Raw genomic sequence first — 54443 nt, forward strand, 5'->3', positions numbered from 1 at the left:
TCCATCGAGAGCGGATGCAGCCCGAACGCCTCGGCGACTCGCTGCTGTTCTTCCAGCGACGGCGCGCTCACCCGGATCCAGGTCGTCCCCGCCGCCTCCCTGGCCTCCCGGAGGTCGGCCTCGCTCTCGATCGTGTAGTGTTCGACGCGTCCGACGTCGTAGACGATCGCCGAGATCACGCCGTCCCCTCCTCGTAGCCGATCGCATAGAGCGTCACGCCGACCATCACGCCGATCAGCGTGGTCGACCGCCCCGGATAGGGCGCGGCGACCCCGACCGCGTACCCGACGACGGCGAGAGCGGTGAGCGCGATTCCGAACGCCCGCGTTCGTCGCATAGCCCACACTCACGGAGTGCGCACAAAAGCGTTGTTCGCCCGGGCCCCCGCGTCCGGGCGGCCGTTCCCGATCCGGCGACCGCCGGCGGTCAGTCCTCGACCGGGTGCTCGATCGCCCGCATCATCGAGAGGACGTTCTCCTCCTCGCCGCTCAGCCGCTGCGGGTAGACGCCCAGCGCGAGGATGAAGTCGTCGCCGTCGCGGTACTTCGTCACGTGGACGTAGACGTCGACTTCCTGCCCCTGGAGCGTCGTGGTCCCCGAGAACTTCGTCACCGTCGTCTCGGTCCCCTGGACGGTGATGTTCTGCGAGCTCTCCTGCTGGACGTCGCTCAGCCCCTCGTACTGCTGTTGGACGAACTGAATCAGCCGCTGATTCGAGAACTGTGCGATCGGGTTGAGCGTCTGACCGGCGACCTCGACCGCGGGCGTCGAGACCACGGTGAAGATTCCGACTTCGGTCTCGCCTAGCGGCCCGAGTTCCATACTCTTCGTGTACCCGGTGAGTTGGTTAGTGGCCACGACCCGACGCTCTTGGCCGGCGACCTCGAAGGTGCGGTTCACCTCGATCGACCGGGTGCCGTTGGACTCATAGCCCGCCTCCTGGGCCGCCGAATCGGCGACGGCCGCGGGCTCTGCCGTGAACGAAAGCGCCTCATCCCCCGTGAGAAAGCCGATGCAGCCGCTCGTCGCGAGCAGCACTGCGAGCGCGACGGCGACCAACGCGCGACGGTTCGGTGCCATCGACTCCTGTTCCCGACTAAACGGTGTTAAATCCGCGGGCTGTTGTATTGACACTTCGCCCTCTCGGAGCGTGGCTTCCCGTCTCTCACCGCTCCGTCGCGTCCGCCCCGCGGTCGCGACAGAACTCAGCCGCCCTCTGGAGCAATGTTCGATCGTCTCACAGATACGAGATCGAGACGGACTGTGCGCCCGCTTCGGTCTCGATTTCGACGTCCGCGACCAGGCGCTCGCGGACCCGCTCGCGCCACGCCTCGACGGCGCGCTGGTGGCGCCGCCGGTGCTCCTCGCGGGAGTACGCCGTCGACGACGCCCGCAGTTCGTCTTCGGTATCGTCGACCGTCGGATACGGGGGCGCGTCGGCGACGAACCGCTCCGGGGGGAGGTGAATCGGCTCCAGACCGCCGTTTCCCTCGCCCGCGTCGCCGTCCGCCTCGACGACGCCGGCGTCGTGGAGCCGCGCCCGCATCCGGCCGGAGAAGGGCGGCGTCACCCGGAGGACGAGCCGGTCTCGCCCCCGCGCGTTCGCCTCCAGCGCGTCGACGACGTCGTCCCCGGTCACCGCCAGCGAGCGGATCCGGCGCGGGTCCGACGAGGTCGGATCCGCCTCGACGCGGTCGCTCGCCGGCGTCTCGTCGTCCTCCGTGCCCATTTCACCGCGTATCCCAGTGGGCCGCGTCGGTCGTCCCCAGTTCGCCGTCGCACTCGGGGCACCGCGCGCGGAACGAGCCGGGAGTGACGCGGCAGCCGCAGTCCCGACAGACGAAGGAGCGTCGACTACTCATCACACGGCGGTATGCGTTCGGGTATGTTAACTCTTATCGTGGTATCGATTCAGCGTCGTTCGTATGGAATCCGAATTTCTCCGATATCTGCCGTTTCTCGGGCGAGAACCGTCGATATCTTCATTGTTGCACCGGACCAACGTCTACCATGAGTGTGGGTGACGAACCGGCGGGTGCCCACGTCGATGCGGTGGTCCATCGGGTCCACAGGGCGCTCGTCGCCGCGGATACGCGCGCAGATCTGGAGTCGGCGAGCTGTCGCGCCTTCGTCGGCGACGAGCCGTACGCGCTCGCGTGGATCGGCGTTCACGACGACGCGACCGACAGGATCGTCCCGACGGCGAGCGCGGGCGAGGACGCCTCCTACCTCGACGGGCTCGCGATCCAGGTCCACGACGCGCCGACCGCGACCGAGCCGAGCGCCACCGCCCTCAAAACCGCGACCACGCAGGTGCGTCGTCGCCTCCGAACGGACCCCGACGCCGAGCCGTGGCGCGATCGGGCCCTCGCCCACGGCTTCGAGTCGAGCATCGCGATCCCGCTCGTCACCGACTGGGTCGCCTACGGCGTGTTGAGCCTCTACTCGCGGCGGCCGGACGCCTTCGACGACGCCGAGAGCGCGCTGCTGACCGAACTCGGAGAGACCATCGCGACCGCGATCGTCGGGATCGAGGCCCGCACGGAACTCGAAGCCCAGCGCGACGGGCTGGACCTCCTGAACAAGGTCGTCCGCCACGACATCCGCAACACCCTCCAGGTCATCTCGGGGTACGGCGACCTCCTCGAACCCCACGTCGACGCCGACGGCGCGGATCACCTGCGGCGGATCCTCACGAGCGCGCAGTCGGCCACCGAACTCACCCACACCGCGGCCGACCTCGCGGAGGTGATGCTCGAACGGCGGCGCGAGCGGACGTCGGTGCCGCTGGCCGAGACGCTCGAAGCCCAGATCGCCGACGTCGAGACGACGTTCGGGCCGGCGTCGATCACCGTCGACGGGAGCCTCCCGCAGGTCCGGGTCCTCGCCGACGGGATGCTGCCGTCCGTCTTCCGGAACCTCCTGAAGAACGCCATCCAGCACAACGACGCGGCGTCCCCCGAGGTCGTCGTCTCCGCGGTCGCCGACGGCGAGACGGTCACGGTCAGGGTCGCCGACAACGGCCCGGGCGTCCCCGAGCACCTCCGATCGACGATCTTCGGGCAGGGGGCCAAGGGGCTCGCCAGCGGCGGGACCGGGATCGGGCTCTACCTCGTGCGGACGCTCGTCGAGGCCTACGGCGGGTCCGTCGCGCTCGAAGACAGCGAGTCGGGGGCGGTCTTCGCCGTCGAACTGCCGGCGGCGTGAGCAGTCCGCGCCGACCGGCTTCGCGAATACATATACGAGGCCGCACGCAACAGGAGCGTATGACCGACGAGCGTCCCGCACGGGCCGGGTGGTTCGCCGACGTCGACCCCGGCAACGTCGACGCGGCCGCGGCGGCCGTCCGGGAGGGATCGGCCGACCGCCCCCGCGCGTGGCCGAGCGAGGCCGTGGCGGCGGGGTTCGCGGACGACGAAGACGCGTACTACGACGCGCTCCGGGCGGCGACCCTCCGGGCGACCCGCGAGGCCGTCGCCGAGCGCGAGCGCGCCGACGACCAGCAGCTGAAACACGCCGTCCGCGCGATGGACGACGTCGAGCGGACCGCGAACGAGCTCGCAGAGCGGCTCGCCGAGTGGGCCGGCTCCGTCGACCGCGACGTCCCCGCCGGGATCGACGGCGCGCGCGAGGTCGCCGCGTGGTCGCCCGAGACGCCCGCCGAGGAGCGGATCGTCTCACTGGCCGAGCACGTCGTCGACCTCGACGCCGAGCGCGCCGAGCTCCGGTCGTTCGTCGAGTCCCACGCGCCGGAGGCGGCGCCGAACCTCGCGGCGATGGCCGGCCCCGTCCTGGCGGCGCGGCTGATCTCGCTCGCGGGCGGCCTGGAGCCGCTGGCGAAGAAGCCCGCGGGGACGGTGCAGGTGCTCGGCGCCGAGGACGCGCTGTTCGCGCACCTCCGCGGCCGGGGCTCCTCGCCGAAGCACGGCGTCATCTTCACCCACGAGCACGTCCGCGGGACGCACCCCGAACACCGCGGGTCGGCCGCGCGCGCCTTCGCGGGCAAGCTCGCGCTCGCGGCGCGGATCGACCACTACTCGGGCGAGTACAAGCAGTCGGTCCACGACGACCTCGAAGACCGGATGGCGACGATCCGCGCGCGGGAGGGCGGCGATGAGTGACGCGCTCCCCGACGGCGTCCGTCGGCTGTCGATCGACGGCCGCGAGCGGCTCGCGACGCGCGGCGCCCCGGTCTACGGCGAGCCGCAGACGGACGAGGGCTGGCGCGCGTGGGACCCCGGCCGCTCGAAGCTCGGCGCGATGCTCGAACTCGGGATGGACCTCGGCCTCGACGGCGGCGAGCGCGTGCTCTACCTCGGCGCGGCGTCGGGGACGACCGTCTCCCACGTCGCCGACTTCGCGGGCCCGACCTACGCCGTCGAGTTCGCGCCGCGCCCGGCGCGCGACCTGGTCGGCGTCGCGGAGGACCGGGACAATCTCTTTCCCCTCCTGAAGGACGCCCGCGAGCCCGAGACGTACGCCCACGTCGTCGAGTCCGACCTCGACTGCCTGATCCAGGACGTCGCCACCCGCGGGCAGTCGACCGTCGCCGTCCGGAATCGACAGTTCCTCGCGCCCGACGGGCGGCTGCTCGCGGCGATCAAGGCGCGGAGCGAGGACGTCCTGGTGGACCCCTCGGAGGTCTTCGGCGACGTCCTCGACGAGCTCAGGGAGGGGTACCGAATCCTGGAGACCGAGCGGCTGGACCGCTTCCACGACGACCACCTCGCGGTCGTCGCCGAGCCGAAGTGACGCGGCGGGGCGAGGCGTCGGCCGGGCGGCCGCCCGCGACGCCGCCGTTTGGCGAAGCCTTCGCCGGAGCCCGCGACATATTTAGTCGGCGGCGCCAAACGACGGCCCGATGGACCTAGGGTCGGCTGACGCCTTCGACCGGATGGGCACGCTCGGCGTCGAAGAGGAGTTCTACATCGTCGACGAGCGCGGCCGCCCGGTCTCGGGCATCTCTGATCTCGTCTACGACCACCCGCCGACGGGCGTCCTCGAAGACCGCATCGACCACGAGCTGTTCCAGTTCACGATCGAGACCCAGACGCCGCTGATCGAGGACGTCGGCGCCGCGGGCGCCGTGATCCGCGAGGTCCGCGAGGCGCTCGTCGACCACGCGGACGCGCACGGCTACCGCATCGCCGCCGCGGGGCTCCACCCGACGGCGGAGTGGTACGAGGAAGACCACGCCACGAAGCCGCGGTACCAATCCCAACTGAACCGGATCCGGTACCCCCAACACCGGAACATCACCTCGGGACTCCACGTCCACGTCGGCGTCGACGACCCCGAAAAGGCGACCTGGATCGCGAACGAGCTCCGGTGGTACCTCCCGCCGGTGCTCGCGCTGTCGGTCAACTCTCCCTTCTGGTGCGGGTACGACACCGGCCTGGCCTCCGCCCGCGCGAAGATCTTCGAGGCGCTCCCCAACACGGGGATACCGACCCGCTTTTCGGACTTCGAGGCGTACCTCGACTTCGAGCGGCGGATGGTCGAACTCGGCTCGATCGAGGACCGGGGCGAACTCTGGTACGACGTCCGCCCGCACACCGGCCACGGGACCGTCGAGGTCCGGACGCCGGACGCCCAGACCGACCCCGCCGCGACGGCCGACTTCGTCGAGTACGTCCACGCGCTCGTGACGGACCTCGCCGCGCGCTACGAGGACGGCGAGTCCGGGACCGACGTCCGCCGGGAGATCCTCGATGCCAACAAGTGGCACGCGATGCGCTACGGCTACGACGCCGAGTTCATCACGCGGGACGCCGAAGACACCGTGACCCTCGCGGAGTTCGTCGCGGCCGAGACCGACCGCCTCGCGACCGACGCGCTCCGCCGCCGGTTCGACGCCGAGAGCGACGCCGCCCGGCAGCGACACCTCGTCGACGAGCGGGGGTTCGACGCGCTCTGTGAGTCGCTCTGTCTCGATTGAGAGCGGGCGCGAAGACGCCGCGAGAAAGGCTTTTGCCTCACGAGATCTGACCTCACGAGTAGAACACGATGTCCTCCGACGATCCACACGACGGCGACGACAGCACCGAGCGCGGAGCGGGCGATTCGGACGCCGAGCCCGAGGAGGGAACCGTCGACGTCGAGGTCGGCGACGTCGGCGGCGCCGCAGAGGCGGACGCGGACGGCGAGTCCCAGAGCGCGCGCGAGCGACTGGAGGCGGAGGCCGACCGCGCCGTCTCCGAGTTCGACGAGGGGATCGTCGACCTCTTGGCGTGGCTGCTCGACACGGAGACCCGCGCCCGGATCTACGTGTACCTCCGGAAGAACCCCCACTCCACGAGCGAGGAGGTCGCCGACGGGACGGGGCTGTATCCGAGCACCGTCCGCGAGGCGCTGGCGGAGCTCCACGACGAGAGCACGGTATCGCGGCGCAAGCGCGAGAGCGCGGGCGCCGGCAACAACCCCTACGAGTACACCGCGATCGCGCCGAGCGACCTGGTCCGCAGCGTCGCCGAACAGGTTCAATCGGAGCTGAACACGGTGTTCAATCTGGACCGACGGCTCGGCGGGTCCGACGAGGACGGCGGGACCGGCCCGGTCAGCATCACCGTGGGTGAGAGCGACGACGAGCCCGACCATTCGGAGACCGACGCCGACGGCGCCGACGACACGGATGACGCCGGCGATGCCGACGAGGCGTAGTCCCCAGACCGGCGCTCGACGTCGATCACCGGCCGTTTCGCGTCATTTTTAACGCTTCCCGGCGACGTGTCGCTAATGACCGGGCCTTGGACCGAGTGGGACCACGTGCTGAAAGTGGACCCGGACAAAGACCTCGTCGACGGAGAGACGTTCGAGGACGTCTGCCGGACGGGCACCGACGCCATCGAGATCGGGGGCACCCTCGACATCACGACCCAGAAGATGCAGAACGTCGTCGACGCCTGCGCGCGCTACGACGTGCCGCTCTACCAGGAGCCCTCGAACCCAGGCGTCGTCATCGAGTCCGAGGACCTCGACGGCTACCTCGTGCCCACCGTGTTCAACGCCGACTCCTCCTTTTGGGTCACCGGCGCGCACAAGGAGTGGGTCCGGATCGACGGCCCGCTCGACTGGGACCGCACCACGACCGAAGCCTACATCGTCCTCAACCCCGAGGCGTCGGTGGCGGAACTCACCGAGGCCGACACCGACCAGAGCGCCGAGGACGTCGCCTCCTTCGCGGCCGTCGCCGAGAAGATGTTCGGCCAGGAGATCGTCTACATCGAGTACTCGGGGACCTTCGGCGACCCCGAGAAGGTCGCCGCCGCCCGCGACGCCCTGGAGGAGTCGACGCTGTTCTACGGCGGCGGCATCGGCGACTACGACAGCGCCTACGAGATGGGCAAGCACGCCGACACCATCGTCGTCGGCGATCTCCTCCACGACGAGGGCGTCGACGCCGTCCGCGAGACCGTCGAAGGTGTGAAGGACGCCCACGCCGAGGCCGTCGTCGAGTAGCGCATCCTTTCCACTCGGCCAGTCGCGTTCGGCTGAATCAGCCGTCTGATCCTGCCTGCGTACTGACCGATCTCACACTGCCAAACTCATCCGTCTGTGAGAAAGATTCGGCACTGTTCGGCCATCCGGTCTGTGAACGCTTTTGAGATCTTTCCTTGGGGATTCGCCACAGCTCGGTGTTTGATGGTTCCGATAACCCACGGGGAGCAGTACGACGTCTTATCGGGGTCACGCCCTGCCTCCCAGTCGTCACCCACTTCGTAGTTCGCCGGCAGATCGCTCGTCGTGAGCGCTGCGCAGATGTACTCTTCACCCGGATAGGGCAGATTCTGGGCGGCGAGGACCAACCAGAGCCGGGGATTTGAACCCCTTCTAAACGGGTCGGGTGCCCAAAATACATCGCCCTTCTGGTAGGGCTCACTCACGTTCCTTACGGGGATCGACTGCGTGTTCCTGCCACTCGTCGTACGCCATCGGCTCGTCTTCGTAGCTCGCGGCGACGTCGTCTGTGTGAGCGGCTGCAGCGTCCAGACTCCGGACGTGATCGCTCACCCGCCAGTACACCCCTTTGTGATCAACCCGGCCAGTGTCGCGCAGCCGAGTGAGCGTCGGTCCGACTGATCCTTTGTTGATCCCGGTCGCTTCTGCGATCTCGCTTTGGGTGAACGCTTCCTCAGCGTGAGCTTCGAGGAACGAGAGTATCTCGTATGCGTTCGTCCCCGGCGTCGGGCCATCATCCGACTCCGTTATCGATTCGAACTGCTCGGCACTGATTGGCATCTCTACTGTACTATTTGTATTGAATGTATTAATTCGTTGGGCTGGCCGATCATTACTCGGTATCCGTGCCGACGAGCGGCCTTCGGCCGCGAGTCGGCGATTCTTTTTGGTCCAGCTTTTTGCAACGAGCGGTGTGCCTTCGGCGCACCCGAGTCAGCAAAAAGGTGGGATCGAATCGCCCGTTTTTAAGACCGGCCGGCCGGAAGGACGGTGTATGAACGGCAGAACGTACACGGCCGACGCCGAGCCGGGCGAGACGGTCACCGTCGCCGGCTGGGTCCACGAGGTCCGCGACCTCGGCGGCATCGCCTTCCTCATCCTCCGCGACAAGTCGGGCAAGATCCAGATCAAGCTCGAAGAGGACTCGATGGACGACGAGCTCGTCGAGACCGGTCTCGGCGTGGCGCGCGAGAGCGTCATCACCGTCACCGGATCGGTGAAGGAAGAGCCGCGCGCGCCGACCGACGTCGAGGTCGTTCCGGAGTCGATCGAGGTGCTCGCCGAGTCCGACACCGAGCTCCCGCTGGACCCCTCCGGGAAGGTCGACGCCGAGCTCTCGACGCGGCTCGACAACCGGACGCTCGACCTCCGGAAAGAAGAGGTAAAGGCGATCTTCGAGATCCGCTCGGAGATCCTTCGGTCCGTCCGCGACGCCTTCCGCGACCTCGGCTGCACGGAGATCAACACGCCGAAGATCGTCGCCACCGGGACCGAGGGCGGCACCGAGCTCTTCCCGATCACCTACTTCGGCGAGGAGGCGTTTATGAATCAGTCGCCGCAGCTGTTCAAGCAGCTGATGGTCGGCTCCGGCCTCGAACGCGTCTTCGAGATCGGCCCGATATTCCGCGCCGAAGAGCACAACACGCCGCGACACCTCAACGAGGCGACCTCGATCGACTTCGAGTCCGCCTTCGTCGACCACACCGAGGCGATGGACGCCTGCGAGCACGTCGTCAAGAGCGCCTACGAGGGCGTCGCCGAGAACTGCCAGTCGCAGCTCGAAACCCTCGGCCTCGGCGAGGAGTTCGAGGTCCCCGAGGGTGAGTTCCCGCGGCTCACCTACGAGGAGGCCATCGAGCGCATCAACGCCACGGGCGAACTCGACGAACAGCTCGTGTGGGGCGACGACCTCCCCACCGAGGGCGAGCGCGCGCTCGGCGACGACGTGGGCTCCCACTACTTCATCACCGACTGGCCCAGCGAGATCAAGCCGTTCTACATCAAGGACCACGACGACGACGAGCAGCTCTCGACGGGCTTCGACATGATGCACCCGCGGATGGAGCTTGTCTCCGGCGGCCAGCGTGAGCACCGCTACGACCACCTCGTCGCGGGCTTCGAGCAGCAGGGCCTCGACCCCGACCAGTTCGAGTACTACACCAAGATGTTCAAGTACGGGATGCCGCCGCACGCCGGCTGGGGCCTCGGCGGCGAGCGCCTCGTGATGACGATGCTCGGCCTGGACAACATCCGGGAAGCGGTGCTGTTCCCGCGCGATCGCCAACGTCTGAGCCCGTAGGCGAAGACTTGGCGAACCAACGAGACGAGCGAATGCGAGTCTCGTCAGACCGGCAGCGCCTGTCGCCGTAGGCGACGGCGCAACTACGAGTGCGGGAGTTCCTTCAGATACTACCGTCGTGATCTCTTGCGGCCTCGTCGATGAGAGAGAACGCCGTGTCTCGAAGCTCTCCGGTCAGGTGTAGCCCTTCGGAGTCGAGCGCTCGTACTATCGACTTGGCTTCGTCGGCGCCGATTCCCTCGCGGACGGCGCGTATCACGACTCCCAGCGTTCCCGTTACCGTCGCATCGAGCCCGTCGGCGACGGTTCTGACTCGGCGATCGTCGGAGACCACGCCGATCTCCCGTCCGCGGTCTCGTGCTCGGAGGACGTTCGCGATCAGTTCAACGTCGCCGTTTCGGTCTTCCTCCCCGAGAAGGTCAGCGGCGGGTGTCACGTAGCGCTCCGGAATCGCCCGCTGGAAACGGATCCGAACGACGTCGTCGAAACGACTGTTCTCGGATCTGTCACGGCCGCCTTCGTCCCCCTCGCCGAGTACCTGATCCACTCGGTATCGCGCTGGCTCGGTCGTCACCTCGTCGACGACCCGCGGAGTCGTGACGAGCGGGCCGTCGAGAGCCCCGAGGAGTCCGAGTTCACCGACGCTCCCTAGGGCAATGAGCGTCGTCGCGTCCAGATACGTCTCCATCTACAGCTCGGTCGCGCTCTCGGCATCGCGTTCGACGTCCTCCGGACGCAACTGCGTCGTCAGATTTCGCTCCCGCGCGATCTCCAGCCACTCCGCGAGCGAGACGCCGGCCAGGCGCGCGGCCTCGTTGACGGACACCGCCCCGGACTGATACCGCTCGGCCGCGATGCGGACGCGGATCGACCTGAGCCCCTCGTCGAGGGCCTTCCGGATCGTCGTGCTCTTGTCTTCGTCCAGTAGATCGGCCACTTCCTCCAGTTCTTCCCGTTCGTCGTCCGGGATCCGAGCGCTGATCGAGGGCACGTATACAACGTACTACAACGTATTCGTATTTCAACTTACGGGCGCGCGGCGTCCCGTCGCCATCCCGTTGAAACCGCGCCCGATTTAACGCGGCCCGCGCAATCGACACGCGATGACAGACGAGGCGACGGCGTTCGTGCCCGGCCACATCACCGGCTTCTTCAGCGCCCACCCCGCTGACGACCCGTCGGCCGCGGGCTCGCGCGGCGCCGGGATCACGCTGTCGCACGGCGTCGACGTCCGGGTCCGGCGCGGCGACGCCCGTGACGATCACGACGAGTCCGGGCCTGCGGTCGCGCTCAACGGCGACGCCGTCGAAATCGACGCCGTCGGCGCCGTCCTCCGCGAACTGGACGCGACCGATGCCGTCGTGACCGCCGAGACGCCGCTCCCGCTCGGTGCGGGCTTCGGCGTCTCCGGCGCGCTCGCGCTCGGGACCGCCTACGCCGTCAACGCGGTCTACGACGCCCGACAGACCGAGAACGGTCTGGTGGGGATCGCCCACCGCGCCGAGGTCGAGGCGGGCACCGGCCTCGGCGACGTGGTCGCGCAGGCCCGCGGGGGACTCCCGATCCGCCTCGATCCCGGCGGACCCGACCACGGCCGACTCGACGGCGTCCCGGCCAGCCCGCGCGTCGAGTACGTCACCTTCGGCTCGGTCTCGACCGAGGCCGTGCTCTCCGGCGACACGGACGCGCTCACCGCCGCGGGCGAGCGTGCGCTCGCGGATCTCCGGGAGGATCCCACGACCGAGCGCTTCGTCGCGCTCTCGCGACGCTTCGCCAGCGAGGCGGACCTCCTCACCGACCGCGTCGCCGAGGCCGTCGCGGACGTCCGGGACGCGGGCGGCGACGCCGCGATGGCGATGCTCGGCGACACGGTCTTCGCCTTCGGCGACGGCCTCTCGGCGGCCGGCTACGACCCCGCCGTCTGCTCGGTCCACGCCGCCGGCGCCACGCTGCGGTCCGAGTCGGACTGACGGCTCACCGGACCCCGACGAACCGTCCCGCTTTTCCCGTCACCTCCCGATTCCGGGCGTATGAGCGAGATCGACGTGCCCGAGAGTCACCCCCGATACCAGTCGCTGCTCACGCGACACCGGATCGAGGCGGGCGTCGAGAAGGGCATCACGAGCAAGCAGGGTCTGATCGCCGAGGGCCGCGGCGAGGCCTTCGACTACCTGCTGGGCGAGCGCACCATCGCGTCGGCCGACGAGGCCGCGCGGGCCGCGGCGGCGCTGTTGCTCCTCGCCGAGCGCCCGGTCCTCTCGGTGAACGGCAACGTCGCGGCGCTCGTGCCCGGCGAGATGATCGACCTCGCGGCCGCGGTCGGCGCCGACGTCGAAGTGAATCTCTTCAACCGAACCGACGAGCGGATGCGCGCGATCGTCGATCATCTCCGCGAGCACGGCGCCGACGACGCGGGCGTCCCGATCAAGGGCCTCGCCGCCGACGGGCGCATCCCCGGCCTCGACCACGAGCGCGCGACGGTCGACGCCGACGGTATCGGGAGCGCGGACGTCGTGCTCGTCCCCCTGGAGGACGGCGACCGCGCGGAGGCGCTCTCGGCGATGGGCAAGACCGAGATCGTGATCGACCTGAACCCCCTCTCGCGGTCGGCCCAGACCGCCGCGGTCCCGATCGTCGACAACATCCTCAGAGCGATCCCGAACATCACCGAACACGCCCGGGAACTGTCGGCCGCGTCCGACGAGGAACTGGAGCGGATCGTCCGGGAGTTCGACCCAGAGCGCGCGCTCGCGGCCGCCGAGGACGTGATCCGGTCTGGCGACCTCGACTGAGTCGCGACCGCTACTCCTGCAACTCGGCCTCTTTGAGCGCGTCGTTGAGGTCATCGCGGACGAACTCGCCCGTCTCCCTGTCCATCGCGGTCGTGACGATCCGGTTCTCCTGGACGCTCGATCCGTCGCGGAGCAGGAGTCGGACGTTGCCGTTGTCGTCGGCGCGGGTGACCTTCGCCCGCAGGCCCGTCCGGGAGCCGGTGCCGCCGGCGTCGATCGGCCCGGGGACGATCTTCTTCACGTGCGGGTGGTCGGCCACGACGCCGATCGCCCGCCGGCCGTCGCGGCCGCCGATGAGCGTCGAGTGCGACCCGCCGAGCTTCTCTCGCGGCGGCGTGTCGACGACCTCCAGCGAGCGGTCGCCGCGGCGTTCCAGCACGCGCTCGACGGGGTCGTCGCCGGCGATCCGGTAGAACTCGTGGTGCAGTTGCGCGCGGGCCTCCCGCAGCACGTCGCGGTCGCCGGCGGCGAAGACGGTCTCGGGGCGCTTGCGCCTGATGTCGTCGGCGACCTGGCCCGCGAAGTTCCGGAGTTCGACGACCTCGGCCTCGGGGTCGTCCTCGGGGAGGGTCGTCACCGTCGTCCGGCCGACGACGTCCTCGCCGTCGAGCATCGTCAGCTCCGCGCGGTCGCGCTCGAAGACGACCACGACGGCGTCGCAGTTGGCGGTGTCGCAGACCAGGCAGTAGTCGCCCGGGCGTTCGAGCGGGGTCCCGCACCGCCGGCAGTCCATAGCGGCAGGAGTCGACGCGAAAATAAAAGGACGGCTATCGAGGGCCGGAGCGGTCCTCTCGCCGGTCCGGGATTCGGCGGCGATTCAGAGATCCTGCGAGTCGACCTTCAGGTACTCCCGGAGCAGGACGGTCGCGTACGAGCCCGACGGAAGCGAAAACGAGAGGTCGTAGGCATCGGCGGGGCGTTCGATCTCGTCGCCGGCGTCGCTGTCGCCGACCGCGACCTCGACGCCCGTCCGCACGAACACCGCCCGCCGCGTCCCCGTCGAGTGGAACTCGCCCGGGAGGTCGAAGTCGCCCGGTTCGAGCCCGAGGTCGTCCAGCACCGCGCGCTCGATCTCGCCGGGTTCGCCGTCGGCGAGGTCGGTCTCGGTACCCACAAGCGGCGCCGTCACGAACGCCCGACCTCGCTCGCAGTGCCGGGTCATCACGTCGACGCGGCGCTCGGTCGCGACCTGCGTCCGGTTGGGATCAGGTCGGTAGAGCCCCTCCGGGGCGTCGGTGTCGGCGAAGCACACCACGTCGCCCTCGACGGGGCGCGCCAGCGGGAGCCCCCGCGAGAGGCGCTCGCTGACGATGCGGTTGAACGCGAAAGACTGCGCCGCGTTGACGAACAGCCGCTGGAGGTTCGTCGGGACCGCCTCCAGCGCGCGTCGCCAGTCGTCCGGCGACTCGGCGCCGTCCTCCCGCAGGCGGTGGATCATCGACCGCTCGAAGCGGAGCGCGCCGGGCATCCGCTCGATCGCTTCCGCCCAATCGGGATCGGCCGTCTCGGCCTGCTCGTCGACGAAGGTCCGGGCTTCCTGTGTCGCCTCGGGCTCGGCGTCGAAGGGGTTGCCGACGTAGGTCAGGACCGCCTCGCGCCACTCGCCGCGGGCGATGCGGAGGCCGACCTCGTGGGTGACGGGCCGGCGGCTCCCGAAGCGCTGGTGGCCGAAGTAGTTCGGTACCGCGACGTCGAGGGGGCTGGCTCGGTCCCCTCCGCTGTCCGAACCGCCCTCGAACGGCGCGTGCAGTTCGGCGGTGATCGCCTCCACCGACCCGATGTCGGCGTCGCGGACGCGGATCTCGAAGGCGTTCCCCGCCAGGTCGCCGAAGTGGAGCGCGCGCCCGACCCGGCCGAGCGCCTCGATCTCGGCGCCGTCGACGTCCGGGAGGTCGTCGGGGTCGATCTCGGCGAGGGAGAACAGCTGTGTCGTGACCGCGTGCTTGTCCTTCGTGCCCGCCCACGACACCCGCTCGCGGCTGATTCCGAGCGCGCCAGAGAGCCGGCGCGCGAAGTCGTTCGTGTCCCACTCCCGGAGCGTCGCGCGGACGAGCAGGTGGGGGTAGTCTCCGACGTCCGCCGACAGCGGCTCCGGACCGACGGTCTCCAGTTCCCGGACGCGAAAGTCCTCGGGGGTCGCGCGGAGCCGACCGCCGGTCCCGGCGGCGTCGCTCAGGTAGTACTCGATGCCGACGCGCCGTTCCCGCGGGTGTGCCTCGCGCATCCGATCGGGTTCGGGTTCCCGCTCGACGGTCAAGGCCGCTCCGGTTCGGCGCTCCCCCGATCGCCGATCGGCTCACCGCCGGCCGTCCGCCCGCTCGGCCCCGACCGCGTCCATCCCGGTGATCTCGAAGCGGGCTCCCCCCGATTCCGACTCGCAGACGGCGATCTCCCAGCCGTGGGCCTCGACCGCGGCGGCGACGATGTTCAGGCCGAAGCCCGTCCCGTCGTCGGCCGTGGTGTACCCGTGCTCGAAGATCCGGCCTCTATCCCCGGCCGGGATGCCCGGGCCGTCGTCGACGACGGCGACGCCCCCGCGGTCGAGCGGGGCGACGCGGACGCTGACGCCGCCGTCGCCGGCGTGTCGGAGCGCGTTCTCGAAGAGGTTCTCGAAGAGCCGGCCGAGCCGCCGCGCGTCGCCGACGACCGTCCCGAGCGAGCCCTCGATGCTGAACTCACAGCGCCCCACGTCGCCGCAGTCCGCGCCGGCCCGGTCGTCCTGGCACTCGCTGACGGCCGCCCAGGCGTCGGCGACGACCGCGTCGAGGTCGACGCTCTCGGGGTCGTCGATGCGGCGGCCGTCGCTGACGAGCGCGTGGACGTCGCCGACGATGTCGCGCATCCGGGCGTGGACCCGGTCGAGCCGGTCCAGGAACTCGCGGCCACCCTCGACCTCGGTCCTGAGGATGCCCGCCTGGGCCTCGGCCGCGTTCAGGGGGTTCCGGAGGTCGTGGACGAGCGTCTCCGCGAGGCGTTCGAGCCGGTGCTCGCGCTCGGCTCTCGCCGTGACGTCCCTGACGACGCACGCCAGGCACGCGCGGCCGTCGACGGCGGTCCGGGAGACGGTCGACTCCGCGGTGAAGGTCGTGCCGTCCGCCCGCCGGGCCCGCCAGCGGTACGTCCCGCTGCCGCCGTCTGCGGCGTCCCGCGCGGCCGCCGCCCGCGAGGCGGCCTCGCGCTCCGGGTCGTCGGCGTACGCCGCGGGGTCGAGGTCGCGGAACCGCTCGCAGGAGTAGCCGAAGACGTCGTCGACGCCGCCGGTCGCGTGACGGAGCGCGCCGCTCTCGGCGTCGTACAGCAGCACCGCGTCTCCGAGGTCGGAGGCGACCTGCGAGAACGCCGCTGCCGCGTCCGATCCCGCGGGGTCCTTCATCACGTCGTTCTCCGTCGGGAGAGTTGGTAAGTGGTTCGGCCGTTTGTCGCCTCGGCCGCTCCGCCGGCCGCTCTGGGCCGCCGTTCAGTACAGCGAGAGGTCGCCCGTCACGCGGTCGACATCGTCGTCGGCGGCCGGGCCGACCGCCAGACAGGTCACGGTTCCGGGGTCGAGCTGGGTGTGGCCGGCGTCGCGGACGACGGCGTTCGGCAGGCCCAGCCGCTCGGCCTCGTCGGCGAGGCGGAACAGCGTCTCCTCGCCGTCGGCCTTGAGGACGACCTTCTTCTGCCCCTCGCCCTTCCAGCGCTTCCGGGTCCGGTCGTCGGTGTCCTCGTACGCCGACAGCGACGCGTGGGCGACCTGTGCGGCCAGCTTCCCGCGGCCCATCCCGAGGTCGGTCCGGGCGACGATGGCCTGCTTCATACGCGGGGATGTCGGTCGCGCGGCTATATACTGTCGGTACTCGACGCGCTCCGGCAACGGATGGCTTTACGTCCCTCGCTCACGGTACCCCGGACAATGATACTCTCGGACGACGACATCCTCGCGCGCCTGGAGGCCGGCGATCTCGTCGTCGAGCCCATCGACGACCTCGATATGCAGGTCCAGCCGGCCAGCCTCGATCTGCGCCTCGGCGAGGAATTCCTGGAGTTCCAGCGCACGAACATCTCCTGTATCCACCCCAACCGGGAGTCCGAAGTCTCCGAGTACGTCACCGAGACGCGGGTCCCCGAGGGCGAGGAGTTCATCCTCCACCCGGGCGATTTCGTCCTCGGGACGACTAAAGAGCGCGTCGAGATCCCCCCCGATCTCCTGGCGAGCGTCGAGGGCCGCTCGTCGCTCGGCCGGCTGGCGGTCGTGATCCACGCCACTGCCGGCATCGTCGACCCGGGCTACGAGGGCCAGATCACGCTGGAGCTCTCGAACCTGGGCACCGCGCCGGTCGCGCTCACGCCCGGGATGCGCGTCTCACAGCTCATCTTCACCGAACTGAAACAGCCCGCGGCGCGCCCCTACGGCGTCGAGCGCGGCTCGAAGTACCAGGGCCAGTCGGGCCCGCAGGCCTCGCGGATCGGCGCCGACCCCGAGTTCGCGGCCGGCGGCGACGGTGACGAGGCCGGGACCGCTCCCGACGCCCGCAACGCCCCCGACTCAGAGCCACGATGAGATTCATCGAGGAGGTCGTCGTCGACGAGTTCCTCCCCACCTTTCGGTCGATGCTGGCCGAGGCGCTCCGCGAGCGCGGCCTCACCCAACACGAGGTCGCCGAGGCGCTCGGCATCAGCCAGAGCGCCGTCTCGAAGTACGCCCACGGCGACGTGAGCCGGCGCGAGGAGGTCCTCGACGACGAGCGCGTGCAGGACTTGGTCGAGCGCGTCGCCGACGGCCTCGCGACCGGCGATATGAGCCGCGTGCAGGCGCTCGTCGAGGCCGAGGTCCTGATCCGCCGGCTGGAGGCCGGCGACCTCCTCGCGAGGCTCCACGAGGAGGCGATGCCCGAACTCGCCGACTACGAGGGCTACGAGCGGATCCACGACCCCGAGAGCGGCCTGCGGACGAGCGAGCAGGTCCGCTCGTCGGTCCGGCGGGCGCTCCGCCGACTCACGAACGCCAGCGGCTTCGCCGGCCTGATCCCGAACGTCGGCTCGAACCTCGTGGAGTGCCTCCCCGACGCGGCGACCGTCGACGACGTCGCGGGCGTGCCCGGCCGGATCTTCGACGTGAAGGGCCGCGCCACGGTCCCCGGCGACCCGGAGTTCGGCGTCTCCGAGCACGTCGCGAGCGTGCTTCTCTCGGCCCGCGAGGCCGGTCGCGACGTCCACGCCGCCGTCAACATCCGCTACGATCCGGACCTCGTCGCCGACCTCGACGCCGCGGGCTACGACTGTATCGAGTTCGACGCCGACGCGCCCGCGGACCCGATCCGGGAGGCGCTCGCCGACCGCGAGGGTCTCTCGGACACCTTCGTCTGCTACCAGACCGGCGGGTACGGCATCGAGCCGATCACCTACGTGCTCGGCCCCGACGCCGACGCGGTCGTCACCGCGGTTAAGGCGCTCCTCGATCGGTGACGCTCGCCGCGTCGCGGCCGGGTCCGAGCCGGCGGTCGTGCGCGACCCGCGGCAGGTGGCGAACGACTTAGGCCCGTTCGGGTGCAAGGTCCAGTACCGATGAATATGCTCGTCGACGGCGAGTGGCGCACCGACGCCTACGAGGCGACGAACGAGGACGGAGAGTTCGACAGGGACGAGACGTCCTTCCGCGACCGGATCCAGGACGACCCCGACGCGGAGTTCCCCGCCGAGTCCGGCCGCTACCACGTCTACATCTCCCGGGCGTGCCCGTGGGCCCACCGCGTGGCGATGACCCGGCGGCTGCTCGGCCTCGAAGACGACATCACCCTCTCGATCGTCGAGCCCGAGCGGTACAACGACGGCTGGGAGTTCTCCGAGGAGTACCCCGATCCGCTCTACGGCGCGGAGTACCTCCGGGACATCTACGTCCGCGCCGACGCCGACTTCACGGGGCGCGTGACGGTCCCGGTGCTCTGGGACAAGGAAGCAGAGACCATCGTCAACAACGAGTCCCGCGAGATTATGCGGATGCTCAGCACGGAGTTCGACGACCGGAACGACGTCGACCTCCTGCCGGAGGGCCGCGAGGACGAGATCGACGACATCATCGACGACGTCTACGAGTCGATCAACAACGGCGTCTACCGCGCGGGCTTCGCCGACGCCCAGGACGCCTACGAGCGGGCCGTCGACGACCTCTTCGACGCCTTGGACCACTGGGAGGAGGTCTTCGACGACCAGCGCTTCCTCGCGGGCGAGGTCTTCACCGAGGCAGACATCGCGATGTTCGCGACGCTCGTCCGCTTCGACCACGTCTACCACACCCACTTCAAGTGCAACCGCCGCGCGATCCACGAGTACCCGAACCTCTGGAACTACACGAAGGAGGTCTACCAGCTGGGCGACATCTCCGAGACGGTGAACGTCGACCACATCACGCGCCACTACTACAAGAGCCACGGCGACATCAACCCCAAGCGGCTCGTCCCGACCGGCCCCGACATCGACTTCTCGGCGCCGCACAACCGCGACCGCCTGCCGGCCGATCTGCCCGCTGAACTCCGCGGGGACGCCGCCGTCGCCGACGACTGAATCTCCTCCTACCTCGCTCCCGACGCGTCGCCTTCTTATCCGCGCCCTCCGTCCGTGCCCGTATGACAGACAGCGATCCGGCGACGTCCGAGCGGCCGGCCTCGGAGACGACGCCGGAGCAGACCCGACGCGAGACGCCCGGCGGCGGCGTCCGCCCGACCGCCGATTCGATCGAGCCGGCCGCGCCCGCGGAGTTCGGCCTGGTCCAGGCCTGGTGGGGCGGCGGCAAGGGCAAGACCACGGCCGCGCTCGGGATGGCCTTCCGGGCCGCGGGCCACGGCTACCGCGTCCACGTCCTGCAGTTCCTGAAGGGCGGCGCCGACTCCGTCGAGGGCGTCCGCGGCGAGTACAACGCCATCGCGGCGGTCCCGGGGATCTCCTACGAGAACACCGGCCACTACGGCTGGCACGGCCTGCTCGACGGCTCTGACGACGACGAACACCTGGCGAAGGCCCGCGGCGCGCTCGCTCGCGCCGAGGAGATCCTCTCGGGCGCCGCCGACGCGGACCTGACCGAGCCGCTCGACCTCGACGGGGACCTGACGGACGGCGTCCACCTGCTCGTCCTCGACGAGGTGCTCTACGCGGTCGACCAGGGACTCCTCGACGAATCGGACATCCTCGATCTCCTGGAGCAAAAGCCCGACAGTTTGGAACTGGTCCTGACCGGGAGCCACACCGAACCGACGTACCTCCTCGATTCCGCCGACCTCGTGACAGAAGTGCGGAAGGTGAAACACCCCTTCGATCGGGGAGTCCGCGCGCGGAAGGGCACCGAGTACTGAGCGATGGTCGACGATCCCGACGACCCAGACGACGCGACGGGCGGGGACGCGGCCGAGACGATCCTCGTCGCGGGTACGGCGAGCCACGTCGGCAAGAGCACCGTCGCCGCGGGGCTCTGCCGCCGACTCGCGGACGCCGGCGTCGACGTCGCGCCGTTCAAGGCGCAGAATATGAGCAACGAGGCGCGCGCGGTCCTCCGGCCGGAGGCGGTCCGCGGCGGCGATAGTGGGACGTCGCGGACGGGCGCCCCTGACCGCGAGGATCCGGTCTTCGGCGAGATCGGCGTCTCGCAGTACGTCCAGGCGCGCGCGGCGGGCGTCCGGCCGACGACCGACCACAACCCCGTCCTCCTGAAGCCCCGCGGCGAGGGCGAGTCTCAGCTCGTCGTCGACGGCGTCGCGGTCGGTCACTACGCCGCCGGCGACTACTACGACGAGCACTGGTCCGATGCTCGGGCGGCCGCCGAAGCGGCCCACGCGCGCCTCGCGGCCGCCCACGACGTCGTCGTCGCCGAGGGCGCGGGCTCGATCGCGGAGATCAACTTCCACGACCGGGACCTCGCGAACGTCGAGACCGCGCGCTTCGCCGACGCCCGGATTCTGCTCGTCGCGGACATCGAGCGCGGCGGCGTCTTCGCCTCGATCGTCGGGACGCTCGAACTCCTCCCCGACGACGTCCGCGAGCGCGTCGCCGGCGTCGCCATCACCAAATTCAGGGGCGACCGCTCGCTCCTCGACCCTGGGATCGAGGCCGTAGAGGAGCGGACCGGCGTTCCCGTTCTCGCGGTGCTGCCCTACGACGACCCCGGACTCCCCGACGAGGACAGCGTCTCCCTCCCCGCCCCGGACGAGCGCGAGGTCCGCGGCGCCGACGACGGCGTTCCGGACTCCCGATCCGTTACCGTCGCCGTCCCCCGCCTCCCGCGGGCGTCGAACACGGCCGACGTCGACCCGCTCGCCGACACCCCGGGCGTTCGGGTTGCCTTCGTCCCCCTTGACGCCCCGCTCTCCGATGCCGATGCGGTCGTCCTCACCGGCACGAAGAACACCGCCGACGACCTCCGGGCGGCCCGTGAGGCCGGCCTCCACGAGCGACTGCGGGACTTCGGCGGCCCGGTCGTCGGCCTCTGCGGCGGCTACCAGCTCCTCGGCGAGCGCCTCGTCGACGCCGACGTCGAGGGCGTCGGCGCGGAAGCGACGGTCGAGGGCCTCGGGCTCCTGCCGGTCGAGACCGCGTTCTCGGAGGCGAAGCGCGTCGCGCCCGCCGAGTGGACGATAGACGGCTGCGCTCCGCTCGCGGGCGTCTCGGGCGTCGTCGAGGGATACGAGATCCACGCCGGCGAGACGCGCGTATCGGGCGCGGCGGCCGATTCCATCGAGACGCCGTTTTCGGCTCCCGACCGTGAGCCCGTGACGCTCGGCGCCGCCGCGGGCGACGTCCTCGGCACGTACCTCCACGGACTCTTCGAGAACGACGCGGCGCGCGAGGCGTTCGTGGATACCGTCTTCGAGCGCGCCGGTGTCCCGCGTCCGAGCGAGCGGCCGTCCGCGGACAGGAGCGATCGAGACCCGTACGCGCGCGCCGCCGACCTCGTCGCGTCGGTTCCGCTCGATCCGCTCCTCGCCGCGTCGCCGTCGGAGAATCAGCGCTGAGACGCGGACTCGAAGACTTTTGAAGGGGTACCCCGTGGGGAGCCTATGGTCGAGGCGTTCGCCGTCGCCAGCGGGAAGGGCGGCACCGGGAAGACGACGAGCACGCTGGCGCTCGGGATGGCGCTCGCAGAGCGGTACGACGTGACGGTGATCGACGCCGACACCGGGATGGCGAACCTCCTCTTTCACGCCGGCCTCGACGACGCCGACGTCACGCTCCACGACCTCCTGGTCGCCGAGCGCGACGTCCCGGTCTCCGAGGCCGTCTACGAGCGCTTCGGGATGTCGGTCGTCCCCTGCGGGACGAGCCTCGCGGACTTCGAGTCGGCCGACCCGGGTCGGCTCCGGGACGTCGTCGCCGAACTCGCCGCCGACGCCGACGTGCTCCTCCTGGACTCGCCCGCGGCGCTGGGCTCGAAGAGCGCCGTCCTGCCGATCGTCCTCGCCGATCGGGTCGTCGTCGTCCTCCAGCCGACGGTCCCCTCGCTGTCGGACGGGCTCAAGGTCCAGGAGTACGCCCGCTCGTACGGCACCGAGACCGCGGGCGTGCTGTTCAACCGCGTCCGCCCCGACGAGGACGTCGAGACGATCGCCGACCAGGCGAGCCGGTACTTCGGCGGGACGGCACTCGCGAGCGTGCCCGAGAGCGACGCGGTGCGCGCGGCCCGCCGGGCGGGCGAACCCTTGCTCGCACACGCGCCGGAGGACCCAGCCGCCGACGCGTTCCACGAGGCGGCCGCGGCGCTCGACGTCCGCGCGGGCGACGCCGACGGCGTCGCGGACCGCTTCCGGAGCGCGGTCGTGCCCGACCGAGTGTAAGATGCTCGCCGACGGCCACATCCCCGAGGGCGAACTCCGCCGCTCCCGGACCGACGCCGACGTCGGGGCGACCCTCGCGGACGTCCTCGATCGGGAACTCACCGGCTACGTCGTCTTCGAGCCGCAGGGCTCGATCCTCTTCGGCGACGGCGAGCGCGCGGTGCTCACCTTCGAGTCGGGCGTTCCCGTCCTGGCGTACCACCCCGCGAGCGACGCCGGCGGCCCCGACGCGCTGGCGGCACTCACCGGCGACCTCTTTCACGCCGAACTGTACGAACTCCCCGCCGAGTCGCTGTCGGCGGCCCACCGCGTCGAGGAGCTCCGCGTCCCGCCCGCCGCGCCAGCCCGGGAGCTCGCCGGCGACGACGCGCTCGCGGAGCGGACGCGGGCCGCCGCGCCCGACGACCGGCTGGACGCCGACCGGGGGAGCGCCGTCGAGGCGTTCCTGGCCGACGCCGACCGGATCGAGGCCATCCGGGAGGAGGCCCGCGCGGAGGCCCGCTCCCGCGCCGACGAGTGGGGGCTGGCCGACCAGCTCGACGACGAGCGCTCGCGGGACTGACGCCTCGGGAACCGACGGTATAAACCGCTCGCCCGCCTACCGCGACCGTGAGCGTCCTCTCGCTACTCCGCGCGCGGACTCCCGCGGACTTCGCCGATTGGTTCCGCCCCGGCGGTGACTACCTCCTCCGCGTCGCCGACGGAATGGGGTTCCACACCGGCGACCTCGCCGGCTTCCTCGACGAGGCCGAGACCGCGATGCGGGCGGGCCGGACCGGCGCCGACGTCGCCCCCGCGGTCAATCGGCTCGTCGCGGCCGACCTGTACGCCGACGCCGCCTTCGGGCTCCCGTTCCTGGAGTGGACGCCCGCGTGGTACGAGCTCCCGCTGACCGCGCCGGTCGCGTACGCCGACTGGCGGCTCAGGCGCGTCGCCGACCAGTACGCGCGCACGATCGATCACGTGTCGGTCCCGCGGTTCAGCCGCCCGAAGGACGTCGTCGCCCGCGGCGCGCCCGCGATCGAGTCGGTCTCGGGCTTCGCCGATCGGTTCGCTTTCGCCGATGCCGTCCTCCACCTGGAGTGGTTCGACTACGTCGCCGGCGAGTGCGGGATCGGGGTCCCGCCCGAACTGATCGCCGAGACCAGAGCCCAGACCGTCGGCTACTACGTCGGCGACCTCGCGCTCGACGACCTGGACCCGACGGTCCGCCGCTTCCAGTACCTGCTCTTCACCGACGACGAGTGGGTCCGGGCGATCGACGAGCGGTACGGCCTCGACAGTTCCCTGCTCTCCCTGTGGGCGCGGATCTGTCGCCGCGAGCGCGAACGGTTCGGCAACTGATAGTGAGTACTCTCACTGTGTATCGCCGAACGCCGTCACCAGGGGTGCGTTCGGCGGTACGAGACGAGAGTACTCACTATGAGGCCGTCGAAATCGCCGGTCGAGCCGCAGGCGACCTGACGATCAGGTGAACCACCGGCTCGCGAGGTAGTAGCGGAGCACCTCCTCGGTCCCGTCGATGAACGGGCCGAGGTCGACCGTGTCGGCCTCGCGATCGAGCGCGACGAGCCGGCGGTACTTGTCGTTCCACGTCGAGAGGAGCGCCGACTCGACGTCGTGGTCGTTGATGCGCGAGATCACGCGGTCGGCGGCCGCTGGATCCGGGTCCTCGGGGTCCGGGAGGTCACCGACGTCGACGATGCCGCGTTCGAGCGCCGACACGACCACGCCGGAACTGACGTCGCCCTCGCGGACCTCTCGCTCCCAGGTGCTGAGCCAGTTGCCGATCCGCGCCATCTCCTGGGCGATCTCGACCGCGTCCCGCAGGACCGGCAGGTCCTCCTGCTGGCTCGCGGGCGCGTACATCAGGTCGATGTCGAGGAAGCTGTGCATCCCCATATTGTGGGACTCGTACCGTTCGAGGTCCTCGACGGACGCCAGCTCCGGGTGTTCGATGACGAGCATACTGTACTCGATCGACGTGACGATCTGGCTCACGTCGAACCGGAACAGCGGCGCGTAGCGGTCGAACTCCGGGCTCCGTTCGAGCCGATCGAGCAGCGTGTCCCACACCCGGACGGCGAAGGCCGCGTACGGTTCGTCGATGGCGGTCCCGTCCGACGCTCCCCCGTCGGTCCGCCCCGGGCCGTGACCGAACGCGGTCCCGTCCGACCAGCCCTTGAGCCGAACGAGGCTGGTGATGGCGTCGAACGTCTCGTAGTCGCGCCGCTTCTCGATGAGGTCGTCCAACAGCGTCACGAAGATCACGAGCATCGTGTTGTTTATCGCGACCGTGTCGCGGTCGGACTCGTCGACGAACGGCATCACGTTCTTCGGCGCCAGGTGGTGGATCCACTTCCACAGAAAGGTCGACCGGTCCCCGTCGAGGCGCCCGTACTCGGCGACGAGTTCCTGGATCTCCGGCGGCAGATCGTGCTCGTAGACGGACTCCAACAGCGCGACGGCGCGGTCCCCGTCGACCGAGCGGACCACGCTCGCGGCGGGTTCTCTGAGGGCCACTTTCGGAGTGACTTGCCTCTTCCTACCTAAGCGGTATGGTACCGACAACCGACTCCGGCCGCCGGCGCACCCGCGGGCGCGCTATCGATCCGAACACTCCATTGACAGGATATTACCACTTTTCGAAACGTATGTATTATTAATTAAGTACCAACGCCCTATCTGACACCTCTGAGGCGCTATACTGTACGAAACAGATATACCGGCCCTCGATGGGGGTATTCGATGATTGCTAACATAAAAATTTATTATATGCGTCGTAAAAAATCGTATGCGTATGTCTCTCAACGGTGACGATCAGAAATCGCGGACCAGACGGACGTTCATTCGGGCGTCCGGCGTCGCGGCGCTCGCCGGACTCGCCGGATGTAGTGGCGGTGGCGGCGGAGACGGTGGCGGCGACGGCGGCGGTGACGGCGGCGGAAGCACCACCACCGAGGGCAGCGGCGGAGGCGGCGGCTCCAGCGGCCCCGTCGAGGTGCTCCACGGCTGGACCGGCGGCGACGGCGCCCGGGCGGCCGAGGCGCTGACCGCGGCCTTCGAGGAGGCCCACCCCGACGTCGGCCTCGACATGAATCCCATCGGCGGCGGCGGGAACCAGAACCTCGACGCGGTCGTCGCCAACCGACTCCAGAGCAACGACCCGCCGGGATCCTTCGCCAACTGGCCCGGCCCGAACCTCCTCCGCTACGAGGGCGTCCTCGGCAGCGTCGACGACGTCTGGGAGGAGAACAACTTCGAGGAGGTGATGGTCGACGAGGCCGTCGAACTCCACCAGCAGAACGGCACCTTCCGGGCCGTCCCGCTCGGCTCCCACCGACTGAACTGCCTGTTCTACAACGTCTCGGTCGTCGAGGACGCCGGCATCGACGTCGGCTCGCTCAACAGCGTCTCGGCGCTGATCGACGCCTTCGAGACGGTCCAAAACGAGACGGACGCGGTCCCGATGACCCACGCGATGTCCGGCACGTGGACGACGACGCAGCTGTGGGCCGCCGTGATGCTCGGCGTGAACGGCTATCAGTCCTATATGGACTTCATCGAGGGCAACGGCTCCGAGAGCGACGTCCGCGCGGCCTTCGAGTCGACCGCGGAGATGCTGGAGAACTACATCTCCGACGACGCGGCCTCGCTGAACCTCACCGCCTCGAACCAGAACATCATCAACGGCAACGCCGCGTTCATCCACCAGGGCAACTGGGCGGCCGGCGCCTACCGCAACACCGAGGACTTCGCCTACGACGAGGACTGGGGCTTCAAGACGTTCCCCGGCACGGAGGGGATGTACACGCTCCACTTCGACTCGTTCCTCTACCCCGCGAACAACCCGACGCCCCAGGCCTCGAAGACCTGGGAGGCGTTCGTCGGCAGTCCGGAGGCCCAGATCGCGTTCAATCAGTACAAGGGCTCGATCCCGACCCGGACCGACGTGAGTATGGACGCGTTCGGTCCGTACCTCCAGGAGACCGCCGAGGACTTCGCCAACGCGGAGTACCGCCCGCCGACGCTCCAGCACGGGCTCGCGGTCCCCTCCGAGACGATGACCCAGCTCAACGAAGTCATCTCCTCGGAGTTCACCGGCCCGTACAACGTCGACGCGGCGACGCAAGGCTTCCTGGACGCGGTCTCGAACTGAACGCAGCCGTATGCTGGATTTTTATCGACGGTTGTACCACGCGCTCAGCCCGTCGTCGCGGGACGGCGGTGACGGCGACGAGGTCCGCCCCGACGGCGGCGTCGTGAGCGACGGCTCCTCCCGGCAGCCGGCCGAGTCCGACCCGGGCCCGCTCGCCCGACTCAGTTCGGCGCTCGACCAGCGCCTGGGGAGCGACTTCCTCGAGTCGTCGGTGTTCTGGCTCCCGCCGTTCCTGCTGATGGCGCTTTTCGTCTACGGCGCCATCATCTGGAACCTCCTCATCTCCCTGACCGACTACCAGGGCTTCGCGAACGCCCCCGACTACTCCGACCTCGACTTCGAGATGTACGCCCGGGCGCTCGCGGACGCCGGCTTCGTCGACGCCGCGATCAACACCTTCGTGCTGCTGATCGCGTTCACCGTCGCGACGCTCCTTGTGGGGCTCGTCCTGGCGATCCTCGTCGACAGGGGGATCCGGTTCGAGAACACGTTCCGGACGATCTACCTCCTGCCGATGAGCCTCTCGTTCGTGGTGACCGCGCAGTTCTGGCTGTGGATGTACAACTACAACAACGGGATCGTCAATCGGGTGATCGGCACCGTCGGCCTCGGCCCGGTGAGCTGGCTCGGGAACCAGGGGATCGTCCTCTGGGCGATCATCTTCGCGCTGATGTGGCAGTTCTCGGGGTACGCGATGGTCGTGTACCTCGCGGGGCTGCGCGCGATCCCGACAGAGCACTACGAGGCGGCCAAGGTCGACGGCGCGTCGACGCTGAAGATGTACTGGCGGGTCATCATCCCCCAACTCAAGGGCGCGACGATCAGCGCGGCGGTCGTGCTGATGGTCTTCGCGATGAAGGCCTTCGACTTCCTCTACTCGCTCGTCGGGGGGTACCGCCCGCCGAACGGATCCGACATCCTCGCGACGAAGATGGTCCGCGAGGCCTACGCGAACCTCAACTGGGCCTACGGGGCGGCCATCGCCATCGTCCTCTTCGGGATGGCGCTGGCGGTCATCGGCCCGTATCTCGTCTACGAGTACCGGAGGGACAACCTATGAGCGACCAGGAACTCAGAGCCGACGGCGGCGCGACGGTAACGGCGCGGCTGCGCCGGAACCTCGACCAGATGACGATCGAAGACGCGGGGCTCTACGCCGTGTTGCTCCTGATGGCGGGGTTCTACCTCGTTCCCATCGAGTCCGGGCTCGTCACCTCGATCAAGACGGGCACGGCCGTCGTCGAGACGGCGCCCTTCGCGCCGCCGGGGCCGCAGGGGTTCACCGTCGAGAAGTGGCAGACGGCCATCGACGCGCTGCTCCGCGGGATGGGCAACAGTCTCCTGTACGCCGTCCCGGCGACGATCATCTCCGCGCTCATCGGCAGCCTGACGGCCTACGGGCTGACGATCCCCGACTGGAAGCAGTCCTACAAGGCGCCGCTGCTCGCGATCATCGTCGCGGGCATCTTCATCCCGTACCAGGCCGTGCTGGTGCCGCTGACCCAGTTCTGGTCGCAGTGGGTCCAGCTCACCCAACACCTCTCGTTCGTCTGGGCGCTCGGCGTCCCCGACGACTACGCCGGCATCATCGAGCTGGTCGTCACCCACGTCGCGTACGGGATCCCGATCTGTACGCTCCTGTTCCGGACGTACTACAAGACGATGAGCGAGGAGATGGTCGAGTCCGCGCGGCTCGATGGGGCCTCGCTCCGCCGGGTCTACCAGCGGATCATCCTCCCGCTCTCGGGGCCGATGTTCGCCGTGGTGCTGATCTATCAGTTCACCCAGATCTGGAACGACCTGCTCTTCACGCTGGTCTTGGTCTCGACGGAGTCGAGCCCGGCCGCGCCCGTCGTGTTGATCCTCGCGGGCCTCGGGACCTCGATGGAGGGCCAGGACTTCGCGCTCCGGATGGCCGGGGCGTTCTTCGCGGCGCTGCCGACGCTTGCGGTCTACATCTTCTTCGGCGACGAGTTCGCCGAGGGGGTGGCAGCGTGACCCCGAGCGCGGGGCGTCGCGGGCAAAGAGCCTTCCCGACGCGAGACGTGGCGTGGCGTGCGAACGACTTCCCTACGACAACTCACAGATATGGCAACGCTTGAACTCGATTCGGTAACGAAGACCTTCCAGGACGGCAGCGACGAGATCGTCGCCGTCGACGACGTGTCGATGTCGATCGACGACGGCGAGTTCGTCGTCGTCGTCGGTCCGTCCGGGTGCGGAAAGTCGACGACGCTCCGGATGATCGCCGGGCTGGAGACGATCTCGTCGGGGACCATCTCGATCGGCGACCGCGTCGTCAACGACGTCAAATCGCAGGACCGCGACATCGCGATGGTGTTCCAGTCCTACGCGCTGTACCCGCACATGAGCGTCCGCGGGAATATGTCGTTCGGCTTAGAGGAGTCGACGGACCTCCCGGACGACGAGATCGAATCGATGGTCACGGAGACGGCCGAGCTGCTCGGCATCTCCAATCTGCTGGACCGGAAGCCGAGCGACCTCTCGGGCGGCCAGCAGCAGCGCGTCGCGCTCGGCCGCGCGATCGTCCGCGACCCCGAGGTGTTCCTGATGGACGAGCCGCTCTCGAACCTCGACGCGAAGCTCCGCGCGCAGATGCGCACCGAGCTCCAGCGGCTCCAGGACGACCTCGACGTCACCACCGTCTACGTGACCCACGACCAGACGGAGGCGATGACGATGGGCGACCGCATCGCGATCCTCGACGGTGGCGAACTCCAGCAGATCAGCACGCCGCTCGAGTGCTACCACGAGCCCGCCAATCAGTTCGTCGCGGGCTTCCTCGGCGAGCCGTCGATGAACTTCTTCGACGTGACGCTCGCGGACGGTCACCTGCGCGGGGACGACTTCGAGTACCCGATCGGGTCCGAGATCCAGTCCGCCGTCGGCGACACGACGGAGCTCGTGCTCGGCATCCGCCCCGAGGCCGTCGAGCTCGTCGAGGACCCGAGCGGCGACCACGACTTCGAGACGGTCGTCGACGTCGTCGAGCCGATGGGCGACGAGAACACCGTCTACCTCCGCTTCGACGCCGACGCCGGCGAGGAGGACGCGACCCTCGTGGCCACGGTCGACGGTTTCACCCGCGTCTCCGCGGGCGACACCGTCGCCGCGCGAATCCCCGAGGACGCGATCCACGTCTTCGACCGCGCCAGCGGCGAGGCGCTCCACAACCGCTCGATCGACGACGACGTCGAGCCGGTCGAACTGAGCTAGGCGGCCTCGCGGTTCCTTTCTCGCTTCGTTTACCCGCTCGAATCCCGTATCTCTCGGCTACGACGACCAGTAGTTCGCCCGGTCGACGCCCTCGGCCACCAGCGCGGCGGCGGCGACGTGGGCGTAGGCGAACACACAGAGCGCGACGAGCGCGGCGGCGCTCCGGGAGGCGGTCGTCGCGACCAGGCTCCACGAGATGACGACGAGCACGGCCGCGCCGACCCACGCGAGAAAGTACGCGCCCGAGGCCGTCCCGGCGAGCGCCTCGCGCCGGAGGCCGGCCCGGAGCCCCTCGCGGACGGCGGCGACGGCCGCCGCCGGCAGGAGGTACGAGCAGACGACGACCACGAGCAGGGCGACCGTCGCCAGCGTCGCGGTCGTCACGCCGCTGATCACGGCCGGGATGGCGCCGGTCGCGGCGACGTAGCCGACGGCGACGACGGCGAGCGCCGGGGGAACGAGGTAGACGACGGCGACGCCGAGCAGCCGACCGGCCACCGTCGCCGTCGCGGGCGACAGCAGTTCGGGAAAGCCTTCGCCCGCGAGGACGCCGCCGACGAGCCCGAGGAACGCGAGGACCGGGACGACGGCGAGCAGGGCCGGAGCCGCGAACGCCCAGTCGGGCCAGAGCGCGCCGGCGACGCGCAACAGCGCGCCGGCGAGCAGCACGGCGACGAGGCAGATCGCGGTGCCGTCCAGCCGCGCGCGGTCCCGAACGGGGTAGCGGAGGGCGTCGACGAACAACTCAGTCACCCCGCGGCGGGGTCGCTGTCGGGGTCAGGCGCCGATCCGCGGACGTTCCGAACACGTCTCGTCGGGTCGGTAGCGCGTCTCAAAACGATGTCGGTCAGGAGTCGGAGCGGGGTCGGAACCGGAGCCGACGCCCACCTACCACCGCTGGTGGACGTGCTCGCGGACGTGCTCGTCGTAGATCTCCCGGACCGTCGCGTGGCGGTCCGCGGAGAGCCGCGGCAGGGCCGCGGCCGCGACGTTGTCGCGGATGTGCTCGGGGCTCGACGACCCCGGAATGACGGTCGTCACGGCGTCGTGATCGAGGATCCACCGGAGCGCGAACTGCGCCATCGACTGGCCCTCGGGGACGATCGACTCCAGCTCGTCGACCGCCTCCAGCCCCCGCTCGAAGGGGATGCCCGCGAACGTCTCGCCGACGTCGAACGCCTCGCCCTCGCGGTTGAAGTTCCGGTGGTCGTTCTCCGGGAATTCCGTGTCCGCCGAGAGCGTCCCGGTCAGGAGCCCCGAGGCCAGCGGCACCCGCACGATGACGCCGACGTTCCGCGCGGCGGCCGCCTCGAAGAACCGCTCCCGGGGGCGCTGTCGGAAGGGATTGAAGATGATCTGGACCGTCTCGACGCCGGGGTACTCGATCGCCTTCAGCGCCTCCTCGACGCGCTCGACGCTCACGCCGTAGTGGTCGATCAGCCCCTCGTCGCGGAAGTCCGCCAGCGCGTCGAACACGGCGGGCTGGTAGTAGACGTCGGTGGGCGGACAGTGGAGTTGGACCAGGTCGAGCGAGTCGACATCGAGGCGCTCCCGGGAGTCGTGGATAAATCCTCGAAGGTTCGCCTCGTTGTATCCCTCCGCGGTGTGGGGATCGAGCCGCCGCCCGGCCTTCGTCGCGACGAACGGGTCCTCGTCGCGCTCGGCCAGCACCTCGCGGATGAGCCGCTCGCTCCGGCCGTCGCCGTACACGTCGGCGGTGTCGAGGAAATCGATGCCCGAATCGAGCGCGGCGTGGATCGCCTCCCGCGCCTTCCCCTCGTCGACGTCGCCCCAGTCGCTGCCCAGTTCCCAGGTGCCGAGACCGATTTCGGTGACGCTCGCGCCCGTCGTTCCGAGTGGTCGCTCGTCCATACCTCCGTCTCGGTCCCAAATTCCCCTAACGCTTCGGGAACCGGCGGCAGCGAGGGGTTCGGCGACCCCGCGATCGCCCGACGGCGACTACTCGACGTCGACGGGGAGGCCCCGCTCGGCGCTCTCGTAGAGCGCGTCGATGACGCGCATGTTCGCGATCGCCTCGTCGCCGCCGGTCCGGGGCTCGTCGCCGCGCTCGACGCACTCGGCGAAGGCGTCGACCTCCGCCCGGTACTGGTCGACCGGCTCGAACTCCTCGCTGCCGCGCTCGCCGTCGATCTCGTACTCCAGGATCGCCGGCGCGTCGGCGTCGACGTTGAACGCCGGCTGGGCCTCGACCCAGCCGTTCTCGGCTTCGACCCGGTACCGCTGGACCTCCGGGGCGTCGAACGAGCCGTCGACGTGCGCCATCGCGTCGCCGTACTCCAGGATGCCCATCAGGTCGGTGTCGACGCCCGACTCGCGGGAGTCGCGCTGGTGGGCGTACACCCGGTCCGGCTCGCCGAGGAAGAGCCGCGCCGCCGAGACCGCATAGCAGCCGACGTCCATCAAGGCGCCGCCGGCGAGGTCGGGATCGAGGCGGACGTCCTCCTCCCAGTCGAGCCGGAACTTGAACGAGGCGTTCACCGAGTGGACGCCCTCCAGTTCCTCCTCGACGAGCTCGGCCGCGCGCTCGGTCCGCGGGTGGTAGCGGTACATGAAGCCCTCCATCAGCGTCACGCCCGCCTCGCGGCAGTGCTCGACGACCTCCTCGGCCTCGTCGGCGTCGGCGGTGAGGGGCTTCTCCGAGAGCACGTCGAGCCCCGCGTCGGCGGCGCGCTTCGTCCACTCGCCGTGGAGGCCGTTCGGGAGGGGGTTGTACACCGCGTCGATCTCCTCGGAGGCGAGGAGGGCCTCGTAGGAGCCGTAGGCGTGCGGGATTCCGAGGTCGTCGGCGACGTCGCGCGCCCGCGACTCGTCCCGGGAGGCGATGGCCGCGACCGTGTGCTCGCTCTTCTGGACTGCGGGGATCAGCGCCGTTCGGGCGATGTCCGCGGTACTGATGATGCCGAATCGCATATCCGTACCTCCCGATCCGTCCGCATAAGTCTCCTGTTGGGCGACGCGGCCTGATTCTGACCGAGACCGGACGCCGCCCGATTCTCGATCGCGATACCTTTCGTGTGAGTTTATATACCACTACGCGGGACTCGAAGCTATGCACGACCGCCTTTCCGCCGCGAGGACCGGATGAGTCCGGGCCGGCAGACGAGGGAGACAGGCACCGAACCGCCAGTCGTACCGGCCCCGGAACCGCCGGACAGCAGCGAGGCGTGGTACGCGGACGACGTCCGCTCGCAGCGGGAAGTCGCGCCGGGCGTCGTCGTCACCGTCCGGGACGCCTCCGCCGGCGTCGGCTTCGCGTATCAGATCAGAGAACCGACGCTGAGCGCGGCCGCGGAGCGGGCGCTCGAAACCGTCCTGGAGTACTTCGCCGGGGTCGAGAGCCGCCGGCCGCTCACCCGGCAGGGCGCGGCCGAGCGGGCGGCCCGGGGGCTCCCGCCGAAGTACCGGCGCGTCATCGACCGGCTCGTCGACGTCTCGCCCGCGGCGCGCCGCCGCATCGACTACTACGCGATGTGCGAACTCCGACTCCTCGGGTCGCTCACGCCCATCGCGCTCGACGACCGGGTCGACGTGGTCGACCTCGAAGGCGGGACCGACGGCGCGCTCGTCGTCCACACCGAGAACTACGCGCCCGCGGTCACCGGCTTTCGCGCCGACGCCGACTTCGCCAGTTCGGTCGCGGGCGAGCGGCTCCGGCGCTATACGGTCCCCTTCGCCGGCTTCGACGTCGAGGTCGTCGTCCACCGCGACCGGCTGCTCGGCGACGACCGCTTCGAGGCCAAGTACGCGGTCCTCGAACCGGATCTGCTCCCCGGCGACGAGGCGCTCATCGCCGAGTGCAAAGAGCGGATCTGGGAGGCGAACGTCGAGGAGGTCGTCGAGGATCGGACGGCGTTCATCCGCGAGCGCGCCCGGCGGTTCCTCTCCCGACGGCTCACCGCCCGCAACACCCGCGCGTGGCTCGCGGCGACGCGCTACCGCGCCCGGAGCGCGCTCTCGGCGTACGGCCTCGGCGTCCCGCCGGTCGATCGCCGATACGCCCAGGACCGCCTCGACGACCTCGTCTACTACGTCCTCCGGGATTACGTCGGCGAGGGCGTCCTCACAGTCCCGATCCGGGATCCCAATCTGGAGGACGTCGAGGCCAACCGCGTCGGTGAGCGAGTGAAGGTGGTCCCCCGCGCCGACGTCGTCCGCGCGGGCGAGCGCGTCCCGACGAACCTCGCCTTCGAGACCGAGACCGCGTTCGTGAACGTCGTCACCCAACTGGCCGCCGCCGACGGCGTCGAACTCAGCGCGAGCCAGCCCTCCGCGAAGGTGAACCTCCGGCCCGCGGGCGTCGCGCCCGACGCCTCCGGTCACGGCGAGACGATCCGATGCGCCGTGGCGTTGCCGGTCATCTCCGAGGACGGCCCGCACGTCTCGATCCGCAAGCAGTCCGCCTCGCCGCTGACGCCGATCGACCTCGTCGGCTTCGGGTCGATTCCTACTGAACTGGTGACGTTGCTGTGGCTCTGCTACGAGCACCACCGCGTCGTCCTCTTTTCGGGCCCGACCGGTGCGGGAAAGACGACGCTGATGAACGCCCATATGCCGTTCATCCCCTACGACCACCGGCCGATCAGCATCGACGAGGGCTCCCGCGAGGTGTATCTCCCCCACGAGACCGGCGTGTCGCTGACGACGCGCGAGCACGAGAACGCCTACAAGCGCGTCTCGATGGCGGACCTGATGACCGAGGCCAATTATTTGAATCCCGACGTCGAGGTGATCGCCGAGGTCAACACGCCCGAGTCATTCGAGACTTTCGCCGAAGTGCTGAACACGGGCCACGGCGTCGTCGGCACCACCCACGCCGAGGACGTCGAGACGCTCGTGAACCGCGTGGTCGAACAGGGGCTCCCCGTGTACCTCCTGCGCGAACTCGACCTGGTCGTCTTCCCCCGCCGCGTCGACGGCGAGCGGTACGTCGGCTCGGTCGTCGAACTCCTCTCGGAAACGGACTACGAGGCGCTCCCCGCGTCGGCCCGGACCGGGATCGTCGAGAAGGACGGCGCGACGCTCTACTACAACACGCTGCTGTGGCGCGAGACCGACGGCTCGTTCGCGATGGCGTACGACCACCCAACGCTCGGCGGCGACGGCGCCGCCACGGACGGCGCGGCCCACCGGCTCGCGCTCCGGGTCTTCGACCGGATCGCCGCCGCGACCGACCGGGAGGTGGAAGCCATCGAACGGGAGTTCCGGCGCAAGCAGGGATACGTCGAGTATCTGGTCCAGGAGGAGGTGACAGACGTCGACAGCCTGTTCGGGTTCCTCTCGGACCTCCGGACCGACGAGGCGGCCACGGTCGAGCGGGTCCGCCGGCAACGCGCACACCAGTCGGCGGCCGCTGAGGGGACCGGCGGCTCCTCCCCTGCCGACGCGTCGCGGCCGGACGGATCGGCGTCGGGCGGCGAGACGCGACCGGGCGGCGCGTCCCCGGATCGCACCGACGGTCGGCGAGGACGGGGCCGGTGACCGAACGCGCCTCGACGTCGGTCGACGCGACGGATCCCGGACTCGGCGAGGCCCGCCGATCCTTCGGCCCCTTCGACCGCGCGGCGTACGCGCTGTTCGCGAGCCGCGCGGACGCCCGCCGCCACGAGCGCGACCGCCGCGCGTACCGCGGCACCACGCTGACGGTCACGTTCGACCTCTACCTCGCGCGGGTCTACGCGCTCTCGTGGCTCGTCGGCGCCGCGCTCGCGTTCGCCGTCGCCGCGGCGGTGCTGTCGCTGCCGCCTGCCGCACTCGACTCGGTCGCGGCCGGCGTCCTCGACGGCGTGGCCCGCGTCGGCGACGGCGGACTGGCCGGTGCCCTTCCCGACGCGGTCGCCATCACGACGCGGACTCCGGCGGTTCTCGCCGGCGCGCTCGGCCTCGCTGTCGCGCTCGGCGTCCACTGGGGCGTCGTCTACGCCGGGGGGCGCTACCTCCGGTGGCTCGCCGCCGCTCGGCGCGCGAACATCGGTCGGACGCTCCCGAGCGCGGTCCGGTACCTGAACGTCCTCGCCTCGGGGAGCGACGGCCGACGGGCGATGCTCGCGCGCGTCGCCGACACCGACGCCTACGGCGAAACCGCGGTCGCGCTCCGGAAGGCGCTCAACACCGCCGCGATGACCGGGAACGTCGACGAGGGGCTCCGCCGGGTCGCCCGCGACACCCCCGCCCAGGACTCCCTCGCGCCGTTCCTCCTGAAGTTCCGCGAACACGCCGAACAGGGGCCCGACGCGCTCTCGGAGTACCTGGCGATGGAGAGCCGGATGCTCCGCCACCAGCAGGACCGCGACCGCAGCCGCGCGCAGGGCTTCCTCGAACTGCTGGCAGAACTCTTCGTCGTTCTCCTGGTCCTCCCGGCGCTGCTCGTGATCGTCCTGACGGTGATGAGCGTCGTCTCGCCGTCGCTGTCGTCCGCGGTCGGAACGCCGCTCGGCCCCGTCACGGTCCGTGCGCTGGCGGTCTACGGGAGCGCGGCGTTCATCGTCCTTGTCGGCCTCGGGACCGCCGGCCTCGTCGCGCGACTCCGCCCGCCGGACCAGCAGGTCGACTACGACCAGCCGGCGACGACGCTCGGCGTCCTCCGGACCGCGACGATGAACCCCGCGAGCGCCGTCGTCGCGTTCGCGCCGCTCGGCGTCGCGGCCTGCGTCGCGTCGCTCCTCCTCGGCGTCGACGCCGTCGTCTCGCTGCTCGTGGGCTACGTTGGCTTCGCGATCCCGGTCGGCCTCGTCGCCGTCCGCCGCTCCCGGCTCGACGACGGCAAGGACCACGAACTGAAGGACTTCGTCCACGCGATCTCCGGCCACGTCAACCTCGGCCGGCCTTTCCCCGAGGCGGTCGAACACGTCGCCCGCGACGTCGACCTCGGGCCGCTGAACCGCGACGTCGCCGACCTCTCGCTCAATCTCCACCTCACGACGCCGACCGACCGGACCGAGACCGACCTCCGGACCGCCGCTCTGGACCGCTTCGTCGACCGCGTCGGCACGCCGATGGCCGAGCAGACGGTCGGGCTCGTGATCGGCGCGCTCGACGCCGGCAGCGACACGGGCGTCGTCTTCGAGACGCTCCAGGGCGAGGTCGGCCGGCTGTACCACGAGAAGCGCGCGCTCCGCTCGGCGATGCTCGTCTACGTCGCCGTCGGCTGGACGACGGCGCTGCTCGTGATCGGGATCAGCGTCGCCACGAGCGCGACCGTCTTCGCGGGCTTCGACCGGCTGGCCTCGATGTCGTCGCTCTCGGGCGTCGCGGTCGACCCCGCCGGCGTCGACCTCGCGCGAGACCAGTACCGCGTGTACGTGGCGACGCAGGCGACGATGCTCGCCTCGGGGTGGTTCGCGGGCGTCGCTAGCCGCGGGCGGTACGAGGCGCTCCTCCACTCGGGCTGTCTGGTCGCGGTCTGTCACCTGGTCTTCGCGGGAGCGGGGTTGGTGTGACGGACCTCGTCCGGCGGGGGCCCGACCCCGACCCCGACCGGGCCCAGACGGCCGTCGTCGGCGTCGCGATCCTCCTCGGGCTCACCGTCCTCGCCGTCGCCGGCCTGTCGGCAACCGCGGGCTCGATCGTCGAGGACGGCGCCGCGTCGGCGACGGCGACCCGGGTCGCGGACGATCTCGAAACCGCGCTCGGGCCGGCGTCCGGCGCGCGGACGACGACGCTCGCGCTCGATTCCGGGTCCGTGCGCGTCGTGAACCGCTCGGTGTGGGTCCTCGGCGAAGACGGAGTCGTCTGGGCCGGCCACGCCGGGGCGATCGTCTACGCCGACGGCGGCCACCGCGTCACGGGCTTCGCCGGCGCTGTCGTCCACCGCGACGACCGCGGGCGCCGCCTCCTCGCGCCGAGTCGGCTCGCGCCCGCGGACGACGCGCTGTACCTCGGCGTCCCGGTGTTGAACGCCAGCGGCGCCGACGGCGTCGCCACCGGCGGCCACGGGCTCGACGTCGCGCTCCGGACCGACGCGCGGGCCCGCCGGATCGACCTGCCGCCCGGGCGCTACCGCGTCGGCTTCGAGACCGAGACCCCGGCCGCGTGGGAGCGCCACCTCCGCGAGCGCGGGGCGACGACGACTCGCCGCGACGTCGACGGCGACGGCGTCTCGAGCGTCGTCGCCGCGTTCGACGGGCCGCGGCGGGTCCACCTGATCGTCCACGACGTCCGGCTCCGGGTGGCGGTGGGCCGATGAGCCGGCGGGCTTGCGGACCGGGAGCGCGGTCGACGACACCAGCGCAGTGCCGCGGTTCCGGACGCGACCGCGGGCTCTCGCCGGTCGTCGGCAAGACGCTCGAACTTGGGGTCGGCGTGCTGTTCGTCGCGCTCCTGACGGCGACGTTCTTCGGCGGGCTCGTCCCGGAGTACCGCACCGCCGTCGGTGCCGAACTGGGCGAGCGGGCGACCGTGGCGGCCGCCGAGCGGGTCGAGGCTGCCGTTCCCGGGGACCGCCCGGTCGGCGTCGACCGCCGCGTGACCGTTCGACTCCCGCCGACGATCCGAGGCGACCCGTACCGAATCGTCGCCGTCGCCGCGGACGGCGGGCCCGCGCTCCGGCTCGTCCATCCCGACCCCGCGATCGGCGGGCGCGTCCGGCTCGCCGTTCGGGCCGACGCGTCGGTCTCCGGGTCGTGGACCAGCACGTCGCCCTCCCGGGTTCTGGTCTCGACGACCGACCGTGCGGAGGGGACGGTCTCGGTACGTCTCGTCGACGCCGAGGCGGACCGATCGGGGGACGCGCCGTGACGGACCGCGCGCAGGCGAACCTGATCGGTTTCGCCGTGGCGGTGATCGTCGTCGTGACGGTCACCGTCGGCGGCGCGGGGCTCGCGACCGACGCCCTCGCCGACGCCGAGCGCGAGCCGGCCGCCATCCACGCCGCGGAGCGCCTGGCCGACTCCCTCGTCGCCGGCGACAGCGCGCACGCTCGGGGTCCGAACGTCCTCGACGCGGCGGCCACCGCGAATCTCACGCTCGTCGACGTCGACGCCGCGGCTCCGCCCGTGCGCGGCCGCCCGGTTCGGATCTCGCTCGGCGACGACGTGCTCCTGGCCCGAGGCGCGTTCGGGGATCGGCACTCCGCTGGCGACGAGCCGGTACGGATCGCCCGTCGCGTCCGGGTCGAACGCGACGCGGCCCGCACCGAGCGGCTCGACCTCCGGACCGAGCGATCGGTCACGCTCGACGACCACGGCGGAAACGCCGCGGTGACGATCGACCCGGCTCCGGGCCAGTCCGTCACGACGGTCCGCGCCGGCGGGCGCGTCGTCCTCCACGACCGGTCCGGACTCGACGGCGAATACGCGGTCCGGCTTCCGTCGACGCGGCCGCTCGCGGTTCGGTTCGAGGTCCGCGGCTCCGGCCTCGGGAGGGCGGGCACGGCGACCGTCGCCTGGGCGGCGCCGACCGGCCGGGACGAACGGCTGGTGGTGGTCGTCGGTGTCTGAGTCCGCCGATCGCGGACAGCTCGCGACGTCGCTCGTCGAGGCCGTGGTCGGCGCGCTGCTGGTGCTGGCGGTCGTCGCCGGGTTCCTCTGGGCTCCCGTCGACGACGGCCGGGCCGACGCCGAGCCGGACCGCCTCGCGGCCGACGCGCTGGCCGTGCTGCACGCCGAGGCGCCCGCGGGCTCGGGTCGCAGTCGGCTGACGGCGGCCTGCCGGTCGCCGGCGTCGTTCGCGACCGAGCGCGCCCCCCTGCGGGCGCGTCTGGAAGCGGTGCTTCCTCCCGGGGCGTTCGGACGCGTCGCGACGCCGCACGGATCGGTCGGACCGCCGGCCCCGACTACCGTCGTCCAGTCCGGCCGGGCGAGGCTCGACGTCGGGCCGTGTGCGGTCACCCTTCGGGTGTGGTTCCCGTGATGCGTTCGCCACTCCGCGGGCGCGCCGACGACCGCGGCCAGATCGTCCTCGTCTCGGCGGCGGTCGTCGCGGTCGCGCTCCTCGCGATGACGGTCGCGTACGCGCAGTTGGGCTACGACGGCGACCGAGACGCGGCGGCCGACGTCGAAGTGGCGTCGCTCGGGGAGATCGATCGCAGCCTCGCGGGCTCCGTTCGGACGGCCGCGACTGCGGTGACTGCGCGAAACGACGCCGCCGACCGCTGGCGGGACCGCCGCGTCGTCGCCGCGGAGATCAGCGCGGCAGTCGAGTCCGACGTCGCTCGGCTCGAACGGGCGCACGCGTCCGAGAGCCGGTCGCTGACGGTGACGTTCGACGACGCGGCGGCGGCTCGCTGGGCCCGCGAGGAGTGTCCCGGTGGTCGCGGACGCGACTTCGGCCCCTGCCGAGCGATCGGGGGCATCGTCGTCCAGGAGCGCGCCGGGACGGCGACGCCCGTCGCGGCCGCGTTCCACGTCCGAGTCGTCTCTCCGGTCGAGTCGACGCACGCGACACTCCTGGTCCGGGTATGAGGCCAATCCCGGCAATGTATCCCGACAACATAGTTAGAAAGATGACATTAATCGCTCTTACGGCCGCCGGATCCGGCGATGTCGACCGATATTCGGACTCCTCATCGGACTGGTGGTTTGATGTATGATGATCACCTCGGAACGAGACGTCGAAGACACGTATGGCGTGGCATCTCTCCTCGATCTCGGCTCTCGGTTTCGCCGCCGTCGGCGTCCACGCGGCGCTCGTCGCCGTCGGATGGCGACACCGTGAGTCGCGGTGCGGCACCGAGATCGCGGCGCTCCACGTCCTCGTCGGCCTCTCGGCGCTGGCGTACGCGATCCAGATCGGCTTCGGATCGGTCGCGATGCAGCGGCGCTGGTGGCAGGTGACGTTCGCGCTGTCGACTGGCGTCCCGATCCTGTGGCTCGTCGTCGTCGTCCAGTACGTCAGCCGCTCGCAGTGGCTGACGGTCCGGCGCGCGGCGCTGCTCGCGCTCGAACCGCTCGCCGTTCTCATCGCGACCGCGACGAACCCGATGCACCACCTAGTCTGGACAGTTCCCTCTGGACCGACCGTCGTCGACTCGACTGTGCAGGTCGCGTTCGGGCCGCTCTACTATCTCCACGTCGTCTTTGCTTACACGGCGGTCGCGATCGGGATGGGGCTGATTCTCCTGGTCGGCGTCCGGATGTCGCTGCTCTACTGGAAGCAAGTCGCCGTCCTCACCGTCGCGCCGCTGCCGCCGTTCCTCTCACACGTCGCGTTCCTGCTCGGTATGAGCCCGATTCCGGGCGTCGATCTGACGTCGTTCACCTTCGCGATCACCGGCGTTCTCGTGGTGCTCGGGCTGTATCACTTCGATCTGCTCGAACGGGTCCCGGTCGCCCGCCGCCGGGCCTTCGAGGCGATGGGCGACGGGCTCGTCGTCCTCGACTCCGACCGCGTCGTCGTCGAGGTCGACGACACCGCCCGCCGGGTCCTCGATCCGCCGCCCGACCCCGGCGACCACGTCAGCGACGTCTTCCCCGAGCACGCCTTCGAGGATCTCAAGGGAACGACGGTCACGGACGGGCGAAGCCGCGCGTACGACATCCGCCTCTCGGAGCTCTCCGACGAGCGGGGCGACGAGGTGGGGTACGCGCTGGCGCTCCGCGACGTCACCGGGCGGCACCGCTACGAACAGCGCCTCGAAGTCGCGAACCGGATCCTCCGGCACAACCTCCGCAACGATATGAACGTCGTGCGCGGCTACGCCGACATCGTCGCCTCCGGGACCGTCGAGGACGCCGAGCGCGCGGCCGAGTCCATCCTCAGCCGGACCGACGATCTCCTGACCGTCAGCGACAAGGCCCGGAAGGTCTCCGAGCTCGAAGACACCCACTCGGAGACGCCGACGGTCCACGACGTGACCGAGATCGTCGCCAGCGCCGTCCGCCGCGCCGAGCGGGGCTACCCCGACGTCGAGTTCGCCTTCGACGGCGACGCCCACGCCCGCGCGGCGCTCACCGATGCCAACTCGATCGGAACCGCGACCGAGGAGCTGATCGAGCTCCTCGTCACCGAGTCCGACTCTGAGGGGCTCCGCGTCCGGGTCAGCGTCGAGCGCGAGGCGACGGCCGACTCGGAGCCGTCGATCGCCGTCCGCTTCGCATCGAGCGGCGACGGCATCCCCGAAGTGGAGCGGCGGGCGCTCGATGCGGGCTCGGAGACGCCGCTCCAACACGCCGAGGGACTCGGCCTGTGGCTCGCGTACTGGTGCGTCATCGAGAACGGCGGGGAGCTCCGGTTCGCCGACGGATCCGGCGGGTCCGCGGGCGACCGCGACGCCCCCGTCGACGGCGATTCGCCCGGCGACGGCGTCGACAGCCCCGCCGAGGGCACCGCCGCCACCGACCTCCGAACGATCGTGACGCTCCGGTTCTCCGAGCCCGACGAGTGAGTGCGCCCCGCCGACGCCGCTGGCGAATCTCTTTACCGAGGCGCGTCCGATACGCCACCAACACGTGGACGCATCGACCGCCCGCCGGCTCGCCGTGGCCCTCCTCGCCGTCGCCGCACTCGCCGCGACGGCGGCGACGATCGACACCACCGTCACCGGCGGGACCGGCGGCAGCCTCGGCGGCGCGTCCGGCGGCGCCCCCTCGGGCGCTCCGGCGCCGCTGATCGACGTTCCGAGCGGCGAGAGCGCCGCCGTCCTGGGCTCCGTCTGCGTCCCGTTCCTGGCTCGGCCGCCCGTCGTCGCGCTCCTCTTCGCGCTCCTCGCGGCGGGCCACTACGCGGTCTACCGTCGATCCGAGTCGCTCCCGACCGTCGTCGCGACCGCCGTGGGGGTCGGGTTCCCGCTCGCACTGCTGTGGGCGGTCCTCGTCTCGTGTCGGCTTCCGACGCTGTCGATCGACGTCGGCTTCGAGTTCGGTCTCGGCGCCGACGGTCCGGGCATCGTTCCGTTCCCCGTCGGGAGCGGCGGGTTCGGCCTCGGCGGGGAGGGAAGCGGCTCGGTCGCGACGCCGTCTGCGCTCTTCGGCCTCGCGCTGTTCGTCGCGCTCGCGCTCGCCGTCGTCCTGCTTTTGGCCTCGACGGGGGACGAACTCGCGGGCGACGACGCCGACGATTCCGCCGACGGGGATTCCGAGGCGACCCCGCCGGACGTCAGGCGGGTCGGCGAGGCCGCCGGCGACGCGGCCGACCGCCTCGAAGCCGAGGCCGACGTCGGGAACGAGGTGTACCGCGCGTGGGTCGAGATGACGAACCACCTCGACGTCGACCGGCCGGAGTCGTGTACGCCCGGGGAGTTCGCCGCGGCCGCGGTCGACGCCGGGATGGACCGCGACGACGTCGCAGAGCTCACCCGGCTCTTCGAGGAGGTCCGCTACGGCGACGAGGACGTGACAGACCTGCGCGCCGAACGGGCCGTCTCGGCGCTGCGACGGATCGAATCGGCGTACGCCGGTGAGGGGTCGTGACCGACGGCGACCTCCTTGTCGGCGTCGGCGCCGCGGTCGTCCTCCTCGGAATCGCGGGGTTCGCGGGGCTCGTGGTGCCCGGTCTGAACGCCTCGTTCGTCTTCGTCGTCCTGGTGGGCCTCCTCGCGGGCGTCCAGGGGCTCCGGTATCTGGTCCGCCGGTCCGGCGCTGACCGCGTCGCGACCGACCCGGGCGAGCCGGAGCGGCGGTACCGCGTGCCGGCGCCCGGCGACGAGATCAGGGGCCACGCCGGCTACGACGGCGACCGGGGACGCCCCCGCCGCCGGGCCGACGTCAGGCGCGGGTCGACCCGTCGCCGGCGGCGGCCGCCGCGGACGCTCCGGCGCCGCATCGAGGAGGCGGCCGTCGAGACGATCTGTCTCTGCGATCACTGCTCGGTCGAGACCGCTCGGCGTCGGATCGACGAGGGGACCTGGACTGACGACCCCGTCGCGGCGCGCTACCTCGGCGCTGACGTCGACCTCCCCCTCTCGACGCGGATCCGACGCACCGTGACGCGGCGCTCGCGGCGGGACGCCGCCGAGCGGGCGCTCGACGCGCTCGAAGCGCTCCGGGAGGGCGACTGATGCGCGCGCTCGACACCCACCGCTGGACTGGGATCGAGGGGGCGACGCTCCTGGCCGCCGCCGCGGGGGTCGTCTTCCAGCGCCCCGCGCTCCTGCTCGCGGCCGGCGTCGGCGTCGCGTTCACGGCCTACGGGTGGTTCGGCGACGCGCCGACCCCGACGCTCGACGTGGAGCGCCGGATCGACGACGCCTCGCCCGACCTCGAAGACGAGGTGCGGGTCACCGTCGAAGTGCGGAACGCCGGCTCGCGGACGCTCTCGGACCTCCGCCTCGTCGACGGAGTCCCGCCGGCCCTGGCGGTGACCGACGGCTCGCCGCGGCACGGGACGGCGCTCCGCCCCGGTGCCGGGACGACCTTCTCGTACACGGTTGAGGCCGTGCGCGGCGAGCATACCTGGGAGCCGCTGACCGCCATCGCCCGGTCCCCGAGCGGCGAGCGCGAGCGGAACGTCGAGGTCGGTCCCGACGGGGCGACGTCGATCTCGTGTACGCCGTCGCTTTCGGCCGTCGAGACGCTCCCGCTCCGCGGGCTGACGACGCCGTACGCGGGGCGGGTCACGACGGACGTCGCCGGCTCCGGCCTGGAGTTCTCCTCGACGCGCGAGTACCGGCGGGGCGACCCGCTCTCCCGTATCGACTGGAACCGCTACGCCCGCACGGGCGACCTCTCGACGGTCGAGTTCCGCCAGGAGCGCGCCGCCGCGGTCGTGCTCCTGATCGACGCGCGACAGGCCGCGTACGTCGCTCCGGGGCCCGATCGGGAGCACGCCGTCGAGCGGAGCGTCGACGCGGCCGCGGCGGCGTTCGCGTCGCTGCTGGACGCGGGCGACCGCGTCGGCATCGCCGCGCTGTCGCCGCGGGAGTGCTGGCTCGCCCCGGGCGCCGGCCGCGACCACCGGAGCCGCGGCCGCGACCTCCTCGCCTCCAGCCCGGCGCTCTCGCCGACGCCGCCGGAACAGCCGCAGCTGCCGATCTCGGCGCTCCAGCGGCTCCGACGCCGGCTTCCGGCGGACGCGCAGGTGCTGTTCTTCTCGCCGCTGGTCGACGACGACGCCTTCGACGCGGCCCGCCGCATCGACGCCCACGGCCACCCGGTCACCGTCGTCTCGCCGGACGCGACCGCGACCGACACGGCCGGCCGGCGGCTGGCCCGGCTCGAACGCCGGAACCGGATGACGCGGCTCCGACGCGCCGGGATCCGGGTCGTCGACTGGGGGAACGAACCGCTCGCGGCCCGCGTCGCCCGCGCCGAACGGCGGTGGTCGCAGTGACCGCCGACGGCCCGCGCGACGGGATGACCGCGAAGCCGCCCGTTCGCGGAGCGGCGCTGTCGCTCGTCGCCGGCGGCGCCTGTCTCGCGGCCCTCGCGCTGGGTTCGGTCGACGCCCTGGCGGTCGGCGCGCTCGCGCTCGCCGTGCTCGCGGGCGGGCTGTACGCGGCCGCCCGGCGGGCCGTGACGGTCGCCGGCGCGGGATTCCTGCTCGCGATCCTGCTCGCGGGGAGCCGCGGCGCCGCCCCCGAACCCCTCCTGCTCGCTACGCTCGGCGCCGTGTTGGCGTGGGACCTCGGCGAGTTCGCCGTCGACGTCGGCGAGCAGCTCGGTCGAGAGGCCGACACCGACCGCTTACTCCTGGTCCACGCGGCGGTCAGCCTCCTCGTCGGCGTCGCGGGCGCCGGGACGGCCTACGGCGTCTCCCTCGCCGTCGGGGGCGGCCAGCCGACCTCGGCGGTCGTGTTCCTCCTCGTCGGCGTGGTCGTCCTCGTGGCGGCCCTCCGCCGGTGATCGCTATTCGCCCCCGTCCGACGCGTCCGCTCCGGAGTCGGCCTCGACGGTCGGGACCTCCACGCGGTCGAGCACGTCGGCGACGACGTCGGCGGCCGTGGCCTCGTCGACCCGCGCGTCCGGCGTCAGGACGATCCGGTGGGCGAGGACGGGCTCTGCGACCCGCTTCACGTCGTCGGGGGTGACGAACCCGCGCCCCGAGAGCACCGCCTGCGCGCGGACGGCTTCGAGCAGGCGCTGAGTGCCGCGGGGGGAGACGCCGACCTCGACGTGGCGGTGCTCGCGGGTCGCCCGCGACACCTCGGCGACGTATTCGAGGAGGTCGTCGTCGACGCGGACGGTCTCCGGCGCGCGCCGGAGCGCGGTTACCGACGCCCGGTCGAGGACCTGTTCGACGCTCGGACTCCGCGCCTCGCGGCCGATCCGGCGCCGGAGGAGTTCGACCTCCCCCTTCGAATCGGGGTAGCCGATCTCGGTCTGGACGGCGAAGCGGTCGACCTGCGCCTCCGGCAGCGGGAAGGTCCCCTCGCTCTCGACGGGGTTCTGCGTCGCGATCACGAAGAACGGCTCCGGGAGCGCGTGGGTCTCGCCGTCGACGGTCACCTGTCGCTCCTCCATCGCCTCCAGGAGCGCGGCCTGGGTCTTCGGCGGCGCGCGGTTGATCTCGTCGGCGAGGACGACGTTCGCGAAGATCGGCCCCTCGCTGAACTCGAAAGTCCCCTCGCGCTCGTCGAAGACGTTCGTCCCGGTCACGTCCGCGGGGAGGAGGTCGGGCGTGAACTGCACGCGCGAGAAGGAGAGGCCGAGCGCCGTCGCGACGCTGCGGGCGGTGAGGGTCTTGCCGGTCCCGGGGACGTCCTCCAGGAGGACGTGCCCGCGGGCGAGGACGCCGAGCAGGACGCGTTCGAGGAAGCGCTCGTCGGCGATGACGGCCTTCGAGACCTCCGCGCGGACCGACTCGCAGGCGGCGGTCGCGTCGTCGAGATCCATACCGGCGTCTGGTGCGGCACGCGCTTATAGGGTCGCCTCCGGTCGCCCCGTCGCGCACGCGGACTCGACCAAATCGAAACCGATTAAACGCGTCACCGCCCTACTGGTGAGTAGAGCCGAGGTAGCCTAGCCTGGCCAAGGCGGTAGATTCGAAATCTACTGTCCATTCGGACTCGTGAGTTCAAATCTCACCCTCGGCGCTTCTCCGCGATACAACCCACAAGCGGCGCGTGTATGCGCCGCGATACGCGTTGCTCGGGCGGTAGCGACCACGTGAGATTTGAATCAGGGAGGAGCCCCGCTCCGACCGTGGTTCAAATCTCACCCTCGGCGCTTCTCCGCGATACAACCCACAAGCGGCGCGTGTATGCGCCGCGATACGCGTTTGCCGCGCCGCCCCGACGCGTTCCCGTGAGGTAAAAATTTCCGGGCCCGTATATGTCGGGGCCGTTCGTACCCCCGACCGAGGTGATTCGATGTCGGGAGTCCCGGGGGTCCGCGTGGCGGCCGAGGCCGCGATCCTCTCGTGTGGCCTCGTACTCGCCTTTCTGGCGTATCGCGCGTACAGGAACACGGAGTCCGCCGCGCTCGGACTCGTGACCGTCGGCTTCTGCCTCGTGAGTCTCGGCGCGGTCGCGGGCGTGGCGCTCCCGTTCGTCACGCCCGTAGAGCTCGCTCTCGGACTGACGGTACAGAACGTCCTCACCGCGGTCGGCCTTGCGGCTCTCGTCTACTCGCTATGTGTCTCGAAAACGGGCGTCGACACGGGATCGGGACCGGCCTGATCCCGTCTTCCGTTATGTGGCACTCGTCGCGGTGTCCTGCGTGGCGGTTCCGTCCGTCGGCGTGAGCACCTTGTAGATGGCCCACACCAGCAGGATCAGCAGCGCCGCCACCACCAGACCGGTGCGGAGCTGCGGGTCGACCATCGGCGTGGCGACCACCTCGCCGGCGTCGTTCGTCACCGGCGCCGCGCCGTACGGCGGACCGTCGAGGATTTCGACGACGCCGAGCACGACGACGCTGACGAACATCAGGCCGGTACTCACGAGCATCACGATCCTGTCGATCGGGTTCAGGTCTTTGAGTGTCATCTCCTGTCACCTCCTCAGCCGAGTAGGTATCTGAGCCGCGGGTGTTGCTTGATGAACGCGGTCTTCTCGATGATGGCGTCGAGCCCGTAGTAGCGCCCGGCGGCGAACACGATCATCGTCATGAACAGCAGCAGGCCCATCAGGTCGCCGTTCACGAGCCCGTGGCCGAACTCGGCGTTGCCGGTCCAGAACAGCGTCATGAAGAAGACGCCGCCGAACGCCGCGAGCCGAGTGAGGACGCCGAACAGGAGCGCGAGGCCGATCAGCGTCTCGAACAGCGGCACGCCGGCCTTCACGAGCCAGGCGGCGTCGGTGGCCAGGAAGGTCGCGAGGGGCCCGACGACCGTGCTGCTCATTCCCTCCAGGTACGCCGGCGCGTACGTGTAGTTCAGCCCGTCGGCGATGAGTTTCGTCACGCCGGAATGGAAGAACCACCAGCCGGTGAGCACCCGAAGGAACGCGATCCAGTACTGGCCCCAGCCGCCGGACAGTGTCAGGGCCGTCTCCTCCCCGAGTAGGTTACCCTCGAACTGGTATGACATACTTCTCACCTCTACATTCGTTCGTTGTGGTTCCGCGGGGAAAAGCGAATGAAGCGATTTTCATCCGCCGGGAATTGCACAGTCGTCGGACATAATGAAAAATAACCGAAAATACGGTATCGGAGGACTCTCCGCGAACTACCGCCACCGACCTGCGCTGTCGCCTCCGCGTCACTCCCTCGGCGGCGACGCCGTCGTTCAGTTTCACTTTCACTCCGCTAGGCTGACTTACATACCGATTCCCGCCGAACTGCGAGTATGCACGCGACGGCGATCGAAGAGCGGACGACCGAGCGCGCCCAGCGAACGCGGCGGATCGACGTGACCGACGTCGAGACGGCCCGCGTCACCGAGTACGCCGCGACCAGGGAGGACGTCCGGTTCGAGCGGCGCGGCGGTTGGACCTACCTCGTCGAAGAGCGGTAGGACGTCGCGGTCGGCTGAAAGCGCCTCGTCACGACCGCGCGTCGCCGTCGAGCGCCGCCTGTTCGCTCCCAGAGTCCGGAGCGACGTCGCTCGACGCGCCGCTGTCGGAGCCGACGCCCCACGACCGGCGGCCGATCAGGTACGCGTCCGCGTCCGAGCGGTCGTCGGGGTTCGCCGTTCGGATCCACACCGTCGACTCGCCCTGCGCGGAGAGGCCGGCCGCCCACGCCTCGGCGTCCGCGCGCCCGTCGAAGCGGTGGCGGCTCCCCGCCTGCTGGATCAGCCGCCCGACCGCGCCGTTCGTCCGGCGCGCCGAGGGCTTCACGTCGACGACGTACTCGCTCACACCCGGGGCTACGGGGCGCTGTCACTTCATCGTGCGGTCCGTCGAGAAGGCGGTGCGACGCGGCGCCGACGCTCAGTCGTCGGCCAGCGTCGCGTCTTCCGGCTCGGCTCCCGGCTCGTCCTCGTCGGCGTCGGTGGCTAGCAGGCGGTCGAGCGCCTCGACCATCGCCTCGACGCTGCAGCGGGTGATGTCCGAGTCGGAGGTCGCGACCGTCACCGTCCGGTCGCCCTTCGACATCTCCACCTCGACGGTGACGACGGCGTCGGTGCCGCCGGTGATCGCGTCGACGTGGTAGGATTCGAGCTGCGCGTCGGCCTCGGAGCCGAGCGCGGCCCGCACGGCCTCGACGGCGGCGTCGACCGGGCCGCTCCCGGTGCCGGAGGCGACGCGCTCTTCGGTGCCGACCCGGAGCCGGACCGAGGCGGTCGGCGTCCCGCCGCCGGAGGCGGCCGTGAGGTCCAGGAGCTCGACGTGGCGGTCGCGCTCCCGGCCCTGGACGTCCTCGGCGATCGCCAGGAGGTCGGCGTCGGTGACGCGCTTGTCGCGGTCGCCGAGGCGCTTCACGCGCTCGACGACGTCCGCGAGCTCTTCCTCGCTCACGTCGACGCCGTGCTCGTCGAGCGCCGCGCGGACGCCCGCCCGGCCGGCGTGCTTGCCCAGGACGAGCCGGCGTTCGCGACCCACCATCTCTGGGGGATACGGCTCGTACATCGTGTCGTCCTTGAGCGTGCCGTCGGTGTGGATGCCGCTCTCGTGGGTGAAGGCGTTCTCGCCCACGACCGCCTTGTTCGGCGGGAGCGGCACGCCGGTCGCGTGGGAGACCTGCTGGGCGAGGTCGTACACCTGTTCTAAGTCCATCGTCTCGACGCCGTAGCCGTGCGCCAGGGCGATGGCGACCTCTTCGAGGGCGACGTTGCCCGCGCGCTCGCCGATGCCGTTGATCGTGCCGTGGACGAGGTCCGCGCCGGCCGCGAGGCTGGCCCAGACGTTCGTCATCCCCAGCCCGAGGTCGTCGTGGGTGTGGGTCGACACGGGGCCGAGGTCGGCCAGCCGGGAGACGTACTCGTAGGTCGTCTCCGGCGTGGCGTGGCCCACGGTGTCGGCGTAACACGATCGGTCCGCGCCGGCGTCGAGCGCCTCGGCCATCAGGCGTTCGAGGAAGTCCAGGTCGGCGCGGGAGCCGTCCTCGCCGATGACCTCGACCCAGAGGCCGTGGTCCTTGGCGTAGGCGACCAGCTCGCCCGTGTTCTCGACCACCTCGTCGTGGGTGGTGCCGACCTTCCGCTCGACGTGCTTGTCGCTGGCGGGGACGACGATGGTGACGCCGTCTACCCCGCAGTCGAGCGCGAGGTCGATGTCGTTCTGGACGCCGCGCGCGAAGCTCGTCACCGTCGCGTCGAGGTCGAGCGCGGTCACCTGGCGGATGGTCTCGCGCTCGCCCTCGCCGGTGCAGGCGCTGCCGGCCTCGATGTACTCGATGCCGGCCCGGTCGAGCGACCGCGCGATGTCGGCCTTCTCGTCCGGCGTGAGCGAGACACCCGGGGCTTGTTCGCCGTCTCGGAGCGTCGTGTCTAGCAGCTGTACGGAGTCGTCAGAATCCACGGTGGATGCGAGGGGGTTGTCGGGGTTACCCCCGAATAAATCGACCACGAGTCATGTGCTCACACAGACTGTGATCGTCCAGCTACTTAAACTGCGCCTTCTCGACGAGCGGCTCGACGCGCGCCGTGCCGCGGTTCCCTCGCACCCCTCACTCCTCGACGAGCCGGACGGTGTCTCCGGTCTCGACGCCGTCCGCGGCGCCCGCGGGCAGTTCGACCACGGTGTCGGCGGTGGCGGCCCCGAGGCCGCGCCACGCCCGCAGGCGCTTTTTCTTCACGACCTCGTCGCCGACGAGCCACAGCGCGTCGAGGTCGAACGGGACGAAGACCATGTGGAGGTCGCGGCTGTCGGCCTCGTCGAACTCGAAGACCATCGCGTAGTCGTCGGGGATCGACCGCCGGAACATCAGCCCGCGGGCCCGCGAGAGGAACGTGTCGGCCACCTCGACGTCGCTGGCGAGCGTCGCTCGCTCCCCGCCGCTTCGGTGTTCGAGTCGCACAGGCTCCGGTCTGCGGCCGGCCGCATAAATCGCTCGGCTGTCGGAGCCGCCGGACCGCCGCGCCACCGGCGGATTCAACTCCCCAGCGGTCACAGCCTGGCGTATGCGGGAGACGCCCACGGGCACGCCGGTCGGCGTCGACGACCCCTACGACCACGCCGGCGTCTGCGACCACCTCACCGACGACGGCCGGTGCCGCTTCGCGCTGACGCGCGCCGGCGACGACCCAGAGTTCGCGGCCGCCCGCCGCCGCGCGGACTACGACTGCGTCGCGGCCGCCGACGCCGAGTTCCGCGACTGCCCGCACTACCGATCGACCACCGACGGCCGCGAGTGCGTCCGCTGCGGCCTGGAAGCCGTCCGGATCGCTCACGACGACTCCCGCCCGCTGCTGGAGGAACACCACCTCTCGTACGGGAGCGCGAGCGGCGGAGGAGACGACGGCGAGCCGAGCCACGAGATCACGGTCGCGCTCTGTCGGTGGTGCCACGCGAAGATCCACCAGTCGTTCGCGCGCCTCGACGACGACGCCGCGCCGGACCCCGAAGCGATCGCCGCCCGGGAGGAGCGCCGCGCGAAGGAGCAGTCGGAGTTCGGCTTCACGACCGCGCGCGAGCGGCGGGACGAGGACGGTTGACTCGCCGGTGCTACGACTGCGCCCCCCGTCGGCGCTACGTCCCGCTCCGCCGGGCTCGGACCAGCGTCGCCGCGCCGGCGGTCAGGAGCAGGAGACAGCCGCCGAGCGCGATGATTCCGTAGGGACGCGGTGAGGCACTCGATGCGGCCGTTCCGGCCGGGCCGACGGCCACGAGCGCGACCAGTCCGGCCGCGCCGAGAAGCGTCGCCCCGAGCCCCCACGCGCGCTGTCTGTCCATACGCCGCCTGCGTCGCCGGTCCGGATTACGGTATCGGAATCCGAATTCGAAACGGAATTCGAATCTACGGCTCAGCGAGCGACGGGACTGTGACGCCGCCAGACCGGGCGCTTTTTGGCTCCCTTCGGTGTATAGCCCCCAACTGATGACAAGCATCGTCGTCATCGACAACCACGGTCAGTTCACGCACCTCGAGCGCCGCGCGCTCCGGGACCTCGGCGTCGACGTCGAGCTCGTCGACAACACCACCCCGCCGGAGGAGATCGACGCCGACGGGATCGTCCTCTCGGGCGGCCCGGACATGGACCGCATCGGCAACTGCCCCGAGTACCTCGACCTCGACGTCCCGGTCTTCGGCATCTGCCTGGGGATGCAGATCCTCGCGGCCGAGCTGGGCGGCGAGGTCGGCTCCGGCGACTACGGCGGCTACGCCGACGTCGACGTCGACATCCTCGACGGCGGCGACCCCCTCGTGGGATCGCTCGCGCCCCGGACGCGCGTGTGGGCCAGCCACGCCGACGAGGTGAAAGAGGTCCCCGAGGGCTTCGCCCACACCGCGACCTCCGACGTCTGCGACGTCGAGGCGATGAGCGACCCCGACCGCGACCTCTACGGCGTCCAGTGGCACCCCGAGGTCGCCCACACCGAGCGCGGCGAGGAAGTCTTCCGCAACTTCGTCTCGATCTGCGAGTAGCCGCGAGCGGCCGCCGTCAGATCGGCCGAACCGACTCTCCAGCCCCCCCGAATCCTGTATGACATCCACACAAAGCGATCTCGCCGGCCTCTCGCGGTTCATCTTCCGCGCCCCGAGTTGGTACACCAGCCTCGCCTTCGCGCTCCTGATCGCCGCCGTCGCGGGCGTGGCCGCCTTCGACTCCGGCGTCTACGCCCGCAGCTGGCGCGGCCTGTTCTTCCTCGGCCGCGACGCCTGGGAGGGCATCTTCTTCATCGGCATCCCGACGGTCGTCGCCGCCTTCGGCACGACGGGGCTCGACCGCTTCGTCGGCGGCAAGCTCACGCACAACCGCTCGTCGCTCCTGGCGCTCGTCTCGGAGGTGATCGTCGTCGCCATCGTCACGCTCGCGGCGATCGTCTCGGTCTTCACCGGGCTCGGACAGCGCTTCGTCTTCGACGCCCTGGTCGTCGCGCTCGCGTCGGTGTTCGCCTTCCGTCTCCTGGTCGTGATGGCGGTCTCGCGCTCGTCGCTGCTTGTCGCGACCGTCCCCGCGAGCCTCCAGACCGCGGCCGCGGCGGTGCTTCTGTTCATCTACAGCGGCACGCTCCGCTTTCTCTCCGTCGGCGGACCGATCCTCGACGTCTACCTGATGCCGTACCTCGCGCGCTCGGCCGACGCGCCCGCGGAGCTCTCTGTCATCTCCGCGGAGCACTTCCTCCTCCTGGGCGTCACCTGCGCCCTCTACGCGCTGGCGGTCTACGCCTTCGTCGTCGCGGTCGACCGCCCCTGGCGGCGCAGCCTGGGCGTCTCGATGCTGGACTTCCTCCGGGGCTTCGTCGGCCACGTCGCCGAGGGCTCGCGCGAACTGGAGGAGTTCTTCCAGCAGCTGGGCGAGCAGGCGATCGTGCCCGTCTCGGTGCTCTCGTTCCGGACGGTCGCCGACGGGGGGAGCGACGTCGACGGGACGGACGACGCCGACGAGACCGCGACCGACGGTGACGCCGAGAAAGCGCGGTTCGTCCTCCCGATGATCCACCCCGGCCCGATGGGCGAGATCGGCGGCGGGAACTTCCCCGAGCGCGTCGCGTCCGACTGCTCGGCGCTCGTCTTCCCGCCGCACGCGACCGCCGGCCACGACTTCAACCTCGTGACAGAGCGCGAGGTCGACACGATCCTCGACGCCGCCCGCGAGGCCGCAGACCGCGTCACCTACGCGCCCGAGGCCTCCCCGAGCGTCCGCGTCCAGTCCGGCGAGGCCTCGATGCTCGGCCAGGCCTTCGGCGACGACGCGCTCTTGGTGTCGACGTACGCGCCCGGCTACGCCGACGACGTCGAGTACGGCGTCGGTCTCTCCGCGGCCGCCGAGGCCCGCACCAGCGGCCTCGACGACGTGATGCTCGTCGACGCGCACAACTCCAACGACGGGCTCTCGGGCCCGGACCTGGGCCACGTCACGCCCGGCTCACAGCGCGCCTTCGATATGATCGGCGCCGCCGGCGTCTCCGGCCAGCGCCTCGCGACGGCCGAGCGGGGCGACCTCGAACTCGGCGTCGCCTGGGACGAGACGCCCTGGGAGCCGATGGACGGAATCGGCCCGCTCGGCGTCCGCGTCGCGGTCACGGCGGTCGACGGGGCCGAGACGGCCTACGTCCTCGTCGACGGCAACAATATGGAGCCGGGGCTCCGCGGCGAGCTCGTCGACGCCCTGGTCGAGGACGGCCCGGTCGACGCGGCCGAGGTGATGACGACGGACACGCACATCGTCAACACCGTCGAGGCCGACAATCAGGTCGGCGCGGCCATCGACTGGGACGAACTCCGCGGGCTGATCTGTGACCTGGCGGACGAAGCGCGCGCCGACCTGGAGCCCGTCGAGGCCGGCGTCGCGGTCGAGCGCGCGGAGGTGACGGTCTTCGG

At 70.7% G+C, this 54443-nt stretch carries 62 protein-coding genes and 1 tRNA gene (2 of these 63 running past the window's edge); 39 read left to right on the top strand and 24 right to left on the bottom strand.

The window, feature by feature from the left end; translation table 11 throughout:
- The 5 genes from corA to OS889_RS04555 form a co-directional block, all read right to left on the bottom strand.
- Positions 1-179, bottom strand: the start of a protein-coding gene (gene corA / locus OS889_RS04535) for a magnesium/cobalt transporter CorA (RefSeq protein ID WP_372387684.1). The gene continues 820 nt to the left of window position 1, outside the view; the window shows 179 of its 999 coding nt (coding positions 1-179); its start codon is at positions 177-179; the stop codon falls past the left edge of the window.
- Positions 176-337: a hypothetical protein gene (locus tag OS889_RS04540; RefSeq protein ID WP_372387685.1), complete on the bottom strand. Its 162-nt coding sequence runs from the start codon at positions 335-337 to the stop codon at positions 176-178. The genes corA and OS889_RS04540 overlap by 4 nt, the downstream gene beginning before the upstream one ends.
- 89 nt (positions 338-426) lie before the next feature.
- On the bottom strand, positions 427-1080 hold the full coding sequence (locus tag OS889_RS04545) for a DUF6517 family protein (protein ID WP_372387687.1): 654 nt from the start codon (positions 1078-1080) through the stop codon (positions 427-429).
- 157 nt (positions 1081-1237) lie between these two features.
- Positions 1238-1729, bottom strand: coding sequence for a DUF8009 family protein (locus tag OS889_RS04550; protein ID WP_372387689.1), 492 nt, complete (start codon positions 1727-1729; stop codon positions 1238-1240).
- 1 nt (position 1730) lies between these two features.
- Positions 1731-1862: a hypothetical protein gene (locus OS889_RS04555; protein ID WP_372387691.1), complete on the bottom strand. Its 132-nt coding sequence runs from the start codon at positions 1860-1862 to the stop codon at positions 1731-1733.
- Between the two features lie 154 nt (positions 1863-2016).
- Between OS889_RS04555 and OS889_RS04560 the strand changes: the two genes are divergently transcribed.
- The 6 genes from OS889_RS04560 to OS889_RS04585 all read left to right on the top strand — a co-directional run bounded on the left by OS889_RS04560 (position 2017) and on the right by OS889_RS04585 (position 7458).
- Positions 2017-3207 (top strand): ATP-binding protein, encoded by a 1191-nt coding sequence (locus OS889_RS04560; protein WP_372387693.1) that lies wholly within the window; start codon positions 2017-2019, stop codon positions 3205-3207.
- A 59-nt stretch (positions 3208-3266) separates the two neighbouring features.
- Positions 3267-4121, top strand: coding sequence for an NOP5/NOP56 family protein (locus tag OS889_RS04565; protein WP_372387695.1), 855 nt, complete (start codon positions 3267-3269; stop codon positions 4119-4121).
- Positions 4114-4752: a fibrillarin-like rRNA/tRNA 2'-O-methyltransferase gene (locus OS889_RS04570; RefSeq protein ID WP_372387697.1), complete on the top strand. Its 639-nt coding sequence runs from the start codon at positions 4114-4116 to the stop codon at positions 4750-4752. The genes OS889_RS04565 and OS889_RS04570 overlap by 8 nt, the downstream gene beginning before the upstream one ends.
- 109 nt (positions 4753-4861) lie before the next feature.
- A complete protein-coding gene (locus tag OS889_RS04575; protein ID WP_372387699.1) occupies positions 4862-5938 on the top strand; it encodes a glutamate--cysteine ligase in 1077 nt (358 codons plus the stop codon).
- Between the two features lie 68 nt (positions 5939-6006).
- A complete protein-coding gene (locus OS889_RS04580) occupies positions 6007-6660 on the top strand; it encodes a winged helix-turn-helix transcriptional regulator (RefSeq protein ID WP_372387701.1) in 654 nt (217 codons plus the stop codon).
- Between the two features lie 75 nt (positions 6661-6735).
- Positions 6736-7458, top strand: a complete 723-nt coding sequence (locus OS889_RS04585; RefSeq protein WP_372387702.1) for a phosphoglycerol geranylgeranyltransferase — start codon at positions 6736-6738, stop codon at positions 7456-7458.
- Between the two features lie 86 nt (positions 7459-7544).
- On the opposite strand, the gene OS889_RS04590 is transcribed toward OS889_RS04585, so the two are convergent.
- The gene (locus OS889_RS04590) at positions 7545-7883 is read right to left on the bottom strand and encodes a hypothetical protein (RefSeq protein WP_372387704.1); all 339 of its coding nucleotides are present in this window, start codon (positions 7881-7883) and stop codon (positions 7545-7547) included.
- Positions 7876-8238 carry a winged helix-turn-helix domain-containing protein gene (locus OS889_RS04595; RefSeq protein WP_372387706.1) on the bottom strand — a complete coding sequence of 121 codons (363 nt, stop codon included), beginning with the start codon at positions 8236-8238 and terminating at the stop codon, positions 7876-7878. The genes OS889_RS04590 and OS889_RS04595 overlap by 8 nt, the downstream gene beginning before the upstream one ends.
- Positions 8239-8452: 214 nt before the next feature.
- Between OS889_RS04595 and aspS the strand changes: the two genes are divergently transcribed.
- The gene (gene aspS / locus OS889_RS04600; protein WP_372387707.1) at positions 8453-9757 is read left to right on the top strand and encodes an aspartate--tRNA(Asn) ligase; all 1305 of its coding nucleotides are present in this window, start codon (positions 8453-8455) and stop codon (positions 9755-9757) included.
- A 103-nt stretch (positions 9758-9860) separates the two neighbouring features.
- Here the strand turns inward: aspS and OS889_RS04605 are convergent, their stop codons facing one another.
- Both OS889_RS04605 and OS889_RS04610 read right to left on the bottom strand, forming a co-directional pair.
- The gene (locus OS889_RS04605; RefSeq protein ID WP_372387709.1) at positions 9861-10445 is read right to left on the bottom strand and encodes a PIN domain-containing protein; all 585 of its coding nucleotides are present in this window, start codon (positions 10443-10445) and stop codon (positions 9861-9863) included.
- Positions 10446-10748 (bottom strand): UPF0175 family protein, encoded by a 303-nt coding sequence (locus tag OS889_RS04610; protein WP_372387711.1) that lies wholly within the window; start codon positions 10746-10748, stop codon positions 10446-10448.
- A gap of 112 nt (positions 10749-10860) precedes the next feature.
- Between OS889_RS04610 and OS889_RS04615 the strand changes: the two genes are divergently transcribed.
- Positions 10861-11727, top strand: coding sequence for a pantoate kinase (locus OS889_RS04615; RefSeq protein ID WP_372387713.1), 867 nt, complete (start codon positions 10861-10863; stop codon positions 11725-11727).
- 60 nt (positions 11728-11787) lie between these two features.
- Positions 11788-12549 (top strand): 4-phosphopantoate--beta-alanine ligase, encoded by a 762-nt coding sequence (locus OS889_RS04620; RefSeq protein ID WP_372387715.1) that lies wholly within the window; start codon positions 11788-11790, stop codon positions 12547-12549.
- Positions 12550-12559: 10 nt separating this feature from the next.
- Here the strand turns inward: OS889_RS04620 and OS889_RS04625 are convergent, their stop codons facing one another.
- The 4 genes from OS889_RS04625 to pth2 all read right to left on the bottom strand — a co-directional run bounded on the left by OS889_RS04625 (position 12560) and on the right by pth2 (position 16345).
- Positions 12560-13282, bottom strand: coding sequence for a DUF2103 domain-containing protein (locus OS889_RS04625; RefSeq protein WP_372387716.1), 723 nt, complete (start codon positions 13280-13282; stop codon positions 12560-12562).
- An 84-nt stretch (positions 13283-13366) separates the two neighbouring features.
- Positions 13367-14773: a tRNA pseudouridine(13) synthase TruD gene (gene truD / locus OS889_RS04630; protein WP_372387718.1), complete on the bottom strand. Its 1407-nt coding sequence runs from the start codon at positions 14771-14773 to the stop codon at positions 13367-13369.
- Positions 14774-14845: 72 nt separating this feature from the next.
- A complete protein-coding gene (locus OS889_RS04635) occupies positions 14846-15922 on the bottom strand; it encodes a PAS domain-containing sensor histidine kinase (protein WP_372387720.1) in 1077 nt (358 codons plus the stop codon).
- An 84-nt stretch (positions 15923-16006) separates the two neighbouring features.
- Positions 16007-16345 (bottom strand): peptidyl-tRNA hydrolase Pth2, encoded by a 339-nt coding sequence (gene pth2, locus OS889_RS04640; RefSeq protein ID WP_372387722.1) that lies wholly within the window; start codon positions 16343-16345, stop codon positions 16007-16009.
- Positions 16346-16441: 96 nt separating this feature from the next.
- Between pth2 and dcd the strand changes: the two genes are divergently transcribed.
- The 8 genes from dcd to OS889_RS04680 all read left to right on the top strand — a co-directional run bounded on the left by dcd (position 16442) and on the right by OS889_RS04680 (position 23690).
- Positions 16442-17089 carry a dCTP deaminase gene (dcd, locus tag OS889_RS04645; RefSeq protein WP_372387724.1) on the top strand — a complete coding sequence of 216 codons (648 nt, stop codon included), beginning with the start codon at positions 16442-16444 and terminating at the stop codon, positions 17087-17089.
- Positions 17086-17994, top strand: a complete 909-nt coding sequence (locus OS889_RS04650) for a thiamine-phosphate synthase family protein (protein WP_372387726.1) — start codon at positions 17086-17088, stop codon at positions 17992-17994. Before dcd ends, OS889_RS04650 begins: the two co-directional genes overlap by 4 nt.
- Positions 17995-18093: 99 nt before the next feature.
- The gene (locus OS889_RS04655) at positions 18094-19089 is read left to right on the top strand and encodes a glutathione S-transferase family protein (protein WP_372387728.1); all 996 of its coding nucleotides are present in this window, start codon (positions 18094-18096) and stop codon (positions 19087-19089) included.
- A gap of 62 nt (positions 19090-19151) precedes the next feature.
- Positions 19152-19874: a cob(I)yrinic acid a,c-diamide adenosyltransferase gene (locus OS889_RS04660; protein ID WP_372387730.1), complete on the top strand. Its 723-nt coding sequence runs from the start codon at positions 19152-19154 to the stop codon at positions 19872-19874.
- Positions 19875-19877: 3 nt separating this feature from the next.
- A complete protein-coding gene (locus OS889_RS04665; protein ID WP_372387732.1) occupies positions 19878-21527 on the top strand; it encodes a cobyric acid synthase in 1650 nt (549 codons plus the stop codon).
- Positions 21528-21572: 45 nt separating this feature from the next.
- Positions 21573-22346, top strand: a complete 774-nt coding sequence (locus OS889_RS04670; RefSeq protein ID WP_372387735.1) for a nucleotide-binding protein — start codon at positions 21573-21575, stop codon at positions 22344-22346.
- Position 22347: 1 nt separating this feature from the next.
- On the top strand, positions 22348-22908 hold the full coding sequence (locus OS889_RS04675) for a DUF8054 family protein (protein WP_372387737.1): 561 nt from the start codon (positions 22348-22350) through the stop codon (positions 22906-22908).
- Positions 22909-22955: 47 nt separating this feature from the next.
- Positions 22956-23690 (top strand): DUF8116 family protein, encoded by a 735-nt coding sequence (locus OS889_RS04680; protein ID WP_372387740.1) that lies wholly within the window; start codon positions 22956-22958, stop codon positions 23688-23690.
- A 123-nt stretch (positions 23691-23813) separates the two neighbouring features.
- Here the strand turns inward: OS889_RS04680 and OS889_RS04685 are convergent, their stop codons facing one another.
- Complete coding sequence (locus OS889_RS04685) at positions 23814-24869, bottom strand: hypothetical protein (protein ID WP_372387741.1); 1056 nt, start codon at positions 24867-24869, stop codon at positions 23814-23816.
- Between the two features lie 478 nt (positions 24870-25347).
- On the opposite strand from OS889_RS04685, the gene OS889_RS04690 reads away from it, so the two are divergent.
- The 4 genes from OS889_RS04690 to OS889_RS04705 all read left to right on the top strand — a co-directional run bounded on the left by OS889_RS04690 (position 25348) and on the right by OS889_RS04705 (position 29742).
- A complete protein-coding gene (locus tag OS889_RS04690; RefSeq protein WP_372391541.1) occupies positions 25348-26505 on the top strand; it encodes an ABC transporter substrate-binding protein in 1158 nt (385 codons plus the stop codon).
- Between the two features lie 10 nt (positions 26506-26515).
- Entirely contained in the window at positions 26516-27565 is a 1050-nt protein-coding gene (locus tag OS889_RS04695) for a carbohydrate ABC transporter permease (RefSeq protein WP_372387743.1), read from the top strand.
- Entirely contained in the window at positions 27562-28503 is a 942-nt protein-coding gene (locus tag OS889_RS04700; protein WP_372387745.1) for a carbohydrate ABC transporter permease, read from the top strand. Before OS889_RS04695 ends, OS889_RS04700 begins: the two co-directional genes overlap by 4 nt.
- 90 nt (positions 28504-28593) lie before the next feature.
- The gene (locus OS889_RS04705; protein ID WP_372387748.1) at positions 28594-29742 is read left to right on the top strand and encodes an ABC transporter ATP-binding protein; all 1149 of its coding nucleotides are present in this window, start codon (positions 28594-28596) and stop codon (positions 29740-29742) included.
- A gap of 57 nt (positions 29743-29799) precedes the next feature.
- On the opposite strand, the gene OS889_RS04710 is transcribed toward OS889_RS04705, so the two are convergent.
- The 3 genes from OS889_RS04710 to OS889_RS04720 form a co-directional block, all read right to left on the bottom strand.
- Entirely contained in the window at positions 29800-30495 is a 696-nt protein-coding gene (locus tag OS889_RS04710; protein WP_372387750.1) for a hypothetical protein, read from the bottom strand.
- A 135-nt stretch (positions 30496-30630) separates the two neighbouring features.
- Positions 30631-31614 carry an aldo/keto reductase gene (locus OS889_RS04715; RefSeq protein ID WP_372387752.1) on the bottom strand — a complete coding sequence of 328 codons (984 nt, stop codon included), beginning with the start codon at positions 31612-31614 and terminating at the stop codon, positions 30631-30633.
- Between the two features lie 87 nt (positions 31615-31701).
- Entirely contained in the window at positions 31702-32673 is a 972-nt protein-coding gene (locus tag OS889_RS04720) for a Gfo/Idh/MocA family protein (protein WP_372387753.1), read from the bottom strand.
- Between the two features lie 171 nt (positions 32674-32844).
- Between OS889_RS04720 and OS889_RS04725 the strand changes: the two genes are divergently transcribed.
- The 12 genes from OS889_RS04725 (at position 32845) to OS889_RS04780 (ending at position 45476) form a co-directional block, all read left to right on the top strand.
- Positions 32845-35241, top strand: coding sequence for a type II/IV secretion system ATPase subunit (locus OS889_RS04725; RefSeq protein ID WP_372387755.1), 2397 nt, complete (start codon positions 32845-32847; stop codon positions 35239-35241).
- The gene (locus OS889_RS04730) at positions 35238-37199 is read left to right on the top strand and encodes a type II secretion system F family protein (RefSeq protein WP_372387757.1); all 1962 of its coding nucleotides are present in this window, start codon (positions 35238-35240) and stop codon (positions 37197-37199) included. Before OS889_RS04725 ends, OS889_RS04730 begins: the two co-directional genes overlap by 4 nt.
- On the top strand, positions 37196-37945 hold the full coding sequence (locus OS889_RS04735; RefSeq protein WP_372387758.1) for a DUF7289 family protein: 750 nt from the start codon (positions 37196-37198) through the stop codon (positions 37943-37945). Before OS889_RS04730 ends, OS889_RS04735 begins: the two co-directional genes overlap by 4 nt.
- Positions 37942-38496 carry a DUF7266 family protein gene (locus OS889_RS04740; protein ID WP_372387760.1) on the top strand — a complete coding sequence of 185 codons (555 nt, stop codon included), beginning with the start codon at positions 37942-37944 and terminating at the stop codon, positions 38494-38496. Before OS889_RS04735 ends, OS889_RS04740 begins: the two co-directional genes overlap by 4 nt.
- On the top strand, positions 38493-39197 hold the full coding sequence (locus OS889_RS04745) for a DUF7263 family protein (RefSeq protein WP_372387767.1): 705 nt from the start codon (positions 38493-38495) through the stop codon (positions 39195-39197). Before OS889_RS04740 ends, OS889_RS04745 begins: the two co-directional genes overlap by 4 nt.
- Entirely contained in the window at positions 39190-39609 is a 420-nt protein-coding gene (locus tag OS889_RS04750) for a DUF7262 family protein (protein WP_372387768.1), read from the top strand. Before OS889_RS04745 ends, OS889_RS04750 begins: the two co-directional genes overlap by 8 nt.
- Positions 39609-40160 (top strand): DUF7261 family protein, encoded by a 552-nt coding sequence (locus OS889_RS04755; protein ID WP_372387769.1) that lies wholly within the window; start codon positions 39609-39611, stop codon positions 40158-40160. The genes OS889_RS04750 and OS889_RS04755 overlap by 1 nt, the downstream gene beginning before the upstream one ends.
- Positions 40161-40321: 161 nt before the next feature.
- Positions 40322-42082, top strand: a complete 1761-nt coding sequence (locus tag OS889_RS04760) for a sensor histidine kinase (RefSeq protein ID WP_372387770.1) — start codon at positions 40322-40324, stop codon at positions 42080-42082.
- A 64-nt stretch (positions 42083-42146) separates the two neighbouring features.
- Complete coding sequence (locus OS889_RS04765; RefSeq protein ID WP_372387771.1) at positions 42147-43106, top strand: DUF4129 domain-containing protein; 960 nt, start codon at positions 42147-42149, stop codon at positions 43104-43106.
- On the top strand, positions 43103-43693 hold the full coding sequence (locus OS889_RS04770; RefSeq protein WP_372387772.1) for a DUF7269 family protein: 591 nt from the start codon (positions 43103-43105) through the stop codon (positions 43691-43693). The genes OS889_RS04765 and OS889_RS04770 overlap by 4 nt, the downstream gene beginning before the upstream one ends.
- Positions 43690-44964, top strand: coding sequence for a DUF58 domain-containing protein (locus OS889_RS04775; protein ID WP_372391544.1), 1275 nt, complete (start codon positions 43690-43692; stop codon positions 44962-44964). Before OS889_RS04770 ends, OS889_RS04775 begins: the two co-directional genes overlap by 4 nt.
- Entirely contained in the window at positions 44961-45476 is a 516-nt protein-coding gene (locus OS889_RS04780) for a DUF7519 family protein (protein WP_372387773.1), read from the top strand. The genes OS889_RS04775 and OS889_RS04780 overlap by 4 nt, the downstream gene beginning before the upstream one ends.
- A 3-nt stretch (positions 45477-45479) precedes the next feature.
- Here OS889_RS04780 and OS889_RS04785 read toward each other — a convergent pair whose 3' ends face one another.
- A complete protein-coding gene (locus OS889_RS04785) occupies positions 45480-46466 on the bottom strand; it encodes an AAA family ATPase (protein ID WP_372387774.1) in 987 nt (328 codons plus the stop codon).
- A 115-nt stretch (positions 46467-46581) separates the two neighbouring features.
- Here OS889_RS04785 and OS889_RS04790 point away from each other — a divergent pair.
- A tRNA-Ser gene (locus tag OS889_RS04790) sits at positions 46582-46666 on the top strand.
- Between the two features lie 276 nt (positions 46667-46942).
- Entirely contained in the window at positions 46943-47251 is a 309-nt protein-coding gene (locus tag OS889_RS04795) for a DUF7521 family protein (RefSeq protein WP_372387775.1), read from the top strand.
- A 12-nt stretch (positions 47252-47263) separates the two neighbouring features.
- Here the strand turns inward: OS889_RS04795 and OS889_RS04800 are convergent, their stop codons facing one another.
- Both OS889_RS04800 and OS889_RS04805 read right to left on the bottom strand, forming a co-directional pair.
- The gene (locus OS889_RS04800; protein ID WP_372387776.1) at positions 47264-47560 is read right to left on the bottom strand and encodes a hypothetical protein; all 297 of its coding nucleotides are present in this window, start codon (positions 47558-47560) and stop codon (positions 47264-47266) included.
- 14 nt (positions 47561-47574) lie between these two features.
- Complete coding sequence (locus tag OS889_RS04805; protein WP_372387779.1) at positions 47575-48102, bottom strand: DoxX family membrane protein; 528 nt, start codon at positions 48100-48102, stop codon at positions 47575-47577.
- Positions 48103-48360: 258 nt separating this feature from the next.
- Between OS889_RS04805 and OS889_RS04810 the strand changes: the two genes are divergently transcribed.
- A complete protein-coding gene (locus OS889_RS04810; protein ID WP_372387781.1) occupies positions 48361-48528 on the top strand; it encodes a hypothetical protein in 168 nt (55 codons plus the stop codon).
- Between the two features lie 28 nt (positions 48529-48556).
- Here OS889_RS04810 and OS889_RS04815 read toward each other — a convergent pair whose 3' ends face one another.
- From OS889_RS04815 to OS889_RS04825, 3 genes are all read right to left on the bottom strand, one after another.
- Entirely contained in the window at positions 48557-48874 is a 318-nt protein-coding gene (locus OS889_RS04815; RefSeq protein WP_372387783.1) for a DUF8081 domain-containing protein, read from the bottom strand.
- Between the two features lie 72 nt (positions 48875-48946).
- A complete protein-coding gene (locus tag OS889_RS04820) occupies positions 48947-50524 on the bottom strand; it encodes a (R)-citramalate synthase (protein WP_372387784.1) in 1578 nt (525 codons plus the stop codon).
- Positions 50525-50624: 100 nt separating this feature from the next.
- Positions 50625-50975, bottom strand: a complete 351-nt coding sequence (locus OS889_RS04825; RefSeq protein ID WP_372387786.1) for a DUF192 domain-containing protein — start codon at positions 50973-50975, stop codon at positions 50625-50627.
- A 103-nt stretch (positions 50976-51078) separates the two neighbouring features.
- Between OS889_RS04825 and OS889_RS04830 the strand changes: the two genes are divergently transcribed.
- Positions 51079-51612 (top strand): DUF7097 family protein, encoded by a 534-nt coding sequence (locus tag OS889_RS04830; protein ID WP_372387787.1) that lies wholly within the window; start codon positions 51079-51081, stop codon positions 51610-51612.
- 34 nt (positions 51613-51646) lie between these two features.
- On the opposite strand, the gene OS889_RS04835 is transcribed toward OS889_RS04830, so the two are convergent.
- Positions 51647-51850, bottom strand: coding sequence for a hypothetical protein (locus OS889_RS04835; protein ID WP_372387789.1), 204 nt, complete (start codon positions 51848-51850; stop codon positions 51647-51649).
- A gap of 145 nt (positions 51851-51995) precedes the next feature.
- Here OS889_RS04835 and OS889_RS04840 point away from each other — a divergent pair, with 145 nt between their 5' ends.
- A complete protein-coding gene (locus OS889_RS04840; RefSeq protein WP_372387790.1) occupies positions 51996-52544 on the top strand; it encodes a GMP synthase subunit A in 549 nt (182 codons plus the stop codon).
- A 58-nt stretch (positions 52545-52602) separates the two neighbouring features.
- Positions 52603-54443, top strand: partial view of a DUF2070 family protein gene (locus tag OS889_RS04845; RefSeq protein WP_372387793.1) — the 5' portion only. The gene runs 124 nt beyond the window's last position; the window shows 1841 of its 1965 coding nt (coding positions 1-1841); it begins with the start codon at positions 52603-52605; its stop codon lies off the right edge, out of view.

It is taken from the genome of Halobellus sp. MBLA0158 (genome assembly GCF_041477585.1).
GTDB lineage: Archaea > Halobacteriota > Halobacteria > Halobacteriales > Haloferacaceae > Haloquadratum > Haloquadratum rubicundus.

Bases quoted from the DNA above. Each gene is read 5' to 3' on its own strand.
- dcd (WP_372387724.1), top strand. From the start codon at position 16,442: ATGATACTCTCGGACGACGACATCCTCGCGCGCCTGGAGGCCGGCGAT.
- OS889_RS04840 (WP_372387790.1), top strand. From the start codon at position 51,996: ATGACAAGCATCGTCGTCATCGACAACCACGGTCAGTTCACGCACCTC.
- OS889_RS04675 (WP_372387737.1), top strand. From the start codon at position 22,348: ATGCTCGCCGACGGCCACATCCCCGAGGGCGAACTCCGCCGCTCCCGG.
- OS889_RS04555 (WP_372387691.1), bottom strand. From the start codon at position 1,862: ATGAGTAGTCGACGCTCCTTCGTCTGTCGGGACTGCGGCTGCCGCGTC.
- OS889_RS04705 (WP_372387748.1), top strand. From the start codon at position 28,594: ATGGCAACGCTTGAACTCGATTCGGTAACGAAGACCTTCCAGGACGGC.
- OS889_RS04580 (WP_372387701.1), top strand. From the start codon at position 6,007: ATGTCCTCCGACGATCCACACGACGGCGACGACAGCACCGAGCGCGGA.
- OS889_RS04740 (WP_372387760.1), top strand. From the start codon at position 37,942: ATGAGCCGGCGGGCTTGCGGACCGGGAGCGCGGTCGACGACACCAGCG.
- OS889_RS04635 (WP_372387720.1), bottom strand. From the start codon at position 15,922: ATGAAGGACCCCGCGGGATCGGACGCGGCAGCGGCGTTCTCGCAGGTC.
- OS889_RS04615 (WP_372387713.1), top strand. From the start codon at position 10,861: ATGACAGACGAGGCGACGGCGTTCGTGCCCGGCCACATCACCGGCTTC.
- OS889_RS04570 (WP_372387697.1), top strand. From the start codon at position 4,114: ATGAGTGACGCGCTCCCCGACGGCGTCCGTCGGCTGTCGATCGACGGC.
- OS889_RS04830 (WP_372387787.1), top strand. From the start codon at position 51,079: ATGCGGGAGACGCCCACGGGCACGCCGGTCGGCGTCGACGACCCCTAC.
- OS889_RS04620 (WP_372387715.1), top strand. From the start codon at position 11,788: ATGAGCGAGATCGACGTGCCCGAGAGTCACCCCCGATACCAGTCGCTG.
- truD (WP_372387718.1), bottom strand. From the start codon at position 14,773: ATGCGCGAGGCACACCCGCGGGAACGGCGCGTCGGCATCGAGTACTAC.
- OS889_RS04575 (WP_372387699.1), top strand. From the start codon at position 4,862: ATGGACCTAGGGTCGGCTGACGCCTTCGACCGGATGGGCACGCTCGGC.
- OS889_RS04660 (WP_372387730.1), top strand. From the start codon at position 19,152: ATGACAGACAGCGATCCGGCGACGTCCGAGCGGCCGGCCTCGGAGACG.
- OS889_RS04595 (WP_372387706.1), bottom strand. From the start codon at position 8,238: ATGCCAATCAGTGCCGAGCAGTTCGAATCGATAACGGAGTCGGATGAT.
- OS889_RS04700 (WP_372387745.1), top strand. From the start codon at position 27,562: ATGAGCGACCAGGAACTCAGAGCCGACGGCGGCGCGACGGTAACGGCG.
- OS889_RS04835 (WP_372387789.1), bottom strand. From the start codon at position 51,850: ATGGACAGACAGCGCGCGTGGGGGCTCGGGGCGACGCTTCTCGGCGCG.
- aspS (WP_372387707.1), top strand. From the start codon at position 8,453: ATGAACGGCAGAACGTACACGGCCGACGCCGAGCCGGGCGAGACGGTC.
- OS889_RS04805 (WP_372387779.1), bottom strand. From the start codon at position 48,102: ATGTCATACCAGTTCGAGGGTAACCTACTCGGGGAGGAGACGGCCCTG.
- OS889_RS04565 (WP_372387695.1), top strand. From the start codon at position 3,267: ATGACCGACGAGCGTCCCGCACGGGCCGGGTGGTTCGCCGACGTCGAC.
- OS889_RS04650 (WP_372387726.1), top strand. From the start codon at position 17,086: ATGAGATTCATCGAGGAGGTCGTCGTCGACGAGTTCCTCCCCACCTTT.
- OS889_RS04760 (WP_372387770.1), top strand. From the start codon at position 40,322: ATGGCGTGGCATCTCTCCTCGATCTCGGCTCTCGGTTTCGCCGCCGTC.
- OS889_RS04585 (WP_372387702.1), top strand. From the start codon at position 6,736: ATGACCGGGCCTTGGACCGAGTGGGACCACGTGCTGAAAGTGGACCCG.
- OS889_RS04715 (WP_372387752.1), bottom strand. From the start codon at position 31,614: ATGGACGAGCGACCACTCGGAACGACGGGCGCGAGCGTCACCGAAATC.
- OS889_RS04800 (WP_372387776.1), bottom strand. From the start codon at position 47,560: ATGACACTCAAAGACCTGAACCCGATCGACAGGATCGTGATGCTCGTG.
- OS889_RS04625 (WP_372387716.1), bottom strand. From the start codon at position 13,282: ATGGACTGCCGGCGGTGCGGGACCCCGCTCGAACGCCCGGGCGACTAC.
- OS889_RS04810 (WP_372387781.1), top strand. From the start codon at position 48,361: ATGCACGCGACGGCGATCGAAGAGCGGACGACCGAGCGCGCCCAGCGA.
- OS889_RS04695 (WP_372387743.1), top strand. From the start codon at position 26,516: ATGCTGGATTTTTATCGACGGTTGTACCACGCGCTCAGCCCGTCGTCG.
- OS889_RS04755 (WP_372387769.1), top strand. From the start codon at position 39,609: ATGCGTTCGCCACTCCGCGGGCGCGCCGACGACCGCGGCCAGATCGTC.
- OS889_RS04550 (WP_372387689.1), bottom strand. From the start codon at position 1,729: ATGGGCACGGAGGACGACGAGACGCCGGCGAGCGACCGCGTCGAGGCG.
- OS889_RS04540 (WP_372387685.1), bottom strand. From the start codon at position 337: ATGCGACGAACGCGGGCGTTCGGAATCGCGCTCACCGCTCTCGCCGTC.
- OS889_RS04545 (WP_372387687.1), bottom strand. From the start codon at position 1,080: ATGGCACCGAACCGTCGCGCGTTGGTCGCCGTCGCGCTCGCAGTGCTG.
- OS889_RS04725 (WP_372387755.1), top strand. From the start codon at position 32,845: ATGAGTCCGGGCCGGCAGACGAGGGAGACAGGCACCGAACCGCCAGTC.
- OS889_RS04665 (WP_372387732.1), top strand. From the start codon at position 19,878: ATGGTCGACGATCCCGACGACCCAGACGACGCGACGGGCGGGGACGCG.
- pth2 (WP_372387722.1), bottom strand. From the start codon at position 16,345: ATGAAGCAGGCCATCGTCGCCCGGACCGACCTCGGGATGGGCCGCGGG.
- OS889_RS04605 (WP_372387709.1), bottom strand. From the start codon at position 10,445: ATGGAGACGTATCTGGACGCGACGACGCTCATTGCCCTAGGGAGCGTC.
- OS889_RS04785 (WP_372387774.1), bottom strand. From the start codon at position 46,466: ATGGATCTCGACGACGCGACCGCCGCCTGCGAGTCGGTCCGCGCGGAG.
- OS889_RS04670 (WP_372387735.1), top strand. From the start codon at position 21,573: ATGGTCGAGGCGTTCGCCGTCGCCAGCGGGAAGGGCGGCACCGGGAAG.
- OS889_RS04655 (WP_372387728.1), top strand. From the start codon at position 18,094: ATGAATATGCTCGTCGACGGCGAGTGGCGCACCGACGCCTACGAGGCG.
- OS889_RS04720 (WP_372387753.1), bottom strand. From the start codon at position 32,673: ATGCGATTCGGCATCATCAGTACCGCGGACATCGCCCGAACGGCGCTG.
- OS889_RS04795 (WP_372387775.1), top strand. From the start codon at position 46,943: ATGTCGGGAGTCCCGGGGGTCCGCGTGGCGGCCGAGGCCGCGATCCTC.